Source organism: Alcanivorax sp. DG881, from assembly GCF_000155615.1.
In the GTDB taxonomy this organism is placed as follows: Bacteria; Pseudomonadota; Gammaproteobacteria; order Pseudomonadales; family Alcanivoracaceae; genus Alcanivorax.
This window is the reverse complement of the sequence record NZ_DS989915.1, coordinates 1,019,808-1,074,623: the sequence shown is the minus strand read 5'-3', so window position 1 is coordinate 1,074,623 and position 54,816 is coordinate 1,019,808. Positions and strand designations below refer to the sequence as shown.

Annotated in this window: 48 protein-coding genes and 1 other RNA gene; 26 read left to right on the top strand and 23 right to left on the bottom strand. The window is 59.0% G+C overall.

Annotated elements, in window-relative coordinates:
* Positions 1 to 4 precede the first annotated feature (4 nt).
* From ADG881_RS04805 to ADG881_RS04785, 5 genes are all read right to left on the bottom strand, one after another.
* Positions 5 to 535 carry a DUF4282 domain-containing protein gene (locus ADG881_RS04805; RefSeq protein ID WP_007150581.1) on the bottom strand — a complete coding sequence of 177 codons (531 nt, stop codon included), beginning with the start codon at positions 533 to 535 and terminating at the stop codon, positions 5 to 7.
* Positions 529 to 1,566, bottom strand: coding sequence for a DUF2804 domain-containing protein (locus tag ADG881_RS04800; RefSeq protein ID WP_007148459.1), 1,038 nt, complete (start codon positions 1,564 to 1,566; stop codon positions 529 to 531). The genes ADG881_RS04805 and ADG881_RS04800 overlap by 7 nt, the downstream gene beginning before the upstream one ends.
* Complete coding sequence (locus tag ADG881_RS17215) at positions 1,563 to 2,375, bottom strand: DUF1853 family protein (RefSeq protein WP_007149463.1); 813 nt, start codon at positions 2,373 to 2,375, stop codon at positions 1,563 to 1,565. The genes ADG881_RS04800 and ADG881_RS17215 overlap by 4 nt, the downstream gene beginning before the upstream one ends.
* Positions 2,375 to 2,935, bottom strand: a complete 561-nt coding sequence (locus ADG881_RS04790) for a PadR family transcriptional regulator (RefSeq protein ID WP_007149877.1) — start codon at positions 2,933 to 2,935, stop codon at positions 2,375 to 2,377. The genes ADG881_RS17215 and ADG881_RS04790 overlap by 1 nt, the downstream gene beginning before the upstream one ends.
* A gap of 234 nt (positions 2,936 to 3,169) precedes the next feature.
* Entirely contained in the window at positions 3,170 to 3,859 is a 690-nt protein-coding gene (locus ADG881_RS04785; RefSeq protein WP_007151560.1) for a hypothetical protein, read from the bottom strand.
* A 170-nt stretch (positions 3,860 to 4,029) separates the two neighbouring features.
* Between ADG881_RS04785 and ADG881_RS04780 the strand changes: the two genes are divergently transcribed.
* The 5 genes from ADG881_RS04780 (at position 4,030) to ADG881_RS04760 (ending at position 8,626) form a co-directional block, all read left to right on the top strand.
* Positions 4,030 to 4,497: a YbjN domain-containing protein gene (locus tag ADG881_RS04780; protein WP_039926142.1), complete on the top strand. Its 468-nt coding sequence runs from the start codon at positions 4,030 to 4,032 to the stop codon at positions 4,495 to 4,497.
* Positions 4,498 to 4,516: 19 nt separating this feature from the next.
* A complete protein-coding gene (locus ADG881_RS04775; RefSeq protein WP_007148897.1) occupies positions 4,517 to 5,182 on the top strand; it encodes a 2OG-Fe(II) oxygenase in 666 nt (221 codons plus the stop codon).
* Positions 5,140 to 7,215 carry a hypothetical protein gene (locus ADG881_RS04770; RefSeq protein WP_007148999.1) on the top strand — a complete coding sequence of 692 codons (2,076 nt, stop codon included), beginning with the start codon at positions 5,140 to 5,142 and terminating at the stop codon, positions 7,213 to 7,215. The genes ADG881_RS04775 and ADG881_RS04770 overlap by 43 nt, the downstream gene beginning before the upstream one ends.
* A 169-nt stretch (positions 7,216 to 7,384) precedes the next feature.
* Complete coding sequence (locus ADG881_RS04765; RefSeq protein WP_007148936.1) at positions 7,385 to 7,834, top strand: Hsp20 family protein; 450 nt, start codon at positions 7,385 to 7,387, stop codon at positions 7,832 to 7,834.
* A gap of 273 nt (positions 7,835 to 8,107) precedes the next feature.
* Positions 8,108 to 8,626 (top strand): hypothetical protein, encoded by a 519-nt coding sequence (locus ADG881_RS04760; protein WP_007148815.1) that lies wholly within the window; start codon positions 8,108 to 8,110, stop codon positions 8,624 to 8,626.
* A 111-nt stretch (positions 8,627 to 8,737) separates the two neighbouring features.
* On the opposite strand, the gene gap is transcribed toward ADG881_RS04760, so the two are convergent.
* Positions 8,738 to 9,769: a type I glyceraldehyde-3-phosphate dehydrogenase gene (gene gap / locus ADG881_RS04755; protein ID WP_007149784.1), complete on the bottom strand. Its 1,032-nt coding sequence runs from the start codon at positions 9,767 to 9,769 to the stop codon at positions 8,738 to 8,740.
* Between the two features lie 226 nt (positions 9,770 to 9,995).
* Between gap and ffs the strand changes: the two genes are divergently transcribed.
* The 5 genes from ffs to ADG881_RS04735 all read left to right on the top strand — a co-directional run bounded on the left by ffs (position 9,996) and on the right by ADG881_RS04735 (position 14,584).
* An RNA gene (gene ffs, locus ADG881_RS17325) (signal recognition particle sRNA small type) lies at positions 9,996 to 10,092 on the top strand.
* A gap of 144 nt (positions 10,093 to 10,236) precedes the next feature.
* The gene (gene dnaX / locus ADG881_RS04750; RefSeq protein ID WP_007149796.1) at positions 10,237 to 12,144 is read left to right on the top strand and encodes a DNA polymerase III subunit gamma/tau; all 1,908 of its coding nucleotides are present in this window, start codon (positions 10,237 to 10,239) and stop codon (positions 12,142 to 12,144) included.
* A 192-nt stretch (positions 12,145 to 12,336) separates the two neighbouring features.
* Entirely contained in the window at positions 12,337 to 12,654 is a 318-nt protein-coding gene (locus ADG881_RS04745) for a YbaB/EbfC family nucleoid-associated protein (RefSeq protein WP_007149395.1), read from the top strand.
* A gap of 24 nt (positions 12,655 to 12,678) precedes the next feature.
* On the top strand, positions 12,679 to 13,281 hold the full coding sequence (recR, locus tag ADG881_RS04740) for a recombination mediator RecR (protein WP_007149477.1): 603 nt from the start codon (positions 12,679 to 12,681) through the stop codon (positions 13,279 to 13,281).
* Positions 13,282 to 13,441: 160 nt separating this feature from the next.
* Positions 13,442 to 14,584, top strand: a complete 1,143-nt coding sequence (locus ADG881_RS04735; RefSeq protein ID WP_007151106.1) for an acyl-CoA dehydrogenase family protein — start codon at positions 13,442 to 13,444, stop codon at positions 14,582 to 14,584.
* Positions 14,585 to 14,733: 149 nt separating this feature from the next.
* Here ADG881_RS04735 and ADG881_RS04730 read toward each other — a convergent pair whose 3' ends face one another.
* Together ADG881_RS04730 and ADG881_RS04725 are read right to left on the bottom strand one after the other, a co-directional pair.
* Complete coding sequence (locus ADG881_RS04730) at positions 14,734 to 15,726, bottom strand: putative solute-binding protein (RefSeq protein WP_007150695.1); 993 nt, start codon at positions 15,724 to 15,726, stop codon at positions 14,734 to 14,736.
* Between the two features lie 118 nt (positions 15,727 to 15,844).
* Complete coding sequence (locus tag ADG881_RS04725; protein ID WP_232211686.1) at positions 15,845 to 16,921, bottom strand: AraC family transcriptional regulator; 1,077 nt, start codon at positions 16,919 to 16,921, stop codon at positions 15,845 to 15,847.
* Positions 16,922 to 17,139: 218 nt separating this feature from the next.
* Between ADG881_RS04725 and ADG881_RS04720 the strand changes: the two genes are divergently transcribed.
* From ADG881_RS04720 to ADG881_RS04695, 6 genes are read left to right on the top strand one after another with little or no spacing between them, the layout of a single operon-like run.
* Positions 17,140 to 17,913, top strand: coding sequence for a hypothetical protein (locus tag ADG881_RS04720; RefSeq protein ID WP_039926139.1), 774 nt, complete (start codon positions 17,140 to 17,142; stop codon positions 17,911 to 17,913).
* Positions 17,914 to 17,926: 13 nt separating this feature from the next.
* Positions 17,927 to 19,552 (top strand): GH3 auxin-responsive promoter family protein, encoded by a 1,626-nt coding sequence (locus ADG881_RS04715; protein WP_007149754.1) that lies wholly within the window; start codon positions 17,927 to 17,929, stop codon positions 19,550 to 19,552.
* Positions 19,549 to 20,640 (top strand): hypothetical protein, encoded by a 1,092-nt coding sequence (locus tag ADG881_RS04710; RefSeq protein ID WP_039926138.1) that lies wholly within the window; start codon positions 19,549 to 19,551, stop codon positions 20,638 to 20,640. The genes ADG881_RS04715 and ADG881_RS04710 overlap by 4 nt, the downstream gene beginning before the upstream one ends.
* Positions 20,637 to 21,641, top strand: coding sequence for a hypothetical protein (locus tag ADG881_RS04705; RefSeq protein ID WP_039926136.1), 1,005 nt, complete (start codon positions 20,637 to 20,639; stop codon positions 21,639 to 21,641). The genes ADG881_RS04710 and ADG881_RS04705 overlap by 4 nt, the downstream gene beginning before the upstream one ends.
* Positions 21,638 to 22,822, top strand: a complete 1,185-nt coding sequence (locus tag ADG881_RS04700) for an efflux RND transporter periplasmic adaptor subunit (RefSeq protein WP_007150274.1) — start codon at positions 21,638 to 21,640, stop codon at positions 22,820 to 22,822. Before ADG881_RS04705 ends, ADG881_RS04700 begins: the two co-directional genes overlap by 4 nt.
* Positions 22,819 to 26,109, top strand: a complete 3,291-nt coding sequence (locus tag ADG881_RS04695; protein WP_007151468.1) for an efflux RND transporter permease subunit — start codon at positions 22,819 to 22,821, stop codon at positions 26,107 to 26,109. Before ADG881_RS04700 ends, ADG881_RS04695 begins: the two co-directional genes overlap by 4 nt.
* A gap of 170 nt (positions 26,110 to 26,279) precedes the next feature.
* Here the strand turns inward: ADG881_RS04695 and gpmA are convergent, their stop codons facing one another.
* Positions 26,280 to 27,026, bottom strand: a complete 747-nt coding sequence (gene gpmA, locus ADG881_RS04690) for a 2,3-diphosphoglycerate-dependent phosphoglycerate mutase (RefSeq protein WP_039926133.1) — start codon at positions 27,024 to 27,026, stop codon at positions 26,280 to 26,282.
* Between the two features lie 220 nt (positions 27,027 to 27,246).
* Here gpmA and rnd point away from each other — a divergent pair, with 220 nt between their 5' ends.
* The 5 genes from rnd to ADG881_RS04665 are packed head-to-tail and all read left to right on the top strand — an operon-like array spanning position 27,247 to position 29,935.
* Positions 27,247 to 28,320 (top strand): ribonuclease D, encoded by a 1,074-nt coding sequence (rnd, locus tag ADG881_RS04685; RefSeq protein ID WP_039927209.1) that lies wholly within the window; start codon positions 27,247 to 27,249, stop codon positions 28,318 to 28,320.
* On the top strand, positions 28,320 to 28,637 hold the full coding sequence (locus ADG881_RS04680) for a YcgL domain-containing protein (RefSeq protein WP_156790342.1): 318 nt from the start codon (positions 28,320 to 28,322) through the stop codon (positions 28,635 to 28,637). The genes rnd and ADG881_RS04680 overlap by 1 nt, the downstream gene beginning before the upstream one ends.
* Complete coding sequence (locus tag ADG881_RS04675) at positions 28,630 to 29,088, top strand: YcgN family cysteine cluster protein (RefSeq protein WP_039926131.1); 459 nt, start codon at positions 28,630 to 28,632, stop codon at positions 29,086 to 29,088. The genes ADG881_RS04680 and ADG881_RS04675 overlap by 8 nt, the downstream gene beginning before the upstream one ends.
* A 50-nt stretch (positions 29,089 to 29,138) precedes the next feature.
* Positions 29,139 to 29,486 (top strand): hypothetical protein, encoded by a 348-nt coding sequence (locus tag ADG881_RS04670; protein WP_083787457.1) that lies wholly within the window; start codon positions 29,139 to 29,141, stop codon positions 29,484 to 29,486.
* Complete coding sequence (locus tag ADG881_RS04665; RefSeq protein WP_007148530.1) at positions 29,483 to 29,935, top strand: HIT family protein; 453 nt, start codon at positions 29,483 to 29,485, stop codon at positions 29,933 to 29,935. Before ADG881_RS04670 ends, ADG881_RS04665 begins: the two co-directional genes overlap by 4 nt.
* 18 nt (positions 29,936 to 29,953) lie before the next feature.
* On the opposite strand, the gene ADG881_RS04660 is transcribed toward ADG881_RS04665, so the two are convergent.
* From ADG881_RS04660 to ADG881_RS04635, 7 genes are all read right to left on the bottom strand, one after another.
* Complete coding sequence (locus tag ADG881_RS04660) at positions 29,954 to 30,688, bottom strand: class I SAM-dependent methyltransferase (protein ID WP_007150178.1); 735 nt, start codon at positions 30,686 to 30,688, stop codon at positions 29,954 to 29,956.
* Entirely contained in the window at positions 30,681 to 31,043 is a 363-nt protein-coding gene (locus ADG881_RS04655; RefSeq protein WP_039926129.1) for a PilZ domain-containing protein, read from the bottom strand. Before ADG881_RS04655 ends, ADG881_RS04660 begins: the two co-directional genes overlap by 8 nt.
* Before the next feature lie 5 nt (positions 31,044 to 31,048).
* Positions 31,049 to 31,201, bottom strand: a complete 153-nt coding sequence (locus ADG881_RS17485) for a hypothetical protein (protein WP_007149819.1) — start codon at positions 31,199 to 31,201, stop codon at positions 31,049 to 31,051.
* Between the two features lie 125 nt (positions 31,202 to 31,326).
* Positions 31,327 to 33,654 (bottom strand): TRAP transporter large permease subunit, encoded by a 2,328-nt coding sequence (locus ADG881_RS04650; protein WP_007149394.1) that lies wholly within the window; start codon positions 33,652 to 33,654, stop codon positions 31,327 to 31,329.
* A 185-nt stretch (positions 33,655 to 33,839) separates the two neighbouring features.
* Positions 33,840 to 36,170 (bottom strand): TRAP transporter large permease subunit, encoded by a 2,331-nt coding sequence (locus tag ADG881_RS04645; protein ID WP_007149458.1) that lies wholly within the window; start codon positions 36,168 to 36,170, stop codon positions 33,840 to 33,842.
* 195 nt (positions 36,171 to 36,365) lie between these two features.
* Positions 36,366 to 37,382: a putative solute-binding protein gene (locus tag ADG881_RS04640; protein WP_007149028.1), complete on the bottom strand. Its 1,017-nt coding sequence runs from the start codon at positions 37,380 to 37,382 to the stop codon at positions 36,366 to 36,368.
* Between the two features lie 60 nt (positions 37,383 to 37,442).
* Positions 37,443 to 38,471: a hypothetical protein gene (locus ADG881_RS04635; protein ID WP_007151554.1), complete on the bottom strand. Its 1,029-nt coding sequence runs from the start codon at positions 38,469 to 38,471 to the stop codon at positions 37,443 to 37,445.
* A gap of 174 nt (positions 38,472 to 38,645) precedes the next feature.
* Here ADG881_RS04635 and ADG881_RS04630 point away from each other — a divergent pair, with 174 nt between their 5' ends.
* Positions 38,646 to 40,007: an AarF/ABC1/UbiB kinase family protein gene (locus ADG881_RS04630; protein ID WP_196220416.1), complete on the top strand. Its 1,362-nt coding sequence runs from the start codon at positions 38,646 to 38,648 to the stop codon at positions 40,005 to 40,007.
* 227 nt (positions 40,008 to 40,234) lie between these two features.
* On the opposite strand, the gene ADG881_RS04625 is transcribed toward ADG881_RS04630, so the two are convergent.
* The 7 genes from ADG881_RS04625 to ADG881_RS04595 form a co-directional block, all read right to left on the bottom strand.
* Complete coding sequence (locus ADG881_RS04625) at positions 40,235 to 41,428, bottom strand: putative solute-binding protein (RefSeq protein ID WP_007151242.1); 1,194 nt, start codon at positions 41,426 to 41,428, stop codon at positions 40,235 to 40,237.
* A gap of 159 nt (positions 41,429 to 41,587) precedes the next feature.
* Positions 41,588 to 42,658, bottom strand: coding sequence for a putative solute-binding protein (locus tag ADG881_RS04620; protein ID WP_039926128.1), 1,071 nt, complete (start codon positions 42,656 to 42,658; stop codon positions 41,588 to 41,590).
* Positions 42,659 to 42,796: 138 nt separating this feature from the next.
* Positions 42,797 to 43,966, bottom strand: coding sequence for a putative solute-binding protein (locus tag ADG881_RS04615; RefSeq protein WP_007149124.1), 1,170 nt, complete (start codon positions 43,964 to 43,966; stop codon positions 42,797 to 42,799).
* Between the two features lie 234 nt (positions 43,967 to 44,200).
* The gene (locus ADG881_RS04610; protein WP_007151550.1) at positions 44,201 to 44,968 is read right to left on the bottom strand and encodes a YciK family oxidoreductase; all 768 of its coding nucleotides are present in this window, start codon (positions 44,966 to 44,968) and stop codon (positions 44,201 to 44,203) included.
* Positions 44,969 to 45,130: 162 nt separating this feature from the next.
* Positions 45,131 to 45,814, bottom strand: coding sequence for an HAD-IA family hydrolase (locus ADG881_RS04605; protein WP_007149859.1), 684 nt, complete (start codon positions 45,812 to 45,814; stop codon positions 45,131 to 45,133).
* On the bottom strand, positions 45,811 to 46,611 hold the full coding sequence (ubiG, locus tag ADG881_RS04600) for a bifunctional 2-polyprenyl-6-hydroxyphenol methylase/3-demethylubiquinol 3-O-methyltransferase UbiG (protein WP_007149818.1): 801 nt from the start codon (positions 46,609 to 46,611) through the stop codon (positions 45,811 to 45,813). Before ubiG ends, ADG881_RS04605 begins: the two co-directional genes overlap by 4 nt.
* Positions 46,604 to 47,935, bottom strand: coding sequence for a TRZ/ATZ family hydrolase (locus ADG881_RS04595; RefSeq protein ID WP_007151186.1), 1,332 nt, complete (start codon positions 47,933 to 47,935; stop codon positions 46,604 to 46,606). The genes ubiG and ADG881_RS04595 overlap by 8 nt, the downstream gene beginning before the upstream one ends.
* Before the next feature lie 381 nt (positions 47,936 to 48,316).
* Here ADG881_RS04595 and gyrA point away from each other — a divergent pair, with 381 nt between their 5' ends.
* The 4 genes from gyrA to hisC all read left to right on the top strand — a co-directional run bounded on the left by gyrA (position 48,317) and on the right by hisC (position 54,786).
* Positions 48,317 to 51,124, top strand: coding sequence for a DNA gyrase subunit A (gyrA, locus tag ADG881_RS04590; RefSeq protein ID WP_007148926.1), 2,808 nt, complete (start codon positions 48,317 to 48,319; stop codon positions 51,122 to 51,124).
* A gap of 114 nt (positions 51,125 to 51,238) precedes the next feature.
* On the top strand, positions 51,239 to 52,321 hold the full coding sequence (gene serC, locus ADG881_RS04585; RefSeq protein WP_007151071.1) for a 3-phosphoserine/phosphohydroxythreonine transaminase: 1,083 nt from the start codon (positions 51,239 to 51,241) through the stop codon (positions 52,319 to 52,321).
* Between the two features lie 180 nt (positions 52,322 to 52,501).
* Positions 52,502 to 53,584, top strand: a complete 1,083-nt coding sequence (gene pheA / locus ADG881_RS04580) for a prephenate dehydratase (protein ID WP_007150027.1) — start codon at positions 52,502 to 52,504, stop codon at positions 53,582 to 53,584.
* A gap of 95 nt (positions 53,585 to 53,679) precedes the next feature.
* Complete coding sequence (gene hisC / locus ADG881_RS04575) at positions 53,680 to 54,786, top strand: histidinol-phosphate transaminase (RefSeq protein ID WP_007148619.1); 1,107 nt, start codon at positions 53,680 to 53,682, stop codon at positions 54,784 to 54,786.
* The last annotated feature ends 30 nt before the right edge of the window (positions 54,787 to 54,816 follow it).

The following is a 54,816-nucleotide window of genomic DNA, read 5'->3' as shown; positions in this document are numbered from 1 at the left end:
GCCGTTATTTCTTGTCGTCTTTATGGCTGTCTGCAGGCGCTTTTTTCTCCGGGCGCGGGCGGCCCCCGGAAAGGGCACGCCAGAAAGGAATGCGACGGGTTACGGCAACCATTTCATCGACACTGTCGCTGATGCCGGACAGGCGATCCACCGTGTCACGCAAGCCCACCAGCTCATCCACATGTTCGGAAATCTTGAACACCACCATGTAGAACTCGAGCAGGGCTCGCAGTACCGATGCCGCGACCAGGAAGGTGAGTGGTGCGGCGAAGAAGAAGTAAAAAATACCGCGCCAGGTGGATGCCATAAAGGCTTCCACGCACAGGTACAGCAGGCCCATGGCGATGGCGGCAAGGGCAATGCCGTAGACCCCCGGCATGACCTGGATGATCATGTATTTATCGAACTTGAAGTTGAACAGTTCGCGCCAGTATTGCACTACCCAGAAGCATCCCCGGCGGACTTTTTCGTTGAATTTTTCCGGTGCGGGCGGCTGGAGGGTCTCCTCGCTGGCATCGCGTTGTTGATCTACCATTTTGCGTACTGCTCCTCGACAAAACCGTAGTGGCGTTCGATTGGCAGGCGGCGCCCGTCATCCAGGCGAAGCTCGCCATCGAAGTGACCAAACAGCTGGTTGAAGTTGCTGGCAAACAGGCCCAGGTTGAGGCGCTCTTTGTGGTTTCCGTTGGGGGTGAACTGAAGGTGTACCCGGCCGCACAGGCTGCGGATTGTCCAGGGTTGCATCAGCTCGTCACGGTTGTAATCAAATATCACTCCGCCGGTGGGGACCATGACATCATCGATCCACAGGCAGTTTTCGGAAAAGGTTGTCTCATTGACACCACAGGACAGGTTAAGCCCGACCCGGGTATCACCAACCCGGGTAGACAGGCAGGCCCAGTTCCAGAACGTTTCACGGCGCATATAACCGGCGGAAAAATCATGGTGGCCGTTGGCGTCGATGGCGCTCAGGTCAGTGTGTTTGCCCTGACGTTGTAATGAGCCGGTGACGGCTTTGCCGGCTACCTTGTTGGCATAAACCCAGCCGTTAATACCGGTGCGGGTGCACAGGGACATGGGCTGGTATGCCGGGCCCTCGTTCATATGAGCATCCAGTGTCAGACCATCCAGTTTGATTGACAGGCTTTTGCTCAATGCTCCCTGGTCGTCCTGCTGGTAGCCCAGTCGGATATCCACGTTTTTTTGCCGGAATACGCTTTCGCCCTGTTGCGGCGATGCCGACATGCGCAGGTCCCTGCCCAGGGGGGAGCGCCAGGTGTATTCGTGCAGGGCGCCGGTTTGTGGTTCAAACAGGTAGAAAAAGGCCATGCCCAGGTAGCCGGTATGGGCAAAAGCGCAGCCGGCCAGCAGCTCATCACTGATGATGCCGAAATACTGGAACTGCTTGTAATGAAAATGCCGGGCAAAGGAAGAGGCCGGTTTGCCCATGGGCGTGCGGTAATCCGCCGCACGGCCGTTAATGTTTGCCACGGTTTCCGGGAACACACCGAAAGCAACTCGACCCTGGTTGTCCACCAGTGCCGGCGGTTGTTGTTGAAATGTCATGGGGTTGGCCAGCTGACAGGAACAATGAAGCCCGGTTGGTCATGGTGAGGGCCCGTGACCATGAGCGCGCGTGAATGGCCTTCAACATAGTCAATCACGGTGGCGCGATCAACGAAATTGGTACCTTTGTCTGACATAAAAGGGGTGGGCCAGCACGGGCGTTCAATGATTGACCAGGGGCCGTCCTCCAGCTCGTCGGTGGTGCGCCACCAGCCTCGCTCGTGCCCGGGGTTTGGTTTCACACCGGTGGGAGGGATAGCGCGATGGTAGAAGAGCCTGCCGCGGGTCAGTAGAGCCTGCCCGTGCACCTCCCAGCCTTGTTCGGCCAGCTGGGTGCGGGCAATGTCCGATTGCGAGCGAGGCAGTTGCTGTTGGTAGAGGTGATGCGCCTTGCGGGCCAGGGTGTCGTGGCGATTGGGGCCATACCATTGCTCGGCGGTGGCCAGGTAGAACTTGAGCGCCAACTCCCAGTGCCACAGTTCGCCGCTCAGTCGGTCACGGATCAGCATGTCCAGCTCGCCCAGGGTGCGTCCTTGCTCGCGAATGGGCAGGTTGCTGGCAATGCGCTCCAGCCCCGGGCTGGCATCCACCAGGGCGGCGACCCACTGCTCGAAGATCAGCCCCAGGCGCCGTGGGGCGGAGTGGCTCTGTAATTGAGCAGCGGCACGATGAAGTAATGCCGGATCTGCTTGCAGCTCTCGCTGCAGCAGGTGTCCGGCATCCAGAAAGGGGGTGCAGGGCAACAGGGCGGGAGCCTGAACCAGCCAGCCGAGCTGGCGGAGCAGGGTGTCTGTTGCGTTGTGGGTCATTACACCGATGTAGGCACCGATACGGGTCGTTCTTCACGTTTTTTCAGGGCACTGCGAACCTCGTCAGCCCAGTGCAGCCAGGCTTGTTGATCAAGGATGCCCCGGCGCAGGGTCAGGTAGGTAAACAGGTCACGGTCGCGGCTGGTGTCATCCAGTTTGCTGGCCAGTGACTCGAAGGTGTTTAGCCGTTCACGGCGCAGATCGGCCTGGTCGTCCAGCTCTCGGAGTATGGACGCACTGTCGGACAGATCGCCGCCGGCAATCTTGACCATGAACGCATCGCGGATGCGTGGTGGTGCGGCTGGCTTGCGAAGCCAGCGAATTAACTCGTCGCGTCCTTCATCCGTGATCCGGTACAGTTTTTTGTCCGGTTTGCCGTCCTGGGGGATATGGCGATATTTCACCATGCTCTGGTCGTTGAGCTTCCCCAGCTCCAGATAAATCTGCTGGTGGGTGGCGTTCCATACCAGCCCAATACTGTTGGCAAATTCGCGAGCGAGGTCGTAACCGCTGGCTTCCTGGTCTTGTAGCAGGACAAGTATGGCATGGCGCAAAGACACGGCTCACTCCTCGTTTTTTTGTGATGTAATACCAATTTGATAGTAGAGAGCTGTGTAGTTGCTGCGCAATCCGTTGAATAAGTAGTTTTGTAAAAACTTGGTGAAGTTAGCCTACAAGACCCGGCAAGTGTAAGTATTTGTTATCAAAAGAGATGCACTGTGTAGGCCGTGTAGCGGATAAAGGAAAACGACGTTGCACTTCCATGTCAGTGCAACGTCAGCCGGGGGGTTGTCTTAGCGGGTGCGAGGGGGAAAGGAGAGCAGCATGCTCTCCTGATACTGCGCCGAGGCGAGCAGCTGCTCCGGCCCCAGCTTGGGGATCAGGTTGCTGATCAGGCTACGGCTGGCCTTGCGGGTGGTTTCCACGCCCACGTTGGCGACTTTGCGCAGCACCGGACCGAAACCTAGCAGGGCCATGGGGCGCTGGAAGTACCAGTCGATCGCTTCATCGGTGAGCGTGAGCAGGTAGGCAGCCAGTTCGCGGCGGGCCTTGTCTTCTTCTCCCTCCTGGCATAAGCGGATGACGTCCTTGCACTGGGCGCAGTGCGCTTCGCTGACGGGGAAGGCCACATACCAGTGGTCGCCGTCGGTGGCAGGGTGACGTACCTGATCCATATAGTCGGCGGCGGCCTGGTTCTGCGTCAGGTCCATTTTTTTCGCACTGCGGCCGATCACCAGGTGAGTGGTTTTGCTGATGGTGCTGCAGGTCATGTTGACCACTTTGAACATGCCGGGGCTCAGATCCGCAGCCTGCGCTGCGCGGGTGATGAAGGCGGCCAGGGCTTCCTCGATAAACTGGGCCATGATGGCCTCAATTTCCTTGGGTTCCGGGCGTTTGGCGCCACCGTTCATGCGCTGGATAAAGGCATCAGTACGCTGATGAAGGCTGTCACTGGAGCGGAAGGCCACATGGGGAGTTGTCATTCTTTTATTCCTTTCAGGCAATCAGGCACGAAACCCCATCTTACCCAGCGGGTATTCAGGGATGAATGACCCAAAGTGGTGGCCGGGTGGCTATTTCTTTTTCCCGGCGAATGGCAGATGATTCGCGACCGGCAAGAAACCCGCGTGATGGCGGGCCTGAGGAGAATGTCATGTTAGGCGTCGTGAACGCGGATGCGGACCAGGTAAAACGCTGGTTGCAGCAGGCCAATATCCAGCACTATATCTGTGAGCACTGCCATGCGCTGCACCTGTCTGAGTTGCAGGGCCGTGAAGGGGTGGTGGATGCGCGGCTGTTCGTGGAGGACGATGGCATCTTGCTGACCAGTGAACTGGAAGTGCGCCCGGCCGCTTTGTTTGCAGTACAGGCGGAATTGAGCCGGCTCAACATGGCGTATCCGTCGGTGAAGCTGTTTCTGGACGTGAACGATGATTCCCTGCCCCGCCTGGTGGTGTGCGATCTGCTACTGGGGCGTAATGGGGTGACCTTCGAGCAGTTCATCTATTTTGTGCAGGCGACGGTGGATGCCACCTCGCAATTGCTGGATGAATGCCAGGAGGAAGGTTGGCTGCTATGGCCAGACGACTTTGATCCTGACGCCGGTGGGGCGTTGCACTAACAGCGAGAGGGCACAGCCAGTGCATGATAATGCGGATCTGTTGGGCGGGGTGGGCGGCAGCCCACTCGATGGCCTGATTGATGGGCTGGCCCGGCAGGGTTTCGCGGTGGCGCCCGGCTATTTCCCGGCGGCGCTGGTGCGGGCCTTGCGCGAGGAGGCGTGTTACAAGGACCAGCACGGCGAGTTTCGCCTTGCCGGCATTGGCCGTCGCCAGGAACACCAGAAGGATACCCGCGTTCGCAGCGACCGCACCTGCTGGCTCAAAGGCGATTCGCTGGCCCAGTGCCAGTTGTTTGAAGGGCTGGAAAGCCTGCGGCTGGCGGTCAATCGCGAGCTCTTCATGGGCCTGTTCGAGCTGGAATCCCATTTTGCCATTTACGGGCCGGGGGATTTCTACCAGCGCCACGTGGATGCCTTTAACGGCAACAATGGCCGTTTGCTGTCTGTGGTGCTTTATCTCAACGATAACTGGCAAAGCGAATGGGGTGGGCGCCTGCGTATCTGGCCGGAGGCGGATGCAACCCGTGTGGCCACTGAGGTGGAGCCCCGTGCGGGGACGCTGGTGGCGTTCCTCAGCGAGAAAATTCCCCACGAAGTCTTGGCAGCTACCCGGGAACGCTACAGTATTGCCGGATGGTTCCGTTGCAACAACACTACCGCCGACTGGCTCGATCCGCCGCGCTGATACTGGGCTGCCTGCTGCTGCCGCATCCGGTAGGCGCGGCGCTATGTGCCGAACCGGGGCGTGACGGTGCCATGTTGTCTGGCAGCACCATCAATGGTTATTTTTCCGGTCCGGACAACCAGGCGTTGCCCCCGGGCACGCGTACTCTGACGTTGTCCCATTCCCGTGGCCGGGCTGTGCTGCAGCCCGGCGATCTCGCCCTGTTAATGCAGGTTCAGGGCGCCCCCATCAACACATCGAATTCCCCGGCCTACGGTCAGGTGCGTGGCGATACGCCTGCAAACTGGGCGCAAGAGTGGGTGCGCATCGAGCGGGTGGATGCCGATCAGGTGCGCATCCTCGGCGCGGGCCCGGGGGGTGGGCTGCTCCATCATTATGACAATGCCCCGGCTAACGAGGAACAGGGCCGTCGGCGCTGGCAGCTGGTGCGGGTGCCACAATTCGACAGCCTGAGCCTGGAGCAGGATGTGGCGGCGTTGCCCTGGAATGGCACCACCGGTGGGGTATTGGCAGTGGATGTGCGCCGCCAGCTGGACCTCAATGGCCACACCCTGTCGGTGCGCGGCACGGGTTTCCGCGGGGCGCCGGCGGTGTCGTTGCAGGGGGCGTTGGGGCGGCCGGATGACTGGCGCTACAGCACGCCCAGTGTGGACGATCAGGCGGCGGGCTATGGCCACCATGGCAGCAAGGGGGAGGGCCTTGCTGGCACCCCTTTACTGCTATTGCCCGCTGCGACGCTGGGCTACCCCCAGGGCGATATGGCCAGGGGCGCGCCCGCCAATGCCGGTGGTGGGGGCAATGGGCTGGATCTGGCGCACCAGCAGTTGGGTAACGGCGGTGGCGGCGGTAATGGTGGCGCCGGTGAACAGGGTGCGCCGGAGCAGGGTGGCGGTGAGGGAGGCCACCCGGCGGTGGCAGGCTGGATACTGGGCGGCGGCGGCGGAGCGGCTGCCAAGCGCAACGGCGAGGGAGGAAACGGGGGATCGGGTGGCGGCCTGCTGGTGATTCGGACTGCGCGGCTTGTGGGCGAGGGCCTGCTGGATCTGAGTGGTTTGCCGGGGCGCGTGATCATAGGTACAGGCCGGACGGAGGCCATTGGCGGCGGTGGCGGTGCCGGTGGGACGCTCTGGCTGGATGCGCCTACGGCAACGACGGTATCGGCAAGCATTGAGCAAACCGGTGGCGCGGGTGGCGGTGCCGGGGGCGCTGGCGGGGCAGGCCAGCCGCTGGCGGCCCGGGATGGCATCATGCCGGCTCTGCGCCCGTTACCGGTTTCGGGTGTAGTGGCGGGCTATCGTTGTCGGCCGGCGGGCCACTGGATTACCGGGCAGCTGTTCGACGACAACGGCGCCGGGGAGCCGGCCCTGGCGTTTAACGGCCAGCCGGATCCGGGGGAGCGTCGTTTGGCGGGGTGGGCTGTGAGCCTGGCCGGTGCGGGCAACGAACCCGGCAGGATCAGCACAGTGGAAGGTGGGCATTTCCAGTTCCGGCTTTCTGAAGCTCGCAGCCAGGGGCAACCACTGGCCCTGACCCTGGCTCTGCCAGAACATTGGCACGTCCCGCAATTGCCGGGCCTTAACGGTCAGGCGGGCGAGCATGTCGGCGAGACGCTGCGTTGGGGGTTGCGTGCGTTGCCGGATCAACATTCCGGGCCGTTGTTATTGGGGCTGGTGTCCGAGCCGCTTTGGCGGGGGCCTGACAATCAGCATCTGGAAACGGGCAGCACCTCGGTGCTGCGGTTTGAATACCGTGCCAGCCTTAGCGGGCAGGTGCAGTTCGCCAGCGCCCACCCGGCGGTGCGCAGTTTGCTGATGGACCGCCACTGTTCTGGCAACAGTGAACAATGGCAGAGCGGTAAAAGCCCTGCCTGGACGGTTACGGCGGGTGAGCGGGTCTGTGTGCGTGTACCGATTCTGTTTCAGGGAAAAGGCACGGCCATTTCCGTGACCGCAACCACTGTCGCTGCCGGTGCTCCTGACGGGTTCTCGCTGCCTCCCCAGACTGTCACGGTAAAAATTCTTCCTGCCCCTTGAAAGTAATTTGCAGGCCCCCATTTTCTTATCCAGTGACAACTGGCCGGTTGGAGCAATGCAGACAGTCTTGATGACTGCCGGCGGCTCCGTGTCACATCAACCATTTTTAAACCGTTTTCCAGCGGACGCCTGCGGGGTCTGCTGGTGAGATTGGAATGAGGATAGTGTGATGAATACCGGATTTTCCCTTGCCCCGTTGTTTCGCCATTCTGTGGGTTTTGACCGTTTTGATGAGCTGCTGGACGCGGCGCTGCGTGCTGACCAGTCCAATGGCTACCCCCCTTACGACATCATCCGCGAAAGTGATGGCCGCTACCGTATTGTCATGGCCATGGCCGGCTTTGCGCGCAGCGACCTGGATATCACCGTGCAGGAAAATGAACTGCGCATTCGCGGTAACCTGAAGACGGAACAGGACAGTGAGCGAACCTGGCTACACCGCGGTATTGCCCGCAGGGCTTTCGAGCGCACGTTCAAGCTGGCTGACCATGTGGAAGTGGAGGCCGCCGGGCTGGAAGATGGCCTGCTGACGGTGACTTTGACCCGCGTGGTGCCGGAAGAGAAAAAGCCCCGTGTGATCCCGGTTGACGGTGCGCCGGCACCTACAAAAAGTAATTAATCGCTCACATTCTGTGACGCGGTTTTTGTGACACAGTAAAGGGGCCATTACGGCCCCTTTTTGTTAGTTTCAGGAGTAGTAAAGGCAACGGCTGCCCCAATAGCGCAATGGCATAACCGGTTGGAGCAGTCATCGCTAAAGGATCTGATCACGGCAGTGAGCGGTCTTCAGAAGCACTGCCGGTCAGGAAGACTGGCGCACAGTACGGTCCGCGTACTACACGCACAAAGCGGTCGATTGTTCGCCATTTGTTTGCCACAGGGAGAGGCAGCAATGAAACGACTCTACTATTTCACCAAATCACTCGCGTCCGTTCAGGGCATCACCGGTGAACTGCGTCAGGCAGGGATCGGTGAAAACCGCCTGCATGTCATGGGCACCGACACCATGGCCATCGCCCAAGCTCATGTACACGGCACCACCCCGTGGGAAGAAACCGACATCATGCATTCGGGGTTTCTCGGTGCGATTATCGGTATGGCGGCTGGCTTGTTCGGCGGCTTCTTGCTGGCAGGGCTTGATCCCTGGGGAACCAATCTGGAGAGTGGCGCCATTATCGGCGCGACCCTGTTTGGTACCTGTTTTGGTGCCTGGCTGGGCGGTTTGCGCGGTGTCTCGTCCACTAATCATCACTTGTCTCCCTATATCGATCGGGTCGAGCAGGGTGATTACCTGATGATGGTGGATGCCGATGACGATCTGCAGGCCACCAAGGTGGAAAAGGTCATGCATGGCCATCGCCATGAGGCGGAAGAGGCAGGCCGGGAAGAGCATTTCAGCCCGTTTGATTGAGTGAACGCCGGAGGCCAGATGCAGGACGCCGGATAAAGAAATCACCGCCAAGACGCTTGACGCGACAAGTGGTCCTTACACTGATTGGCGTCAGGCGTCAGGCGTCAGGCGTCAGGCGTCAGGCGTCAACTTTTCCATCCAATAAGCCGCCACGTCCAGCATGCGGTGGCTGAACCCCCATTCGTTGTCGTACCAGGCCAGCAGTTTCAGCTGCGGGCCCAGTACCCGTGTGTGGTTGGTGTCCACCACACAGGAATAGGGCAGGTGATTGAAGTCGCTGGAAACCAGCGCCAGATGGTTCATCGCCAATACCCCCTGTAAATCCCCATGGGCGGCATTGCTGAGGCTCTCATGGACACCTTCCACCGTGACGGGCTGTTCCAGCAGTAGCGTCATATCCACCAGCGACACATTCAGCGTGGGCACGCGCACGGCCATGCCGTCCAGTCGCCCGGCCAGATGCGGGAGCACTTTCCCCACCGCCCTGGCGGCGCCGGTGCCGGTGGGGATCATGTTCACTGCCGCTGCACGCGCGCGCAGCAAATCGCCATGGGCCTTGTCCACCAGGTTCTGGTCATTGGTGTAGCTGTGGATCGTGGTCATCAACCCCTGCTTGACGGTGAAAGCCCGGTCGAGCACATCCACCAGTGGCGCCAGGCAGTTGGTGGTGCAGGAGGCGTTGGAAACGATTTGCTGGCTATCATCAAGCAGGCCGTGGTTAACGCCGTAAACCACCATGGCGTCGGCATCGTCCACCGGGTAGCTCACCAAGACGCGGCGGGCGCCAGCGTCCAGGTGGCCCTGGAGCTGTGCGTGCTGCTTGTAGCGACCACTGCACTCCAGCACCAGATCCACCGCGTGCTCGCCCCAGGGCAATTGATCCAGATCAGCGGTGGCGAAGCAGGGGACCCGGCGGCCATCAATCTCCATGGCATCGCCGTCATAATGCACGGAATAGGGCCAACGGCCATGGGTGGTATCGAAGGCAAGCAGGTGGGCAAGCACATTGAAATCGGCCAGGTCATTGATGGCGACCAGTTCAAAACGCTCCCGTGCCGGGTGTTCACTGAGGGCCCGAACCAGGCAGCGGCCGATGCGGCCGAAACCATTGATGGCAATGCGAATGGTGGGATGGTTGTCCATGGTGCCTCCCTGTCCGCGGATAGGCCGGGCAGGGTGCTTGCGCCTTGCTGGCGGCCCTGCTCTTGCTACTTCGAGTGTAGTCCTGCGGCCAGGGCAGGGCCAGCCTGCTCAAGCTTTAGTCAGATGAACGCCCAGGCCCCGCTGTTCTCTTGCAATAGCCGTGGGCATTCGCCACAATGCGCGCTCGTTTCGCGGCTGCCATGCCCGAAGCGCGTTATGGTCGACCCGTCGGTCCCCCCGCAACGATAAGCTGCGAACCCCGCCAGGCCCGGAAGGGAGCAACGGTAGCAGTGGACTTGTGTGCCGGGGTGTGGCTGGCGGGAAGACCGCTCTAATTTCCCCGCTACACGCCGCTCGCTTTCACGTAACACGTTTCTCCCACTGTCCTCCCCCCGGGAACTTCGATAGCATAAGCGCTCTGATTCCAATCCCTTTGTATTGGTGGCCATGATTGCCGCTGGAGTGCTATGAGTTATCAGGTCCTTGCCCGTAAATACCGCCCCCGTACCTTTGATGAACTGGTGGGGCAGGAGCACGTTTCACGGGCCCTGATGCATGCCCTGGATCAGGATCGGCTGCACCATGCCTACCTGTTCACCGGCACACGCGGGGTGGGGAAAACCACCATTGCCCGTATTCTCTCCCGCTGCCTGAACTGCGAGCAGGGTGTCAGTGCCCGTCCTTGCGGCGTATGCCCTACCTGTCAGGAGATTACCGACGGCCGCTTCGTGGACCTGATCGAAGTGGATGCGGCCAGCCGTACCAAGGTGGAAGACACCCGCGAGCTGCTCGACAACGTGCAGTACGCACCGACCCGGGGCCGCTACAAGGTGTACCTGATCGATGAGGTGCACATGCTCTCGGCGCATTCGTTCAATGCGTTGCTGAAAACCCTGGAAGAACCGCCTCCCCATGTGAAATTCCTGCTGGCCACCACCGACCCGCAGAAATTGCCGGTGACCGTGCTGTCCCGCTGTTTGCAGTTCAGCCTCAAGGCGTTGCCCGCCGAGCAGATTGCCGGGCACCTGAAGACCTTGCTCGACAAGGAAATGATTCGCTACGAAGAGCCGGCGCTGCTGTCACTGGGTAAAGCGGCTCAGGGTTCCATGCGGGATGCATTGAGCCTGACGGATCAGGCGATCGCCTTCGGCAGTGAGCAACTCAGCAGCGAGGCGGTGAACGCCATGCTGGGTACGGTGGACCGCAACCACGTCCTGACGCTGCTGGTGGCGCTGGCGGAGCAGGAGCCCGGTGGTGTGTTGCAGGCGCTGGCGACGGTCAGCGAGCATTGTCCCGGCGAGCTGGCCTTGCTGGATGAACTGATCAGCCAGCTTCACCAGCTGGCGGTGTGCCAGGCGGTGCCCGGCAGTTATGACGAGACCCAGCAACAGCTGGCGGCCGCACTCACTGCGGAACAGATTCAACTGTATTACGACGTGGCCCTGAGAGGGCGCCGCGACTTGCAGGATGCACCGGATAGCCGTGCCGCACTGGAGATGTTGTTGTTGCGCATGGTGCTGTTTACGCCCAAGGGTGTGCTGGTGCAGGGGGACAGCCCCGCCGCAAAAAAGCCTGAAGCGGCAGTGCCGTCGGCAGAGCCCGGCGGTAAGCCGGATTTGCGTGCCCTGCTGAACAGTCCGCCTGCCGCTGCGTCTCACTCAGAACCTGCTGCGCGCCCTGCTGCTCAGCCCCCCGAGCCGGCCCCTGCCACGGTGACATCTGCGCCCGCTCAGCAAACGGCTCCTGTAGAGGCGGCGGCACCTGCGTCTGCGGATGACGCCCCGCCCTGGGATGAGGGCCCGGCTTCTTCTTCTCCGTCAGCGTCGGCGGCCCTGGCCCAGGTAGAAGCGAATCAGCCAGAGCCTGCTGCCGAGGCTGCAGCGGCGGTGGCAGCCCAACCGCAGAGTGACCCTGAGCCAAACGCTGAGCCTGCCCCGGAATCCGAAAACCTGGCGCCATTGGCGGAGCCGACCAATGAGGCGGAAGTGGCCACCTGGTGGGCCGCCTTGTTGTTGCGCCTGGACGTGGATGGCACGGTGCGCAATATCGCTCGTAATGCGGTGTTGATCAGCCGTGAGGAAAGCGTCTGGACGCTGCGCATCAGCCCCGGGCATCAGGTGCTGGTCAACAAGGAGCGGCTGGAAGAATTGAGCGGTGCGCTGGGCAATTACTTCCAGCGACGCATTCAGGTTCAGGTGGAATTTGAGCAGCAGCCGGGCGAGACCCCGGAGCGAATGGCCGAAGCGCGTCGGCAGGAATTGCTGGCCCAGGCCAAGGATACCCTGCACGCCGACCCGGTGGTGCAGCAGTTGGTCACCACCTTTGCGGGGCGATTGGACGAAGAAAGCGTCACCCCGAAAGAGACAGTGGAATAAGTACGCCGGAAGCGAGACGCATGACCCCGGACGCTATAATCAAAATCACAAGCAAAGAACGCAAGAGACTTGACGCGGCAGCGATGCTTTTAGACTGATCATGCGTCATGCGTCATGCGTCATGCGTCATGCGTCATGCGTCATGCGTCATGCGTCATGCGTCATGCGTCATGCGTTAATTTGGAGCAAACCATGGATTTCGATATTAACAATCTCATGCAGCAGGCTCAGGCCATGCAGGAGAAGATGAAGAAAATGCAGGACGAGGCCGCCAACAGTGAAGTGGTGGGCGAGTCCGGTGCGGGCCTGGTGAAAGTCACCATGAACGGTCGGCACGATGTGAAAGGCGTGGATATTGATGCCAGCCTGATGAGCGAAGACAAGGAATTGCTGGAAGACCTGCTTGCCGCCGCAGTGAATGATGCGGTGCGCCGGGTGGAAAAACAGCAGCAGGACAACATGCAGAACATGGCGGGTGGCTTTCCCTTCCCGCCGGGCTTCAAACCCTAAGCACTGCTACGAGACGCCGAGATTGTGAAACACGCGCCGCTGGTCGACCAGCTGATCAATGCCTTTACCTGTTTGCCCGGAGTGGGCCCCCGTTCTGCCCAGCGCATGGCCTATGCGTTGCTGGACCGCGGCCGCGAATCCGGGCGCCGGTTGGGCGATGCGCTCCATGCTGCCATGGACGGCGTGCAGCATTGCCAGCGTTGCCGGAACTATGCTGAAGCAGAACTTTGCCCTGTCTGCGATGATCCGCGTCGCGATGCCTCGCTGGTCTGCATTGTTGCCACCCCCGGGGATGTGCTGGCGTTTGAACAGTCCGGCGAATACCGGGGCCAGTACTTCGTGCTGATGGGGGAACTCTCGCCACTGGATGGCGTGGGGCCCCGTGAGCTGGGGCTGGATGTGCTTGAGCAACGTCTGAATGAAGGGCAGATCAGCGAGTTGATTCTGGCTACTGGCACGACTGTGGAAGGCGAAGCCACAGCCCATTATGTACTGGACCTGGCCCAGGACGCGGGAGTGGGTGTCAGCCGCATCGCCCAGGGGGTGCCCATGGGCGGTGAACTTGAATTCGTTGATGGCGCTACCCTGGCACAGGCGCTGAGAGGCCGCAGGCCCTTTGACGCCTGATAAAGGGCACCTTCCAGGGTGTCTATCGAAAGTGTAAATCTCCTTTTCTACCCGTAAACACAAGCCGCGGTTTCGTCTGGTTTCCCTTGGCGGCTTTCTGTTATGGTTAAACCAAGCAAGCGCTAGGTTGTGCGCAATCCAATGAATCCAAGGAGGTCCAGTGAGCGCCCTGAATTATTTCAATGAAACCCACCAGATGGTGCGAGATACCGTCCGCAAATTCGTTGAGCGGGAAATCCTCCCGGAGGTGGATGACTGGGAAGAAGCAGGGGAATTCCCCCGGGAGTTGTACAAGACGGCAGCGGATGCGGGCATCCTCGGCATCAATGCTCCGGAGGAGTTTGGTGGGACGGGCGAAGACGTCTTCATGAAAATCGCCGCCTGCGAAGAGTTGGTGCGTTGCTCATCGGGCGGACTTTGCGCAAGCCTGGGGTCGCTGGATATCGGGCTGCCACCGGTCTGGAAATGGGGCAGTGATGCCATGAAGCAACGGGTTATTCCCGAGGTGATCAATGGCGACAAAATTTCCGCCTTGGCCATCACTGAGCCCAATGGCGGTTCTGACGTGGCGAACCTGCAAACCCGTGCCGTGCGCGATGGCGACCACTATGTGGTGAACGGCGCCAAGACTTTTATCACCAGTGGTGTGCGAGCAGATTATTACACCGTGGCGGTCCGTACCGGTGACAAGGGATACGGCGGCATCAGCCTGTTGTTGATCGAGAAAGGGACGCCGGGCTTTACGGTGGGGCGGAAGCTGAAAAAAATGGGCTGGTGGGCTTCTGACACGGCCGAGCTGTTTTTCGAGGATTGCCGGGTTCCGGTGGAAAACCTGATCGGCCCGGAAAATGGTGGCTTCTATTGCATCATGAGCAATTTCCAGATGGAGCGTTTGATTCTGGCCGTGACGGCAAACAGCACGGCCCAGTTGGCGCTGGATGAAGCCATGAAGTATGTGAAGGAGCGGGAGGCCTTTGGCCGCCCTCTTGCCGGCTTCCAGGTGACTCGCCACAAGCTGGCGGAAATGGCGACGGATGTGAAAGCCAGTACCGAGTTTACCTACCGGGTGGCAGCCCAAATCGCAGCCGGCGAAAACTGCGTGCTGGATGTGTCCATGGCAAAGAATGTGGCAACACGCTGTGCTGACAGGGTGACCTACGACGCCGTACAACTCTTCGGCGGCAGTGGTTACATGCGTGGCACGGTGGTGGAGCGTTTGTTCCGCGACAACCGGATTCTGTCCATTGGCGGCGGCACCCACGAAATCATGAACGAAGTGATCGCCAAGCAGTTGGGGCTTTAAGAGACGCGACACGCTTCATGCTGTGCGCAACAGCGCGGGTCGAGAGTGTCGCAATCTGAAACGAAAGAGGCCGCGTCCATGAGTGTGGACGCGGCCTCTTTTTTTTTAAGCGTGCCTTGCGTGATGCATGCAGCGTGGTGCGTCTCCCTTTAAGTACACTCCGCCCGCGCCGGTTCCATCTTGCAGCGAACCTTGCGCAGCAGGGTCAGCATGTCCGGGTCGTAGTAGCCTTCGTCACGAAGCTGGTTGCGGGCTTCCTGCATCATTACTTCGTACTCGGCCTTGTCTGCATCGGGGATTTCCACCCACCAACGCTTGTCCACGTGCTGGGCTTCTTTGTCCAGTTGATCGGTGATGCGGTGCAGGTTGTTGTAGAAATACTCCCGGGATTTTTGCGCCATGTCTGCCGGGAATTTGTCTTTCTTGGCGATCAGCTGAATGGTCAGCTGGGCCAGCGGATAATTGATGATGCCACCGTCCGGGCTCAGGCCCTTGTAGAGTTCCAGCGCGTTGTAGGCAACCAGTGGCGCAGCGATCACGTCTACCACCCCATTGTTGAACTTGGTGGAGAAGTTGGTGATGTCCGAGGCAACCGGTGTGGCGCCGACCTGGGAAACCAGCTTGGCCTGGGTTTCATCATATTCCAGCACGGCCACTTTCTTGCCGGCCGCTTTGGCCAGGGAGTTCACCTGGCGATCGTTAACGAATACATACGCAGCACCTGCAGGCGCAATCCCCATGATCTGGTAGGAGCCCTGTGACAGTTTGTCTGCGCTCTGGGGGTGAGAGAGAACCTGCAACACCACTTTCATGTGGTCCATGGAAGGGATGGCACCAATGGAATCAACCGTGCCGGCGTATTTGTTGAACGCCCGGCCGCGGATACCGGTAATCAAGGAGGCATCACAGACACCGGCTTTCAGGTCTTCCGCCGCAATGGCTTCGTTGGTGTAGGGCACCAGCTCGGTTTCCAGGCCCCAGTCCAGTGCGGCGGCTTTCCAGTCTTTCATGGCACCCATTACCGGGCCCACATTACCGACAATATCGAATACACAGATTTTGCGTTTAATGGTCTCTGCCTGCACGGAGAGGGAGGCAGTGAGCGCACAGGCCGTGACAACGGCGGTGAACAGCTTCTTCATCAGTCTCTTCCTGATTGTTATTGCTAGTATTTTGGCTGACGCCGGGAGCGTTTCCCGATACTAGTGCCAGGATCGGGGAACGCAAAAACACCAAGCGTCAGGAATGCGGGATATTAAGTCAATGGCCCGGCCGAGAGGGTGTTTCGCCGTCGGGTACATTCTGGTGCTCTTCTTCTGCGCTGTCCCAGGAAGGGGGCGGTACTTTGGCGTTGCGGCGGACTTCTCCGGGGGTGTGCCCTGTCCAGCCCCGGTAGGCCTTGCTGAAACTGGCCTGGTCGCTGTAGCCCAGATACTCAGCAATTTTTTCCAGTGCCATATCGGTGTCCACCAGGTAGCGGGTGGCAAACATTTCACGAATTTCGTTGCGAAGGCCGCTGAAGGCAAACCCGGACAGGCTCAAATGGCGGCGTACAGAACGAGGGCTCATGCCCAGCTTGGCGGCTACCCGTTCCAGGGTGCTGTCACGGCCGGGAGCGTTGCGGATTTCATGGCGTACCTGAATGACGACCTTGAGACTTTCATCGCCCTGGGCCTGCTCCTGGGACCGGGCCGTGGCCAGATAGTTGGCCACGGTGGCGTCATCATCACGAGCCTGGCGGCCGGATAGTGGCAGCAGTACGCGGTTGTGCTCACAGTTGAATTTCATTTCGATGCCTTCGCCAAGATGCTGGAAACTGGAAGCTTTGGCTGGGCACGGATAATCGTATTCAAACGTGAAACGGCGACAGACAAGCGATGCCAGTGCATGAATGCTGCCCATGTAGATGTTGGTAACAAAAGGTCTTAGTTCGCCTAGCTCCCAGCTGTCATGCAGGCGAATGGAGATGTCTTCGCCTGTGCAGTGGATTTCCATATCCATGATAGGTAATGAAACGCGCAGATATTGCACCACCATATTAACCAGTTTGCGGTAATCCTGTTGGCGAAGCAGGGCAAAACCCAGCAGGCCATGACCCTGTAAATCCAGTTCCTGACCAAAGCGAAATGATGCGGTGTCGTCTTTGAGAAGGGCGTCGGCATGACGGAGCATGGTGAGAAGCTGCCTCATGGTCAGAAAGGCATCCGGGTTATCCAGTAAGGCGGGGTCGATGCGGGCTTCTTTGAGTACGATGGTTCCACTTATCCCGTGTTTTTGTGTGAACCGTAAAAAACGGCGGGCATAGCGAATAGAAATTAGCGGAACGTCCAAAGCCATTCCATTATTTTTCATTTTTCTGCCTCGGCCATATGGCCTGACATTGTTGTTATTTTAGGTGTGATACGCGTCTCATTGGACGCGTTATTGTTACTGGTTTAAACCAGTGTTGCCATTTTTAACAAAAAAATGGCCGCTTTGACTATTAAGTAAATCACGGTCCGTGTAGATCATGAGCACCGCTTTTCAACGCATAAAAATAATCATGGAGCGGGAAAATGCAACGGGAAAATGCATCTAACCTGAAAGCCCGATATCTGCCCCTTTCCAAGGTGTCGGTACCCATAATGCGAAGAATGTATGAGATCTACTCCGGGTACTACGAAAATATAAGCCTGGATATTTTTTGCCAGGATATGGTGGAAAAGAGCGGTATATTTTTAGTGGAGGAGAAAGCAACCAAGCGTGTGGTTGGTTTTTCTACCTTGAAAGTTATCGACATGAACGTGGAGGGTCGCCGGGTAAAGGGCGTGTTTAGTGGTGACACCATCATTGAAGAAAAATACTGGGGTAGCAAAGCGCTTCAAGTGAAGTTTTTCTTCCGGATGATTCGCGAAAAAATACGCCATCCGTTTCGCCCCATGTTTTGGTTGCTGATTTCCAAGGGATATAAAACCTATCTTTTGCTGGCGAATAATTTCCATAATTATTACCCCAACCCAGAGGGAAAGGATCAGCGGTTAGCGCCGCTGGTTGATGCGTACTGCCAATCTCTCTTTTCTGATTATTACTGCAATCAGCGCCGTCTTCTTGATTTTGGTGAGGGGTACACACATCTGAAATCCGATGTGGCGGGTATTTCTGACGAAATGCGTTTGGCGAACGAAAAAATCCAGTTTTTTGAAAAACAAAATCCATCCTGGCAGCGCGGTACGGAATTGCCCTGTATCGGACAGGTTAACCTGAAGCTCCTGGTTAGCTATCCGTTTCAGCTTTGGCAAAAAAAGCGCCGTAAAACCAAGCCTGCAGTGACCGCTGTGGCCTGCGAATAAGCCGGGAAATATCATGTTTGGACATCGTCTTCTGAAACTGGCCGCCTGGCCAGGTGAGCGTCGTTTTGCGGCTGGCCGTGAGCGGCTGGAATCGGTACAGCGACAGAAACAGGCCGCGCTGCTAAAGCGGGTGGCAGCCAGCCCGCTGGGGCATCGAAACGGCATTCGGGGTGACTGGTCGTGGGAGGCGTTTGCGGACCGGCAGCCGGTTACGGATTATGAGCAATGGGCGGATGCGATTACCTTGTCGCGCGAGCACGGTGATTGTCGCTTGATCGATTCCCCCCTGGTTCGCTGCCAGCCAACCAGTGGCTCCACGTCCGCGATTAAATGGATTCCCTATACACGCCAGTTTCTTGGTGAACTGGATGCGGCCATCAGCCCCTGGATTGTGGATTTGTACCGGCAGTACCCCCGGCTGGTGCAGGGGCGGCATTACTGGTCCATGTCCTGGGTGCCCACCTCGCTGCGCGACAATATGCGCGAGGATGTGAATGACGACATTCAGCTGATGTCCATGGGCAAGCGCTTGCTGGCCGGTGCGACCCAGTGTGTGCCGCAGGATGTGGCGCTGGCCAGAACCTCCGATGATTCCCTGTTTGCCACCCTTGCCTATCTGGTCAGCGATCCGGCCCTGTCCATGCTTTCGATCTGGAGTCCCACTTTCGGGTTGGGGATGCTGCGTGCCATGGCGCAGTGGCGAGAGGAGCTGGCAGAGGTGCTTAACAGCGGATCCTGGGGGAACCGCATGCTTGGTGGTGCGGTGGATTCCTGCCCCTGGTCTCCGCAAGCGGCAGCCTTGTTGCGCGAGTGGGACGGCCGGTTAAACGCGGATTTCCTGATGGCGTTGTGGCCAAAGCTGGCGTTGGTGAGTGCCTGGGATACGGCGGCCTCCACGCCGTGGGCGAAAGAGCTGCATGCTTTACTTCCCCAGGCCGCGTTTCAGGGCAAAGGACTGTGGGCCACCGAAGGCGTGGTCACCATTCCCTATGCAGGGCGTTATCCGCTGGCGTATCGCAGTCACGTGTATGAATTTCAGGACCCTACCGATGGCCGTATCTTCGCGCCCTGGGAATTGGAGGCCGGGCAGCAGGTCATGCCGCTGCTGAGTACCGGCAGCGGTTTGTTGCGTTACCGGCTGAAAGATCTGGTGGAAGTGGATGATTTTGTCGGCGGTATTCCCAGCTTGCGTTTCCTTGGCCGAGCAGGAACCACTGATCTGGTCGGCGAAAAAATGACGGCGGCCGCTGTGGATGGTGCCATGGCCGCCCTGGCGTTACCGGAGGAATTGCTACCCGTATGCACGGTGGCGGTGGATCAATCCGCGCAGGGTTTGCCTGGCTATGTGCTGTTACTGGAAGGGGAGAACCCGGCCGTTGCCCAGCACATAGCGGTGCAAATGGAGTCGGCGTTGCAGTTGCACTTTCATTATCAGTTGGCGCGCAATCTGGGGCAGTTGGCGCCTTTGCGCTGCGTTATTCATCCGGGCATGCGTGAGCGTTATCTGCAGCATTGCCGTCAACGCGGCATGATCGAAGGCAACATCAAGATGGAGTCCCTGCAGTACTGGGCAGGGAGGGTGCCGACCTGGCTGGAAGCGCGCTCGGCACAAACAGAGGCACCCGGAGTGACGGTATGAGTTACCGCATCCGGCCTGCCTGTGACCAGGATAACGGGGCCATCCTGGCGCTGCTGCAGGGGACGCCCCAGCACGGCGCGGTGACCCTGAATTTTGAGCGGCATCCGGATTACTTCCGGGGTGCCCAGGTGACCTGCGAACAGCCGGACGTGTGGGTGGCTGAGCCCAAGGGCGGTGCCGGTGAACTGGGCGCTGTCTACAATGTGGGTTGGCGGCACCTGTGGGTGAATGGCGAGGTGAAACCGATTCGCTATGCTCACGATTTACGTATCGCGCCGCAATTCCGTAATGGCCTGGTGCTGCACCGCCTGTTTCGCCAGTTGCGCAAGCAACTGTCCGAGGGCGAGTGGATGCAGACCACGGTGCTGCGCGACAACGAGGCCTCGCTGGGCTCGGTGGCCAGTGGCCGTGCCGGGCTGCCCACCTATTACCCCCACGGCACGATCGAGACCAGCCTGGTGTATACCCGGGCGCGCCATCAGCGGCTGCCAAAAGATGTGCAAATCCGGCAAACCGGTGAAGCCGACCTGCCCGCCATGGCGGCATTGTTGCAACGCGAAGGGGCCAGCAAGCAGTTCTTCCCCTACTGGGATGTCAGCCGGGTACGCGGTGATGCCTATTGTTATGGACTGAACCCGGAAAGCTTTCTTGGGCTATGGGTCAAGGGGCAGCTCAAAGGGGTGCTGGGATTCTGGGATCAGCAGGGTATAAAGCAGACGCGCGTGTTGGGTTATGCCCGGGGCCTGCGGTTTCTACGCCACTTCTACAATACCCATAGCGTGTTGCGCGGTGGCATGAAGCTGCCTGCGCCCGGCGGCATTCTGTCTTATCTCACCTTGCACAGTGTGGTGGTGGAAGATAACCAGCCTGATTTGTTGCGTCTGTTGCTTGATCACGCGGTGGACCGTTTCCATGGCCGATATGATGCACTGGTGTGTGGCTTCTTTGCCCAGGATCCACTGGCAACGGTACCGGCCCGCTACCGCCGTCGTCTGTTGTTGAGCGATCACTTTCTGGTGAGTTATGACGGCGATCCCCGCGAGCAACTCGATGATCGCCTGCCCTATGTGGAAGTGGCGCGCCTGTGAATACCGTGTCGACCCGCACCCTGTCGTCCCGGCCGCCGGTGGATTATATCGGCATGTGGTATCGCGCCCGAGCCGGGCTGGGTATTGATGATCGCATCGAATTTATCTTTATCGATCCGTGCAGTGGTGAACGCGATACTGTCGCCCTGCGTCATCGGGACCATGATGGGGTGGGCGGTATTGCCCAGGCCCTGAAACAACGCGGGGTGGCACAGCCTCCCATGCCGTTGAGCCGCCAGAAGCAGGCACCGCGCTGGTGGCAGCGTTGGCAACGGTTGCCGGACGATCTGCCTGCGGTGGAACCGGTGTGGCGCCGCTGGCGGGCCTTGGCTGGGCAAGCAGAAGCTGAAGAAATCGAAGACAGCCCGGTCTGCGTGCAATGGTTGAATCCGGCGCAGACCCGTGCGCTGTATCAGCGGGCTCACCAAAACAAGGTGTCGGTGAACAGCTTGCTATTACTGGCGTTGCACCGGGCGGTCTGCGAGACCCTGATGTTGCACGGCATTGCCGGTAGCTGGTGCTTTCCGGTGAACATGCGCGGTGTGGTGCCCATGCTGCGCGCGGATATGAACCTGTCCAGCGCGTTCTATCTCACTGTGGATCATGAAGACAAGGCCGCCAGGCTGGACCGTTCCGTGCGTGGCTACCTCAAGGCCAATGTGCACTGGCGGTATTGGCATCTGGCGCGTATTGGACGCTTGATCGGCCAGCGGGGAGTGAACTGGTTGTGTGGGCGCCTGCAGAAAGGGACGCAGCACTGCGGGTCTTTTTCCAGCCTGGGTGAATGGGAGATCGACTTTGCCTCCGCAGGGATGCGGGAAGATACCGTGTTTGCCTGCTGCGGCCCGGGCAGCCCGAGCCATCCGGTCGCCAACGGTGTGATTGTGGTGAATGGCTGCATGAGCCTGTCCCTGAAAGTGCACTCATCCCTGGGCGCGCCGCAAGCCACGGTGCGCCAGTGCTTACAGCGCTGGGTTAATTGGCTGGGAGTGGTTGAATGAAGTTGCCTGCCGGTTTGCGTTCTCTCAGCTTGCGAACACTGGTGGCATTGCTGGCCACCCTGGCCATGGCGATGGCCGTTTTTTCGCTTTATCTGGTGCCACCGGCGCCGCCGCCGGCCAAGGCTCAGGATAGTGTGCTGGCCCTCAATACCATGACTGTGGACTGGCAGGATGTGGTGATTCCGGTCTATAGCCAGGGGCAGGCCACGGCGCGCCATGATCTGCCCTTGAGTCTGGAAGTCTCCGGGCGAATCCAGCAGGTGGCGCCGGCGTTTGCCGATGGTGGGCGAGTGGCTGCTGGCGATGTGTTGCTCAAGCTGGACCCGGAGCCCTTTGCGCTGGAGGTGACCTCACGTCAGAACAGTGTCCATGCGGCGCGTCTGCACCTGGCCCAGACCCGGGCCAAGGCGCGGGTGTCCGGGGCTTCCGGGCGCTCGTCGGCGCTGGGGCGGTTCGAACCGCAACTGGACGAAGCCCTGAGCCGGCTGAGTGCTGCCCGTGCCAGCCTGCGTCAGGCGGAGCGTAACCAGGAACAGACCGAATTGCTGGCGCCGATCAGCGGGCGCCTGAAAGCCGTGCAGGTGATGGCAGGGCAGCATGTGCAGGCGGGCAGCAAGCTGGCCCAGTTGTACCAGGAAGACCAGGTGGAAATTCGCCTGCCGGTCCGTGATGAGTGGCTTGGCTTGCTGGGTATCGTGCCTGGTGATGACAGCACTCTGGAGGCGGTCAGTGTGATCCTTACCGGCCGTTTCGCCGGCAGGGAGGGGCACTGGGAAGGCAAGGTGGTGCGCCGTGAAGGGGGGCTGAACCGCAACCAGATGATGTACCTGATCGTGCAGGTCGCCAATGACGGTCAGTCATTGCCACTGGAGCCCGGTGTACTGGTGCAGGCGGAACTGCGCGGTGCGGCGACGCCGGCGGTGGCGGTGTTGCCCCGTTCTGCCCAGGCCGGTGACCAGTCTGTCTGGGTGCTGGACGACGACCAGCGTCTGCGCCGTCAGTCGGTGGCGATACTGCATCAGGACAGTGACAACCTCTACCTCCACGATGGAGTCAACAGCGAGACGTCGGTGGTGTTGGCCGGGGATCTGCAATTGCTGGAAGGCATGCGGATTGATCCACGCCCGGCCCAGACCGGTCTGGCCCATCACAGCGAGAACAGTGGTGAGGGACATCCATGAATCGTTCCATTGCCTGGTTCGCCAGAAATGGGGCGGTTGCCAACCTGTTGATGATGACCCTGTTGCTGGCAGGGCTGCTGGCGATTCCCCATACCCGTCAGGAAACCCTGCCCAATGTGCCGCTGGACCGCATTGGCATTTATGTGGCGTATCCCCAGGCCACCCCGGAAACCGTGGAATCGCTGGTGTGTACGCCGGTGGAAACCGCGGTGGACGATGTGGAGGGCGGCACTGAGCTGATCAGCGAATCCCGTGAGGGGTTGTGCAGCGTGCAGCTGGATGTGCTGGAAGGGCATGACACGGGCGATGTGCTGGAGCAGATCCGCACGCGCCTGGATGCTCTGGATAACCTGCCCAAGGGGGCCGCACGCCCGCGGGTGCAGGAGCTGATTGTGCGTAACCGGGTGGTGCGGTTGCTGCTCAGCGGCTCCCTGTCCCGTACGGATCTGTACCAGCTGGGCAACCGGGTTCGCCGGCAGCTGCTCAACCGCGATGCTATTTCCAGCGTGGATATTGAAAACCTGCCGGAACGGGAAATGGCGCTGCTGGTCTCCCGTGATGACCTGTATCGCTACGAGCTGACGCTGGATGGTATTGCAGCTGCAGCCAGCCAGAGCGTGCAGCGCATCGCCGGCGGTGTGCTGCGCAGCGACAAGGGCGACTGGCTGCTGCAGACCGGCGAGCAACCTGGTGATGCCCGCGCTTATGAGCAACTGGTGATCCGCCAGTCGGAGCAGGGGGACTTGTTGAGCCTGGGCGATGTGGCCCAGGTGCAGGACGGTTTTTCCCGGGACACCCAGGCGGCCTGGCTGGATGGCAAACCGGCGGTGGCGCTGGATGTGTACCGGGTTGGCGATCAGAACGTGCTGGATGTGGCCGGGGCTGTGCGTGACTACCTGGCAGAAGCGGATCTGCCTCCCGGTGTCGGGTTACAGGTGTGGAGTGACGATGCTCGCCAGTTCAGTGAGCGCTCCAACCTGCTCTGGCGTAACGCCTTGCAAGGCCTGGTGCTGCTGACGCTCATGCTGGCCATCTTCCTGACCCTGCGGCTGGCGGGCTGGGTGGCACTGGGGATTCCCGTGTGCATGCTCGGTGCCTGCGCCATGCTGCCGTTGCTGGGCGAGTCCTTCAACACCATCTCCCTGTTCGCCTTTATTCTGGTGCTGGGGATTGTGGTGGATGATGCGGTGATCGTGGGCGAAAGCATTGACCACCAACGCCGCCAGGGGCTGACCGGGGGGCAAGCCGCTATCAGTGGGGCGCAACGGGTGGCGAAACCGATTTTGTTTGCGGTCATGACCACGCTTTTTGCCTTTGCTCCCTTGTTGTTCCTGCCGGGGCCGGAAGGGGCATTGATGCGGGTTATTCCCATCGTCTCGATGACCATCCTGTTGCTGTCGCTGGTGGAGTCGCTGTGGATTTTGCCAGCCCACTTGAGCCACGATCGTCCGGCGCGGGGGCTGTGGCTGAAATCCGAACAACTGGCTACGCGCCTTAACGATGGTCTGGAGCGCTGGCTGGACCAGCGTGCCCGGCCGATTCTGCAACGCTGCCTGCACTGGCGTTATGTGTTGGTGGTGGTATTCGTGGGTCTGTTTGTTTTCTGCTGCGCGTTGGTTAACAGCGGCTGGTTGACCATGGTGTTGTTCTCCCGGGTGGAAGGCGACCGGGTGATGGCGGAAGTGGTGTTCCCGCAGGGCACCGGTGATCCTCGTCTGGCACGGGAAGTAAGGGAGCTGGAAGATTCCGCCCAGGCTCTGGCTCGCCAGCTGGCAGGGGACGGTGAGGCTGCTCAAGCCGAGGCACCGATCCACATCGATGCGGTGTTTGCCGAACAGGGCGTGCGCCAGAAAACCTCCAACGCTCGTGATCCCGGTGCGCGATACCGGGTTCGGGTGACCCTGGCGATCAGCGGTGATACCAGCGCCCTGCCGCCTCGGGAAATCGCGCGGCGGTGGCGCGATCAGCACGGGGTGATCGCCGATGCGTTGTCAGTGAAATTCCATGCCAGCCTGATGCAGGTGAAACCGGATATTCATATCAATCTGTTCCACCCGGACTTGACGACGCTACAGCGGATGAGCGAGCAGGCGGCGCTGGCGTTGGCGCGCATGGATGGGGTCCACGAGGTGGCCAATAATCTGCATGCCCAGCGAACCATTGTGGATATCAACCTGCGTGAAGAAGGGGAGCGAGCCGGTTTGCGGGCCGAGCAAGTGGGGGCGCAGGTGCGCAATGCGTTCCACGGCATCGAACTGGATCGCTGGTTTGAACAGGACCGGGAGGTGCCGGTGATGCTGCGGCTGGCCCAGGCCGACAGTCGCCAGATTACCGATCTGGAGCGAATGCCGGTGCAACTGGCGGACGGTGAAATGACCGTGCTCGCGGCCGTGGCCTCGCTATCGCGCCGGCAGGCGCCGGCCATGATTAGCCACTATGACGGTCGTCGCAGTGCCACGGTGAGTGCCTTTGTGGATGAACACACCACGTCTCCAGCTCTGGTGATGGCAGAGCTGCGCAAGGCGCTGCTGGATCCGATGATGGCGGCTGACGATAAAGCCGGCTGGACGGTGGCGGGCAAACAGGCGGCGATCAAGGATTTCCTGTCACACCTGTCGATAAGCTACCTGATTGCATTGGCCGCAATCTTCTTCCTGCTCACCATTCTGTTCGGCGGTTATGGCCAGCCCCTGCTGGTGATGGCGGCGATTCCGTTTGGGCTGGTGGGGGCCTTTATGGGGCACTTTCTGCTGGGTTACAGCGTGACACTGTGGTCGCTGGTGGGAATCATCGCGGTGAGTGGCGTGGTGGTGAATGACAACCTGGTATTGCTCGATGCCATCAACGACCTCCGGGATAAAGGCGCATCGTTACGGGATGCGGTCATTCGGGGGGTGAGCGGGCGGCTGCGACCAGTAATGTTGACGTCCATCACCACCTTTGCCGGTGTTGCACCGCTGATGCTGGAAACCAGCGTGCAAGCCCGCTTCCTGATACCCATGGCCGTCTCGCTGGCCTTCGGGGTGCTGTTTGCCACCCTGGTGAGCCTGTTGCTGGTGCCCAGCCTGTTGGTGGTATCCAATGATGTGAAAGGGCTGGTCACGCGCTGGCTGGCCCGCTGGCGAGCGCCGCAGGCATCGGAACAGGATACCGTGGAGATGGCCTATGAACGCGGCCGCTTGTATGCCGGATGGGGAGGGGCCAACCCGTATCACGATGCGGTGCTGGGCTCCGCCTGGGAGGCGGGCCGGCAGGATTATATGCAAGGTCAGGTAGGCGCGCAGTGATGCAGGTTTCTGGCGGGGCTTTGTGCGTCAGGCTTCTGGCGTCAGCCGTCCAGCAAACCCCATGAACGCAAGAGGCCGCACCCCAAACAGGGGCGCGGCCTCTTCGTTAACAGCAAACTTGGCGGTTGTACGCGTTGTGGCGTGCCCCGTGAAGCCTGTTGCGTCTCTCTTTACGCCTTACCTTGATTGGCCACCGCTTCAGCAGCTTTCGCTGCCGCTTCTGCGTCGCCCAGGTAGTAGTTCTTGATGGGCTTCAGGTTGTCGTCCAGCTCGTAGACCATCGGTACGCCGGTGGGGATGTTGAGCTTGACGATTTCCTCGTCGGAAATGTCACCCAGGTATTTCACCAGCGCGCGCAGGCTGTTGCCGTGGGCGCAGATCAGCACCTGTTTGCCCGCTTCGATTTGTGGCTTGATGTCGCTTTCGAAGTAAGGCACGAAGCGGTCGACCGTGTCTTTCAGGCTCTCTGACAGGGGAATCTGCGCTTCACTCAGGTTCTTGTACACCCGGAAGTTGCCGGCGTAGCGCTCGTCGTCCCGCTCCATTTTCGGCGGTGGTGTGTCGTAGCTGCGGCGCCAGATATGGACCTGATCGTCCCCGTACTTGGCGGCCGTTTCCGCCTTGTTCAGCCCCTGCAAGGCACCGTAGTGGCGCTCGTTCAGGCGATAGTCACGGATCACCGGGATCCACATCTGGTCCATGTTGTCCAGAATGCTCCACAGGGTGCGCACGGCACGCTTGAGCACCGAGGTGTAAGCCACATCGAACTCAAAGCCGGCTTCCTTCAGCAGCTCGCCTGCGGTGCGGGCTTCCTCGCGGCCTTGCTCGGTCAGATCCACGTCTTTCCAGCCGGTGAAGCGGTTTTCCTTGTTCCATACGCTCTGGCCGTGGCGGACCAGTACCAGTTTCGTGCTCATTAGCGTCATTCCTGTGCGATTTCAATGCGGCGCAAAGAGTAGCAGAAATGCGCCGGGAAATTGAGCGCCACAGCCCGTATAATCGTTGCAAATTCTGTTGCCGCTGCCGGCAAGGCCTGTCCTGTGTGTTTTTTTGCAGGCCATTTTGCCCTTTTCATGCGCAGCGATGACCTGTGAAAGCCGCTTCAAGGGCTTTTTCATTCCCGGACAAGGCGAAAACATGGCGTATCTTTGGTGCGAGGACAATCAGGCAATCAGTGAATGGCAAGGTGGGCTGACGGCGGGGACCCCGCTGTATCTGGACACGGAATTCATGCGCGAGCGCACCTTCTGGCCGCAATTGGCGCTGGTGCAGGTACACGACGGTGAACAAATCCGCCTGATTGATACCACCCGGGTGGATGGCCCCACGCTGTCTCCGGTATTTCAGCAGCACACCCTGGTCATGCATGCCTGCTCGGAAGATCTGGAAGCCATTGCCACCTTTACCGGCCAATACCCGGCAGCCATCGAAGATACCCAGATTGCTGCGGCACTGAGCGGGGAAGACATGCAGTGGGGCTACCAGAAAGTGGTTCAGATGCTGCTGGGTGTCGATTTGCCCAAAGGTGCGACGCGCACCAACTGGCTGAAACGGCCATTGAGCGACGAGCAGCTTCACTACGCCGAAGATGATGTGAAATACCTGCCGGAAGTGGCGGCGATCCTTGCCGAGCGACTGGACAAGCTGGGGCGTCGCGCCTGGTGGCAGGAAGAGTGCGAACGTTTGTTGAACCAGGCTCGCAGTGTCACGCCTGCCCAGGATGCCTGGCGCAACGTGAAGGGGGCGGGCCTGCTGCAGGGGGAAAGCCTGGCGGTGCTGGCGGCCCTGACACCCTGGCGAGACCAGATGGCCCGGGAGCGGAACCTGCCAAAGAGTTTCGTGCTCAAAGATGCCCAGCTACTGGACCTGGCCCGGGCCAGTCGTAGTGACCGGGGCTTGCTGGCGGATCTGGGCTTTCATCCCAAGCAAATTCGTCGCGATGGTGATGCCTTGCTGGCGCTGATGGAAGAGGGCCGCCGGCAGACTCCGCCGGACCCGTTGCCGGGCCCGCCGGATGCGGCACAGAAGAAACTCGCCAAGACCCTGCGCAACCGGGTAGGCGTGATCGCCGAAGAGATGGACATGAAGCCGGATGTATTGATGCGCCGGCGTTGGCTGGAAGCCCTTATCCGTCACCCGGACCGGGTGCCGGAGCCGTTGACCGGGTGGCGCCATGACATCGTCACCCAACCCCTGCTGGAGTTACTGTAGTGAGTGAGGGAGTGTTGAAAGGCAAGCTGTTTTGTTCGATCTACAAGAGCCGCCGCAAAAGCGGTATGTATTTGTATGTGGATCGTCAGAAGGGCCTGAAAGAGGTGCCAGAAATACTGATGGGGCAATTTGGCCATGCTGAACATGTGACCGACATGATCCTTAACCCGGAGCGGCCTTTGGCCCGGGCGGATGTGGAGCAGGTCATGGGTAAAATCCGCGAGCAGGGCTTTTATCTGCAGATGCCGCCGCCGCCGGATGAAGACCTGTTCATGGCCGATGGCCATCCGGACAAACCGGCCGGGCGTGATGCCTGAGGTGACCCTGCCACTGCGTGCGCAGTTCTGGACCCTGCCACTGGGCGAGCTCAATGCCCGCGAGTGGGAGGCGCTGTGCGATGGGTGTGGCCGTTGTTGCCTGGTCAAACTGGAAGATGAAGATAGCGGCGAGTTGGCGTTTACCAATCTGGCCTGCCGCTTTCTGGATAGCAAAAAATGTCAGTGTCGGGTGTATCCGGAGCGTTTTCAGCGGGTCCCTGACTGTATTCAAGTGACTGAAGCCATTGCCCGGGATACGGACTGGCTGCCGTCCACTTGTGCGTATCGTTTGCGCGCCCATGGCCAGCCGTTACCCGGCTGGCATCCGCTGCTCAGCGAAAAGGCGGGCAGCGTGAAGCAGGCAGGCATCAGTGTGGCCGGGCGCGTGGTGTCCGAGCAGCTTGTGCCGGAAGACGATTGGGAAGAGCATATTGTTCACTGGATCGACTGAATGCAGGTGAGTGCCTGGCAGTGGATTCAATCACACGTGTAGGAGAAGTTGTGACAACACAAGCATATCTATGGGGCTGGTTTGCCTACCTGATCGGCAGCGTCGGCGTATTGTTTGTCTGGTGGTGGCTGACACGCCCGCTGTCACGGTGGGGCAAGGTGCCACTGCGTACCGTGTTGACGGCCCTGTTGCTGACCCCCTGGTCTGTTTCCCCGCAACATGACGAATGGGCGCCGGCCTGGGTGGTTAGCCTGTTCGATGGCCTGGCACAGGAAGACGTGAGCCTGTGGCGCGCTGGCGGGCCGCTGTTGGCCATGCTGGTGGTGGCATTGGTGGTGGCAGCATTTGAACTGTGGCGGCAGCGGCGCAAACAAGCGGCCATGTCGGTTCAGCAATGAGCCAGTGTATTTTCTGCCAGATCCAGGCGGGCACGTTGCCCGCCAGCGTGGTTTATCAAGATGAGCAGGCCATGGTGATTCTGGATCTTTTCCCGATCCGTGAAGCCCATTGCCTGGTCATTCCGCGTGAGCACGCGCCTCTGCTGGAAGGGCTGGACGCTGCGGTGACACACCACTTGATGGATCTGGCGCGGCGGACCATTGTCGCCCAGAAGCGGGCCGGCCTTGCCGTAAAGGCGCACAACGTGGTGGTCAACGATGGCCGTGAGGCCAATCAGCATGTGCCCCATGTGCACGTGCACGTGATTCCCCGTCGCGGCGGCGATACGCTGGTAACGGCGCTGACCTGGGCAACCCGCCTACTCAATGTCTTCGGCATGGCGAAACGACGCAAGCGCCTGGATCGGCTGGCAGGCCTGCTGTCTGAGCACTTCCCCGACAGCGCCTGACGCTCGCTCGCGTGCCGCTTAATGGGGGCGCGGCTTTCGCCAGGCGCGCACCCGTAGTGGCCAGTGCACGGTGCGTGTCTGTGGCCCCCATTGTGTTCGCAGTGTTGCACTGAAGGGGGCCAGCGGACTCTGGCCGGCTCTGGCTGCCTGTACCAGCGCGGACCAGGTATCCAGATAACCAATAAACGTCTCCACGGACCATTCCCGTTTTATGGTGGTATCCGCAAAGTGCAGGGCTGGCCAATGCAGCTGTGCCTGGGGGTAGCCAGCCACCACATCGGCGCGTTCCGCCGGCCACCATGGGCCCAGTGGGCCATCATGGAATGCCCTGACGATCCCTTCCAGACCCTCCACATCGCACAGGCCATAACTGACCAGGGCCAGTACCCCGCCGGGTTTCAGAACCCGCTCAGCCTCGGCAAAGAAGGCGGTTTTGTCGAACCAGTGAAATGCCTGGGCAACGGTGATCAGGTCCACACAGGTATCTGGCAGGGGAAGCTGATGGGCCTGCGTCGCCAGAAAGCTTGTGGCTGAGGCTGGCGCAGCCTGAAGTTGCCGAAGGCTGATATCGGTGCCGATCACATGCTGGAAGTGGGGTTCCAGGCCGCGGCTGGCCTGGCCGCTGCCACAACCCACATCCACAGCAAGATGGCTGGCAGGGCTTTGGGCGCTGAGCCATTCAAAAAGCGTATCGGGGTAGGTGGGACGAAACTGCTGGTAGTGCTGGCCGCGTTGAAACAGGCTGTCAGTCACTGAAATAACCGGTGGTATCAAAATGCGCCGCCCACAGGCGTCCGTCCGCCCGTTCCAGGTCCAGGGCGACACCGGCCAGCAGGTGGCCTTCCGGGGCTGCGCACCAGGCAATGGTGCCGTAAAGGTGGTAGGTGCCGTGTTTTTCCAGCAGGGCAACCCAGAGCTCAACATCCGTATTGGGCTTGATCGGCGCAGGCAACTCCACGCTGATCCCGGCGAGGGAAATATCGTGGGTGGTCAGATACAGGCGATCTTCCGGTGCCACGGCATCCGACCCGGCGGGCAGCAAGGTAAGAGACAGGTTCTCTTCACGGCTGATCCGGGGGTGGCGTCGGTTGTCCATTGCTGTAGCCATATGACTTACCCGTAAATCATTCTGTCAACAACGTAAGCGGCGGTGGCCATGGTGGCAACCACCCCGAACAGGAACAGCAAGAACAACAGGGCGGGCTTGATCGTTTTGGGAAGCGCTTCGGTTTCGCGTGAAGCGCGGGGTTCCTGCGTTTTACTCATCAGTTATCTCCCTGACATATCCGCATACTTTACAGTATCAGTTATTCCGGGACGATAGGAAACTGGGGCCTTGCAGGGCTGGCAACTTGAGCCCTGCAAGGGTTTTTGGCAGTTTGCGACGCTGATCACCCTGTGACGTCTATTTTCTGAAATAGCCAGTGATGCAGGCTGTCAGAGAGCAGCGGCACAAAGGCAACCAGCAACAGGGCCGTGAGCATGACGGCAATGGGCAACAGGTATTTTTCGTAGCGCCGGTAGAAAGAGCCATTGATGACTTTGGCGCTTTCCACCTCGTCATCACCGACGACCTGGCGCGTCAACAGGTGGTTAAGGGCGACGGGTGGAGACAGGTAGCCCAGCTCGAAGGCAACGAGGCTTATCATCCAGAAGTGCAATGGGGCGATGCCGTTATCGAACGCCACCTGGGCGATGGTCGCGTTCACCAGAATGACCGCTCCAAAGGGGTCCATGATCATGCCGATGATGACCATGGTCACCACCAGCAGCGTCATGGCGACCCAGATCGAAGGGAACGTTTCCGGCAAGGCTTCCATGATCCCCGAGCGTTCCAATAGCCCCCCCATGCTGACGGTCAGTGCCATCAGCATGAGCAGCGCACCAATATGCCCGGTGGTTTCATTGGTGGAGAAGCGCAGAGAGCTTTCCAGGTTGGTTCCAACCCCTTCTTCCTTGGCTGGCAGCTCTGATACCTCGCCGTTGGGTTTGAACAGATAATGGATAAGCAGACTGATGCCGAGAATCAGGTTTCGCCAGAACAGCCCGGTTAACGTATCGGAAAGCTGGTTGGCGGAGGTGCCAGATGGAATATTGCCGGCATCCAGTGCGTTGCTGACCAACCAGGCGTCATAGCTTGAATGGATCAGCAGTAGAGCCAGTACCGCGGCGCACAGGTGCAGGAAATGACGGCTGAACTTCTCATAGATCAGCACGGCCAGCATGATCATTGGCAGAATGATGGGCGCATAGTTTTCGTTAAGTTGGGCCCCCAGGATGTCTCTGAAAACCACCACCACGGTGCCAATGACAATGACGTAAGGCAGCAGGGGGACAAGCCGTTTCAGGCTTGCGGGAACCGCTTGTGAGAATGGGGCGATGCGTGCCGGTTCGGTGCGGGCAAACTGACTGTAAATGAAGAACAGTAATAGCGATAAACCGAAGACCTTGATGCCAGAAGTGAACAGTTCATCTGTGGTCACGCTGTTATTCAAGGCGGCGATAATGACCACCAGCAAACAGGGGCGCAGCACAACACCCATGGACCCGGACATGGCCGCCCCGGCCAGTGCCAACTGCTTTCTCGCGCCGGCGCGGACCAGCTCGTGGTATACGGTTGCACCGGCAGCGATGATAAAAATACCGGATGCGCCGGTATAGGCGGTGGGGATAGCGGTAACAGCAAGAATCACAAAGCACATCAGTTCGGGTGACATGCGCCAGGGGCGCAGCACATCGAAAACCAGATGCACCATCTTTGTCTGTCGCAGCATCATCCCTACCCAGATATAAAGCCCCAGGCTGAGAAACATGGTGGAAAATTCCATCATCATGCCCAGGTAGACGCTGGTGCCGTGCAGGTAGCCCTGAGACATGAACTGGATGCTGGCACTGAGGCACATATACGCGTACAGCGGAATCGTTAGCAGTGCCTTGCCCCAGCTACCGCCTTCTTCCAGATCCTTGGGTGGAGAAAAAAGCTGCCAGAGAGACGCGGCGCTGAGAATGGCGAAGCCGCCTATCCAGACTTGATGTAAATAAAAGTGGTTTACCTGGACGCCATCAGCCATCGCCTTGATTTCCTCACTGCGATAGATCAAGGCAGAAGCCAGAAGCAGCACATTGGCAGTGAGCTGGCCGAGGGTGGAGACCAGATGATCCTTGCGGGTGCGTGCCGGGCGCAAAGCGATATGGTGACGGGTCAGGGTGGCCGTCGCCGCGCAAATGAGCAGCAGCAAGCAAAGAATCAGCCGTTTGTAGTCGCCCAGAATGCTGACCACCTGTGCCACACCTCCCTCCAGGGTGCGAAAGGCAATGACGCCGGGGGTGACCTTTTCCTGGACCATTTGGTAGTTTGCCCACTTTTCACGGCACAGCGTTTGTGCGGACTCCAGGGACTGGCGCAACGCCTTTTCATCGATTTCGGTGCCAAAAAAACCGGCGAGGGGGTCGTCGGTCATTTTCTGTTTCTTTTCGGCAAGGGCGCGTTCCAGCTCCCTGTCCAGGTCAGCATCCGCGTTGCAGGTGGGCTCATTCAGGGCGCCGGCACTACGCAGTTGAAAATAGTTGTCCCAGGTGTTTTCACCGATCGAGAGAAGTTGGGAATGAATAACCTGCCCGGAAGCCAGGAAAATCGTCAGCAATAGCAGCAGCAGGGTCGGCAGGGAGGAAAACCACTCTCGGGCGGTACGCCGTTCCATGCGCAGGGATGTGGCCATGTGTTGTCCTTGTTATTTTCCTGTGAGCAAAGATTTTGCAAATTAGCACGCTGGCATAGGTATGGAAAGGCAGTGCTCGATGGCGCAGGAAGGGGGGCGGGCCGCAAAGAGATGAGGGGACAACGTTGCTGACCCCAAAACGCAAAAAGGGCCCGAATGGGCCCTTTTTGCTGTGTCGGTTAGCGTTAGTGAACGCCGACCTGGATCTTCTGGAACAGGAACTCGTGGAGCGAGTCCGACATCAGCGGTACGTAAGAGACCAGCAGTAGCGCAGTCAGCATCACCGCGATTGGCAGCAGGAACTTCTCGTAGCGGCGGTAGAAGCTGCCACCCGGTACCTTGGCGGATTCCACTTCCTCGTCCCCGACCACTTGCCTTGTCAGCAGGTGGTTCAGTGCCACAGGGGGTGATAGATAACCCAGCTCAAAGGCCACCAGGGTGATCATCCAGAAGTGTAATGGCGCAATACCATTGTCAAAGGCAATTTGGGCAATGGTTGCGTTGACCAGAATTACCGCCCCGTAGGGGTCCATGATCATGCCGATAATCACCATGGTGACGACCAGCAGGGTCATGGCCAGCCAGATGCTCGGGAAGGTTTCAGGCAGCATTTCCATGACGCCGGAACGCTCGATGATGCCGCCGACACTGACCGACAGGGCCATCAACATCAGCAGGGCGCCAATATGGCCGGTAGTCTCGTTGGTCGCAAAGCGCAATGAGCTTTCCATCTTGTCGCCCACGCCAGGCTCTGGCTGATAATGCGGATCCATATCCGGGGTTTTCACCAGGTAGTGGATTACCAGGCAGGCGCCAAGGATGACATTACGCCAGAACAGTCCCCAGAACAGGCCTTCCAATTGCTCTGCAGAGGTGCCGGTGGGAATGGCGCCGCTGTTCAGTGCTTCATTGATGATCCACAGGTTGTAGCAGGAGTAGATCAGCAATGGCACCAGGACCACGGTGAACACATGCAGGGATTTCTGGCTCAGCTTTTCGTACGCCAGGATAGACAGCAGCATCACCGGCAGAATGATCGGTGCGTAGTTTTCGTTCAGTTCCGTATCCAGCAGGTCACGGAAGAGTACGACAACCGTCCCCATGATGATCACATAGGGCAGCAGCGGGATCAGTCGTTTCAGACTCTGGGGAACCGCTTCCGAGAACGGCGCAATACGTGCCGGGGCAGTACGGGCAAACTGGCTGTAAATGAAGAACAGGAGCAGTGACAGACCGAAGATTTTCAGGCCGGACGTGAAGAGTTCATCGGTGGTTACACTGTTGTTCAGAGCCGCGATGATAACCACCAGCAAACAGGGACGTAGCACCACACCCATGGAGCCGGACATGGCCGTGGCAGCCAGAGCCAGTTGCTTGCGGGCGCCGGCACGAACCAGTTCGTTATAAATGGTGGCACCCGCAGCGATAACGAAGATGCCGGAGGCGCCGGTGTAGGCTGTGGGCACAGCGGCAACCGCCAGAACAACGAAACACATCAGCTCTGGTGACATTTTCCAAGGACGCAACACGTCGAAGACCAGATGCGCCATCTTGGTCTGGCGCAGCAACATACCAATCCAGATATACAGCGCCAGGCTCAGGAACAGTGTAGACAGCTCCATCATCATGCCGAGATAGACGCTGATGCCGTGGTAGTAGCCCTGGCTGATGAACTGCGCACCGGCGGTAAGACACATGAAGCTGTACAGCGGGATGGTCAACATCGCCTTGCCCCAGGTGCCGCCTTCTTCAAGGTCTTTGGGTGGGCGAATCAGCTGGTAGAGAGCGGCCAGAGACAGCAGCAGAAAGCCTGCGATCCAGAACTGATGCAGATAGAAATGATTAACCTGAACCCCGTCGGCCATGGCGCTAATTTCTTCGCCACGGTACAGCCAGGCAGACATGAGTAGCATCACGTTGGCGGCAAGTTGCCCCACGCTGGAAACAAAGTGATCTTTTCGTGTGTGTGCCGGGCGCAGCGAAATATGATGACGACTCAATGTGGCGGTCGCGGCACAGATCATCACCAGCAGGCAAAGCAGCAGGCGTTTGTAGTTGCCCAGGGTGGTAACCACTTTGGCAACGCCACCTTCCAGGGTTCGGAAGGCAATCACACCGGGGGTGGCCTTCTCCTGAATAAGCTCGTACCGCTCCCACTTGCCGCGACAGTTCGCCCTGGACGATTCCAGTGACTTGCGCAGGGCTGTCTCGTCGACCTCTGTGCCGAAGATGCCCGCGAGGGGGTCGTCAGCCATTTGCTGTTTTTTCTGTTTGATGGCTTTTTCCAGTTCCTGATTCAGGTCTGGATCACGGTTACAGGTGGGTTGCTCCACCATGCCCGCGCCACGTAGCAGGAAATAGCCTTCCCAGGTGTTTTCGCCGATTTTCAGTAGCTGAGAGTGAATGACTTCGCCGGAAGCCAGAAAAATAGTCAGCAGAAGAAGAATCAGGGTGGGAAGGGAGGATAACCATTCCGCCACGGAACGGTTTGCAACAGTCAGAGAAGGTTTATCCATTGTGCACCCGGTTATTGTTATACCGCCGAAAAAGCCGAAGAGGTGAGGGTATCAGAGGACTCAACACCTTAACCTTCGCCTTTCTGGAGCAGCGTAAACGTATTGTTTACCTGATACCCGAAGAGCGGGTAACAGAAACGTTGGTCGTTAGGGAAAAACGGGGCCATCTGGCCCCGTTGGAACATACAGAACTGCTTATTCGACAGGGTTTACGCATTCTGCGCGGGACGCTTCATGCTTGCAGCGTACCTTGCGCAACAGGGACATCATGTCTTTGCTGTAAGTGCCGTCTTTGGTGAGGGCGATGCGCGCTTCACGCAGCATTTCGTCATAACGCAGCTTGTCGGCCTCAGGGATACGAATCCACCACTTCTTGTTCACTTCACTGTTGGCGTTTTCAATCACACGCATGGCGCGGTCAAACTGGCTCAGCATGTATTTACGTGATTGCGCTGCGAAGTCGGCGGGGAATTTGTCTTTCTTCAGAATGACCTGAGCGGTCAGCTGGCCAAGGACGTAATCGATGATACCGCCGTCCGGCTGCATGCCTTTATACAGTTCCAGAGCGGAGTAGGCTGCAATCGGTGCAAAGCAGATATCCACGGAGCCGTTGTTGAAGCGTCCGGAGAAGTTGGTGATATCTGACATTACCGGGGACATGCCCACGCGGGACGCCATATTCGCCTGTGCGGTATCGTATTCCAGTACCGCGATGGATTTGCCGGACAGTTCGCCGACGGTATCGATGGTGCGATCTTTCACGAACAGGTAGGCCGCGCCCATGGGGGCAACGCCACCCACTTCATAAGGGCCGGAAATCAGTTTTTCATTGATGGCCGGGTTGCCGCTGGCGAGCACGGTGATAACGGTGCGCATGGCGTCATAGCTGGGAATGGCGCCGATGGAGTCCATGCTGCCGGTGTAGCTGTTGAACTGGCGACCACGGATACCTGTCAGGACGGCGGCATCACACTGGCCGGCCTTCAGGTCTTCGGAGGCAATTTTTTCATCGGTGTAGGGCTTGAGCTCAAGATCGATGCCCCAACCCAGAGCGGCGGTCTTGTAGTCCTTCATGATGTTATAGATATCGCCGTTGGCACCGATAATGTCGAATACGCACATGGTGCGTTTCTCGGCGGCCTGGGCGGCAGGGGTGAACGTCAATGCCAGAGCGGCAGTGGCGGCTGCAGTTAACGCTTTAACGTAGCGCATGATTGTCTCCTGGTTACTTCTTACAACTTATTCAAAAGCGGCCCGAAGGCCGCAACAGGCTTATAGCAAATCGTCAATATTAACGGAGGGGCCGGATTGGGCCTGGTCATCCCAGAAGGTGCCAATGCCACCGATGGGGGTACGCTTACCGGTATTTTCAGTCCACTCGCGATCTGAGATGCCCTGAACGATGAAGCCGGCAATGGCATCCAGCATGGCGTAATCCGGGTTCAGGTTCTGGCCGTTGGCGGCGTAGTCGCGGATGGCCTTGCGCAGACGCTCGTCATTGCCTTTGCTGAACGCGCTCATGGCGTAGAGGGCGCTACCCAGACGGATACCGTTGTCGAAACCGGCCTTGGCTGAGGCTTCCAGTTCGGCCCACGCGTCGGCGTTTGGCGGAGCCAGCATCGGCAGCAGGTTCCAGACTGCAGCACGGGTGCCGCGGGGCACGCCCCACCACTTGTCGTTCTCCAGGCACTTCATGTTGCGCTCGACCTTGGCGGCGAGATCGCGGGGAACGCCCACCGCACCATCGGATGCGCCATCATTGAGCAGGGCTTGAACGCCGGAGATGTTGCCGACCATCCATACCAGCTCGTCGAAGTCGGTTTTCAGTTTCGGGCATTCGCCGTCTTTCATATCGCCGTAGGCTTCAACCATGTAGTTGTAAGCCTTGTACTGGCGATCAGCGGCAACAGCGGACCAGCGTTTCTGCTCGATGCGGGCATCCTGAGCTTCACTTACCCGTCCATCTTTCACTGAACGCATGTAGCGCAATTCAGCGTCGAGGGCGATTTGTTCGGCACAGGTGGCGGCGGTGGTGAATACCATGGCGCCAAGCTTGCTGGGGTCAGAGCCAACGCGCTCGAAAGACATCAGTAGCGGGGTTTGGGCTTCACCGGTGACACACGCCATGCGTACGTCGTCGTAGGTCATCATGTAGGGCAGCATTTCGGATCGACCGAAGCTGATGAGGACATCGCCGGTGGTTTTGTAGATGACGCCACAGCCTTGCAGAGCCAGGATGGCGCCCCCTACCAAGGCCAGACCGGAATGTCGTAGCATTTTTTTCATGGAAAGAGAACCCATTCGTTAGCTCCTTGTTATTGTTCTCACATAGCGCGGTCAAAGGTACGAAAGTCCGCCAATTGGCACAAGCGGCAATTACAAAAAAGCCTGCAAGCAATTACAAACAATAAATTTGCTATATCATGGATTGTGTTGATCAACCCATGGAATCTACAGGGAAAATACGATTTTATTATGAGTGACCACAGTGGCGTTAAAGACATGCGGGCCTGGCTGGCGGGCGAACGGAGTGGCCTTTCCCTGGCATTGAATACCGCCCGGGGCGGACTGCGTATTCTCGAAACGCTCGGCGTCCTGGGTCGCCAGGGGCTCGGTTGGGCTCTGGGGGATCGCCCGCCAGTGCCGGCTTTGCTGCGTACGACCTTCGAATCCCTGGGCACGACTTACATCAAGTTAGGGCAGTTTATTGCCAGCTCCCCATCGATTTTCCCTGAAGAGTATGTAGAAGAGTTTCAGCGCTGCCTGGACCGTACGCCCCCCCTACCTTTTCATTACATTCGCGAAACCATTGAATCCGAGCTGGGCGCCAGCCTTGAATCGCTCTATCAATTTGTGGATCCCAAACCATTGGCCAGTGCGTCAATTGCGCAGGTTCATGCAGCAAAGATGAAGAACGGCCAGGACGTGGTTATCAAGGTTCAGCGCCCGGGTGTGAAGAATGTGCTGCTGACAGACTTCAATTTTCTCTACTTTGCCGCACGGATTACTGAGCAGCTGGCGCCAGGGTTGTCCCGTTCGGCCATTTCCGGGGTTATTGAAGAATTGCAGGCCGGCATGTTGGAAGAGTGTGATTTCATCAAGGAAGCGAACAACCTGAAGGCGTTCAACGTGTTTTTGCGCGATACCGGGAATACCCAGGCGGTGGCGCCGGAGCCGATCATGTCGCATACCACAGGCAAGGTGTTGACCATGGAGCGCTTCTTCGGCGTGCCGCTGACGGATATGAATGTACTTAAAAAGTATACCGACGATCCGGCAGGCACCTTGATCTCCGCCCTTAACACCTGGTTCTCCAGCCTTATGTTGTGTGACTTCTTCCATGCGGATGTGCATGCCGGAAACCTGATGCTGCTGGAAGATGGTCGGGTAGGGTTTATCGATTTTGGTATCGTCGGGCGGATACGCCGTGAAGCCTGGGATGGCATGGCCACCTTTTTTGATGCTATTGGTCGCGGTGATGTGCGGCAGATGGCAGAAGCCATGGCCGTGATTGGCATGACCCGTGAAGAGGTGGATGTTGCGGCGCTGGCCCGGGACATTGAGGGGCTGCAAGGCTCGCTGGGCCAGGTGGACCCGTCTTCACTGGTGCAGGCGGACCGTAACGACAAGGAGGTGAATCGCCTGCTGATGGATATCGTCAAAATTGGTGAGAGCCACGGTATCCGTTTCCCGCGAGAGTTTGCCCTGTTGCTGAAACAGTTCCTCTACTTCGATCGTTACGTGCAGGTGCTGGCGCCGGAAATGGATATGTTCAGCGATAACCGGGTGGACATGTTCGGTGCCGTTGACGAAATGCCGGGTGGCTTTCTGCACTAATAGCAGCAAGCTACGACCTATGAGCCACAAAAAAACCGTACCTGCGAAGGTACGGTTTTTTTGTTTGGGCCTTGATGCGAGTGACGAGTTTCGAAAATCAAGAGATGGCGTTGTCAGCCTGGTGTTACTGCTTCCTGCTCTTCGAAACTCGAAACTCGAAACTCGAAACTCGAAACTCGAAACTCGAAACTCGAAACTCGAAACTCGAAACTCGAAACTCGTAGCTATCATTCCACCGGATTACTACACTCCGCCCGGCTGGCGTCCAGCTTGCAGCGGATCTTGCGTTGCAGGGTCAGCATGCTCGGGTCGTAATATCCCTTCTTGCGCAGTTGCAGGCGGGCCTCCTGCATCATGATTTCATATTCCTGTTTGTCTTCCTCGGGGATCTGGATCATCCAGCGCTCGGGGACCTTGGCCGCTTCGATTTCCAGGCGCTCCATGATCAGGTGATAACTGTTGTAGAACTCTTCGCGTACCAGCTGTGCCACCTCGTTGGGAAACTTGTCCTTGCGGCCGATCAATTGCATGGTGATTTGCGCCAGCGGGTAATCGATGATGCCGCCGTCTGGATCCATGCCTTTGTAGAGTTCCAGTACTTCGTAGGCGACCAGTGGCGCGGCCAGAACGTCCACTACACCGTTGTTGAATTTATTGGGTGCAGAAACAATATCGGATGCGACCGGTGTTGCCCCGATCTGCGAGACCATCTCCGCTTGCGTGGGGTCATAGTCGAGCACCGCAACACGCTTTCCTGCTGCATTGGCAAGAGTGTTGATGCTTCTGTCGTTAACGAAGACATACGCGCCGCCAGCCGGAGCCAGGCCGAGAATGACATATTCGCCGCTTACCATCTTGTCGGCGCTTTTCGGGCTGGCCAGGACCTGCAGAAGAATTTTCATGTGGGCCTTGGTGGGAAGTGCACCAATGGCATCGATGGTACCGGTGTATTTGTTGAACTGACGGCCGCGTAAGCCGGTAATCAATGCGGCATCACAAATGCCGGCCTTGAGGTCTTCGGCAACGACGCTTTCGCTGGTGTAGGGCTGCACATCCAGATCCACACCGTATTGCAGCAGGCGTGTACGCTGGTCTTCTGCCGCCTTGAAAATTGGTCCTGCACGGCCTGCGATATCCCAGATGCAGATACGTCGTTTGAGCGGTTCGCCCTGGCTGAAGCCCGCCGCTTTCTGCATGGCCTTGATGCGATCATCCAGGCTCCGGTTCTGGTCGAAGGCAATGGCGCGTAACTTTTCTGCCAGCGCGGGGGTTAACTCCACGCCGGGTGCAAAGCTCTCCAGTTCAGCTTGCTGGGCAGGCGTCAGATCAAGCCTGTCATCGCTGAGAGCAAAGGGGCTGCCAATTAGCAGGGAAAGCAGAAAAAGGTGACGAAGAAATCGCACGATAGCCTCCGTGGCCATTATTGTTTGTTGTTGGCATCACGATCTGGTGTTAGCCGTAATAGCGTTACAGCATTGTGGGCAGGTTAGAGGCGGTGCGTCGCTGGCTGATCAGCCCGCCTGCCCGGCGGTGCCGCCAATCGGGCTGATCAATCTTGCGTGGAATTCGGTGCGCGTTGGTTACTCTGCGCTTTGGCTGCATTCCGGCCGGTCGGCTTCAAGAGTGCAGCGTATCCTTTTCATAATGCTCAACATGGCCGGGTCATAATAGCCACTGCTACGCAGTTTGATGCGTGCGTCCCGCATCATGCTGTTGTAGTCGCGTTTCTCTTCATCCGGGAGAGGGATCCACCAATGTGAAGGGATGCGCCCGGCTTCTTTTTCCAGGGCCGTCTGCACGGACTGGAAACTGTCGGCGGCGACTTCGCGGATCAGACCGGCAAAGGCGGGCGGGAAACGATCCGTGTGTGCAATCAGTTGCGCGGTCAGTTGCACGATGGGGTAATCCACAATCCCGCCTGCGGGCTCCATCCCCTTGTAAAGCTCCAGGGCTTGATAGGCAATCAGCGGAGCAGGCAGCACATCGACACTGCCATTGTTGAACTGGCTGGGAGCCGTGGCCAGGGTGCTGGCAACGGGAGTAGCGCCAATTCGGGTCACCATTTTTGACTGGCCGGGATCAAAATCCAGAACCGCCACTTTTTTTCCCGCCACTTTGCCGAGGGAATTCAGGGCGCGATCATTGACGAAAAGGTACGCGGCTCCCGCAGGCGTGATGGCCAGTGTCTGAAATTTATTGCTGACCATGTTGTCGGCCAGTTGCGGGTGGGCCAGCGTGCGTAGCAGAAGGTTGACGTGTTCCAGTGTTGGCAGTGCGCCCAGTGCATCAATGCTGCCGGTAAAACGATTGAACTGACGGGCGCGAAATCCACTCATCAGGGCGGCATCGCAGTGGCCGTTTTTCAGCGAGGCAACCAGTACGCCTTCATTGGTGAATGCTTCCAGGCTGATATCAACATCATAACGGAGCAAATCCACGCGCAAATTGGTGGCGCCGTTATACACGGGTCCGGAACGACCGGATAAATCCCAGAGGCAGATATGCCTTTTCAGCTTTTCGTTTTCCGCAAGGCCCATGGATTGCCGTGCCTGCTTGAGCTGTGTTTGCTGCTTGTCGGTGAGCGTCAGCGCTGAACCATTGGCCGCAGCAACAAAAAGCAGTGCCATGCATAAGTATCGAAACGTCCCCATGACCGATCCTTTGTCATTAGATGAAACGCTTATAGCATGTTGCCGGGCGGCGAAGTTTTACCGCCTGTATGACAATTGTACGAAGCGCCCTGAAGGGCGCTGCGGGGCTGGAATTCTGTGTAAAGTTGGCCTGAGATGTTACTGGGTGATACTGCACTCGGAACGTGCTGCGTTGAACTTGCAGCGAATTTTTCGCTGCAATGTCAGCATATCGCCACTGTAATAGCCCTGGCCGCGAAGCGCGTCACGGGCGTCCTGCATCATGACTTCGTATTCCTGTTTGTCTTTTTCCGGGATGTTAATCATCCAGCGGTCAGGTACCCGTTTGGTTTCCTGTTCAATGCGGCTCATTACCATGGGGTAGGCTTCAAACGAGGCTTCACGAATCAGCTGCGCCACTTCATTGGGGAACTTGTCCAGCCTGCCGATTAGCTGCATGGAAAGTTGCGTTAGCGGGTAATCGACAATGCCACCATCGGGGCTCATGCCTTTATAAAGCTCCAGAATTTCGTAGGCAACGAGGGGGGCCGGGAGGATATCAATCTGACCGTTGTTGAATTTGTTCGGAGCGGAAACGATATCGGTGGTGACCGGGGTGGCACCGATGGCGGCCACCATTTCTGCCTGGGTCTGATCATAATCGAGCACGGCCACACGGTGGCCGGCGGCCTTCGCCAGTGAGCTGATGCTGCGGTCGTTAACAAAAATGTGGGCCGCACCGGCTGGGTAAATGCCCATTACCACGTAGTCACCTTGCACCATATGGCCGGCTTGTTTCGGATGAGAGAGCACCTGCAACAGGGTTTGCATATGCTGGTCGTCAGGCACGGCGCCAATGGCGTCCACGCTGCCGCTGTAAAGGTTGAACTGACGTGCCCGCAGGCCGCTCATTAATGCCGCATCACAGCGCCCAGCCTTGAACTCCTCCACCATCACGGTTTCGTTGGTATAGGGCACCATGTCCAGGTTGATGCCGTATTCCACGGCCAATGCCCGCTGCTCCATGGCGGCATTGAAAACCGGCCCATTGCGTCCGCCAATATCCCAAATGCAGATGGTGCGTTTAAGGGTGCTGCCGGCAGGCATTTGATCGAGACCAACCATCTGGCTGATGGCCTTGAGGCGACTGCGCACCGGCATGTCCCGGGTATAAAAGACGTCTTCGAGTTTTTCGATGGTGCTGTCGCTCAATGTCACGCCGGGCAGCAGGGTCTTGAGTTGGTCTTTCTGGGCCTGTGTCAGTGTGGCGGCACTGAGTGAAGAGCACAGCAGGCTGACAAGAAAGAAAAGCGTGATAGCGGTGCGCATGGCGGTCTCCCTGACGCGGCATTTTTTTTATGAACGTTATAAGTAGCATGCTGTTGCAGGATAAGGGAGGACTTTTGCGCAGGGGGTGGCCGCTTTACGGCAAGCAGCGGCGAAACGGTCAAGGGGGCAAGCTGGGGATACTGACGGGAAGGGGGGAAAGGAAAAGGAAAGGCAAAGCGAGTGGCGAGTTTCGAAAATCTTGATCTTCGCTCCTCGTCACTCGCTTCTCGCGACTTACTTGGGCTGCGCGTCGATGGACTCCCCGTTGACCTCGCGGCTGGCCGGGCCCAGCAGGTACAGGTAAGGAGCCATGATGTCCGCCGGGGTCTTCAGTGTCTGCGGGTCTTCGCCGGGATAGGCAAGGGCACGCATATCCGTGCGGGTGCCGCCGGGGTTGAGAGTGTTGACGCGAATATTGCTGGTATTTTCCAGTTCTTCGGCCAGCACCTGGGCCAGATTTTCGGTGGCCGCTTTGGAAACCGCATAGGCCCCCCAGAATGCCCGGCCCTTGCGGCCCACGCTGGAGGACGTGAACAGCAAGCGGGCATCGTCGCTGGCGCGCAGCAGAGGCAGCATGGCCTGGGTCAGGTAGAAAGCGCTGTTCACATTGGTCTGCATGACGGACTCCCAGGTGCCGGCACCATAGCGGTCCATGGGGGTGATATCACCGAGCATGGAAGCGTTGTGAAGGATGCCGTCCAGGCGGCCGAACTCCTTGTCGAACAGACCAGCCAGTTCCTGGAAATCTTCCGGGCGGGCGACCGTCAGGTTGACCGGTGCCAGGGCGGGTTCCGGCCCGCCAGCGGCCTTGATTTCATCGTAAACCGCTTCCAGTTTTTCCTGGGTACGCCCCAGCAGGATGACTGTGGCGCCATGGGCGGCCAGTGTGAGTGCGGCGGTGCGACCGATGCCGGCACCGGCGCCAGTGACAAGAATAATGCGGTCTTTGAATGTGTCTTGAGCGCATTGATAGTTGAGGGCGTTTTGCTGGATGTCGGTCATGGTGATTCCTGTGTTTCTTGTGCTGCAGGCGTGATGCCTGACGCCGAATGCTTTAATCGTAGGGCGGAAATCCGCGCGAGTCACATGTGTGGCACATAAGCCTGGCCGTTGTGACGTTGGCTGATGGCGGGGGCGAATAATTTGCCTACTTCCGCCCTACGGTTAGTGTGCTTTTTGCTCGTAGAGTTTCTGCAAAAGTGGCAACAGTTCGCTGCCTTGTTCCAGATAATAGTTGGCTTGCCAGCCGCGCGGATCGTCGTCCGCGTCGATGTAGCCGAAGGCGGCCACGGCGGTTTCCATACCCGCGTTCTGGCCGGCCTGAATGTCCCGCAGGTGGTCGCCGACGTACAGGCAGTTGGCCGGGCTGACGTTGTCATTCTGGGCCGCGATCAGCAGGCCTTCCGGATCCGGCTTGCGCTGCTTCACGTGGTCCGGACAGATGACGGGGCCCACCCGTTGGTGGAGGTTGAGCCCTTCCAGTACCGGGCCGGTAAAGCGGGCGGGTTTGTTGGTGACGATACCCCAGGGCAGCTGTTGGGCGTCGAGCCAGTCGAGTACTTCGGCCAGGCCGGGAAACAACACGGTATCCACGGCCAGGTGTTGCTCGTAGACATTGAGCAGTTCGTCCAGCAGAGGCGCAAAGCTGGCATCGTCCGGCCCGACGCCGAAGCCCAGCTCGGTGAGTGCGCGGGCGCCGTTGGAGACGTTGGCGCGTACGGCAGAGTAGCTCACTGTCGGGCGGCCATGCTTTTCAAGCAGGCCATTGAGTACCGTATAAAAATCCGGAGCGGTATCGATCAGGGTACCGTCCAGATCGAAATAAACGGCTTCAAGGCGTTCCATCATTGGCTTGACGCCTGATGCTTGACGCCAGAAGGCGAGGTGGATTCGTCAGGCGTCTTGCGTTCGGCGTTTGGCGTTTTTACTGCGTGCATCAGATAGTTCACGGATACATCCCGGTTCAGCTTGTACACCTGCGTTAGCGGGTTGTAGACCATGCCGGCGGTGTCTTTGACTTCCAGCCCGGCATCGCGGGCCCAGCCGGCCAATTCCGACGGTTTGATCAGTTTGGCGTATTCGTGGGTGCCACGGGGCAGCAGGCGCAGCACATATTCCGCCCCGACAATGGCAAACATGAAAGCCTTGGGGTTGCGATTGATGGTGCTGAAGAACACCTGCCCGCCGGGTTTGACCAGGGTGGCGCAGGCGCGGATGACCGAGGAGGGGTCCGGCACGTGTTCCAGCATTTCCAGACAGGTCACCACGTCATATTGACCAGCGCGCTGTTCGGCGATCTGTTCTGCCGGGGTTTGCAGGTATTCCACGGCCACGCCGGCCTGTTCCGCATGAATACGGGCCACAGCCAGTGGCGCTTCGCCCATGTCGATGCCGGTCACCTCGGCGCCACGGCGGGCCATGCCTTCGGAAAGCAGGCCGCCACCACAGCCGATGTCGATGACCTTCTTGCCCGGCAGGCTGACGCGTTCGTCGATATAGTTCAGGCGCAGGGGGTTGATGTCGTGGAGCGGGCGGAACTGGGAATTCGGGTCCCACCATTGCTCGGCCAGGGCGTTGAACTTGGCGATTTCACCCGCGTCTACGTTCTGCTTGGAGGAGTGAGTCTGGGCTTGTTGTTCAGTCACGGTCGGCTCCGGCAATTTTTTCCTGCCACTGCTGGGCATTGTTGAGGATCAGGGCTTCATTGAGGGTGGTCAGCTGACGGTTGTCCATCAGGCAGCGCCCGCCGACCCAGGTATGGGTGATCTGGTCGCGGGTGGCGGCGTAAATCAGCTGGGCCACCGGGTCATAGACCGGCTGGGTTTCCAGTCGGTTCAGATCCACGGCCACCATGTCGGCCTGTTTGCCGATTTCCAGTGAGCCGATCTCGTCGTCGCGGCCCAGTGCCTTGGCGCCATTCAGGGTGGCCATTCTCAGTGTTTCCATGGCGGGCTGGGCATCAGCCTGCAGGCTCGCGCCCTTGGTCAGGAAGGCCGCGGTGCGGGCCTCGCCGAGCATGTCCAGGTCGTTATTGCTGGCGGCGCCGTCGGTGCCCAAGGCCACGTTGATGTTGGCCTTGCGCAGTTTTTCCACGGGAGCAAAGCCGCTGGCCAGCTTCAGGTTGGATTCCGGGCAGTGCACCACGTGGGTGCCGGTCTCGGCCACCAGCGCGATCTCGTCGTCGGTGAGCTGGGTCATGTGCACGGCCAGCAGGCGTGGCGACAGCAGGCCGAGGTTGTGCAAGCGGGTGAGCGGGCGCTCGCCGGTGTTGCCCACGGCCATCTGGATCTCGCCGGCGGTTTCATGCACATGCATCATTACGGGCACATCCAGCTCTTCGGCCAGGGTGATCACTTTCTGTAGCGGTGCATCGGACACGGTGTACGGTGCGTGGGGGCCGAATCCGATCTGGATACGCGGCTCATGCTGCCATTCGTCCATGGCGTCCGTGGCCAGGCGCAGGTAATCCTCCGGCCCGGAGCCCATGGGGGTGGGGAAGTCCAGCAGCGGGCAGAACAGGCTGGCGCGCAGGCCGGCTTCCACGGTGGCGCGGGCTGCCTGGGCGGGAAAGAAATACATGTCGGCAAAGCAGGTAGTGCCGGAGCGGATCATTTCCGCCGCCGCCAACCGGGTGCCGTCGTACACAAAGCTCTCGCTGATAAAGCGCCCTTCGGCGGGCCAGATATGCTTTTCCAGCCAGGTCATCAGGGGCAAATCGTCGGCGATGCCGCGTAGCAGGTTCATGGCTGCGTGGGTGTGCGCATTGACCAGGCCGGGGATCAGCAGGTGATCCCCCAGATGCTGTTGGTCCTCGCTCTGCCACTTTTCGTTGGCCAGGGCGCTGGGCAGCAAGTCGGCAATACGGCCGTCCTTGACCACCAGGGCATGGTTTTCCAGTACCGTGCCCTGCGGGTCGACGGGGGCAATCCAGCGGGCGTGGACGATCAGGTCGGCCTGATTGTCGCTCATGCATAACTCCTTGATCGAACAGGGGGCTGTGGCCCCGAATTATGCGCCGCAGTATAGCCTGTCACGGCGCGTTTTGCCTTTGCTCTATGGTGAGAAAGTGCTCTCGCACTGGCGAAGAAAAGCCATCTTGCGAGGATCGACGCGAGTATGGCGCCGATACCGTCCAGCTGTGCTATCATCCGGGGCTTTTCCGGGCTTTATGAGCCGGAATTCGCGACGGTAGTGGAGCCGGGTAGGGCGTCTGCCCCCTGAAATTCCACTGCCTATAAGAACAGACTGCACGGGCGGCCATGGGCATCCCGTGAAATCGGCCCCGAAAATGGGCCGGCTTGGGGAAGCCGCAGGGGCTTTCCCAACACCTTGTGGATAGTAAGGATCGCTATGACGGATCTCGCCAGAGAAGTTACCCCGGTCAACATCGAAGACGAACTCAAGCAGTCATACCTGGATTACGCCATGAGCGTAATCGTCGGGCGGGCGTTGCCCGACGTGCGCGATGGCCTCAAGCCGGTGCACCGCCGTGTGCTGTTTGCCATGCACGAGCTGAGCAACGACTGGAACAAGGCCTACAAGAAATCGGCCCGTGTGGTCGGTGACGTGATTGGTAAATACCACCCCCACGGTGATTCCGCGGTATATGACACCATCGTGCGGATGGCGCAGCCTTTTTCCCTGCGCTACATGCTGGTGGATGGTCAGGGTAACTTTGGTTCCATCGATGGGGACTCCGCCGCTGCCATGCGTTACACCGAAGTGCGCATGGCCAAGATTGCCCACGAGCTGCTGGCGGATCTGGACAAGGAAACCGTGGATTTCGTCGATAACTACGACGGCACGGAAAAGATTCCCGATGTGATGCCCACCCGGGTGCCCAACCTGTTGGTGAACGGCTCTTCCGGTATCGCCGTGGGCATGGCCACCAATATCCCGCCGCATAACCTGGGTGAGGTCGTGGACGGCTGTCTGGCGCTGATCGACGACGACAGCCTGACCCCGGACGACCTGATGGAATACATCAAGGGCCCGGATTTCCCCACCGCCGGCATCATCAATGGCCGCGCCGGTATCGTGCAGGCCTACCGTACTGGCCGTGGCCGTGTGTACATGCGCGCCCGCGCCGAAATCGAAGCCACCGACAAGAGCGGTAAAGAAGCCATCATCGTCACCGAGATCCCGTATCAGGTGAACAAGGCGCGGTTGATCGAAAAGATCGCCGAGTTGGTGAAAGACAAGAAAATCGAAGGCATCACCGAGCTGCGCGACGAATCGGATAAAGAAGGGATGCGCGTGGTGATTGAGCTGCGCCGTGGCGAAAATGCCGAGGTGGTGCTCAATAATCTGTACCAGCAGACCCAGATGGAATCGGTGTTCGGTATCAATACCGTGGCACTGGTAGACGGTCAGCCGAAGATCCTCAACCTGCGCGAGCTGCTGGATGCCTTTATCCGCCACCGCCGGGAAGTGGTGACACGCCGCACCGTGTTCGAACTGCGCAAGGCCCGTGAAAAAGCCCACCTGCTGGAAGGCCTGGCGGTTGCCCTGAGCAACATCGATCCGGTTATCGAGCTGATCAAAGCCTCCCCCAGTGGCGCCGAAGCGAAGGCCAAGCTGTTGGACAAGGGCTGGAAGCCCGGCGATGTACTGCAGATGCTGGAGCGTGCCGGTGGTGAAAACGCGGCTCGCCCGGATGGCCTGGATGAACAATATGGCCTGGTGGATGGCCTTTATCACCTGAGTCCGGAACAGGCCCAGGCGATTCTGGACCTGCGTTTGCAGAAGCTGACCGGCCTGGAACGCGAAAAGCTGATCAATGACTATCAGGAACTGTTGGAGCAGATCGCTGAATTGCTGAAGATCCTCGGTAACCCCGAGCGCCTGATGGAAGTGATTCGCGAAGAACTGCAGGCGGTACGTGAAGAATACGCCGACGAGCGTCGTTCCGAGATCGTAGCGTCCCGTCAGGACTTCAGCATGGAAGACCTGATCGCCGAAGAAACCGTGGTGGTGACCCTGTCCAACGGTGGTTACGCCAAGATGCAGCCCATCGACACCTATCGCGCCCAGAAGCGTGGTGGTCGCGGCAAGTCGGCCGGGCAGCTGAAAGACGAAGATTATGTGGAACACCTGCTGGTAGCTGGCACCCACGACACCCTGCTGCTGTTTACCGATGCGGGCAAGGTGTTCTGGCTGCGTACCTTTGAGCTGCCCCAGGGTGGCCGGGCATCGCGCGGCAAACCGATTGTCAATTTGTTGCCGGCACTGGGCAATGAGGAGCGCATTACTGCCATTCTGCGTCTGGATGCGGAAATGGTGCGCCAGCAGAAAGCCGGTGGCGAAGAAGAAGAGATTGTTGATGCGGATGACGTGATCGACGCGGTTGACGATGAAGCCGATAGTGAAGTGGAAGGCGACGTGGAAACGGTGGCCGAAACGGTCCCCGGGCCCTTTATCTTCATGGCCACCTCCAGCGGTATCGTCAAGCGGACCGCCCTGGCCAACTTCGCCCGTCCGCGCAGCTCCGGTCTGATCGCAGTCAAGTTGCAGGAAGGCGAGCATCTGGTGAATGTGGCGATTACCCAGGGCCACGAAGACATCATGCTGGTGGCGCGCAACGGCAAGGCTGTGCGTTTCCATCAGTCCAAGGTGCGTGTGATGAGCCGTCTGGCCCGTGGTGTCCGTGGCATCAAGCTGGCCGAGGGCGTAGATCTGATTTCCCTGATCGTGCCGGAAGAGAATGGCCAGATCCTCACCGCCTCCGAACACGGTTACGGCAAGCGTACTCCGCTCACCGATTACCCCACCAAGGGGCGTGGTGGCCAGGGCGTGATTGCCATGGTGATCAACGAACGAAATGGTGAGCTGGTCGGAGCCACCCAGGTGTTCGGCGAAGAAGACATCATGCTGATTTCCAACCAGGGCACCCTGGTGCGTACCGGTGTAAATCAGGTGAGCACGTCTGGCCGTAACACCCAGGGTGTTCGCTTGATCCGCCTGGCCGATGGCGAAGCCCTGTGTGGCCTGGCCACCATCCCCGAGCTGGAAGGTGTCGAGGAAGAGGAAGGTGAAGACGGCGAGGTGATCGAAGGGGAAGCGTCCCCGCAAGCACCGGAATCCGACGCCAGCGACGACGCTGAGGAATACCCTGTAGGAGCGTCGCTCGCGGCGCGATTTACTTGCGATCAAGAATGATCGCGCCGCGAGCGACACTCCTACAGCGGCTTCGCATGAACTTTTGAGCAACAACCCGAGCCCGGTGTTACCGGGCTTCTTTGATTAACCGGTTTCGAAACACGGAGAAAATGCATGTCCCGCGCCTATAACTTCTGCGCAGGCCCGGCGGCGTTGCCGCAGGCGGTACTCGAACAGGCCCAGCAAGAAATGCTGGATTATCGGGGGCTGGGTCTTTCCATCATGGAAATGAGCCACCGCGATAACGTCTTTGTGGAGATTGCCGAGCAGGCCGAGAAAGACCTGCGTGACCTGATGGGCATCAGCGATGATTATGCGGTGTTGTTTCTGCAGGGGGGGGCATCCAGCCAGTTCGCCATGGTACCCATGAACCTGTTGGGTGAAGGGCAAACGGCGGATTACATCAACACCGGGCAGTGGTCCAAAAAAGCCATCAAGGAAGCGGGTCGTTACGGCAAGATCAATGTGGCGGCCAGCAGTGAAGACACCAACTTCAGTACCGTGCCGCCGCAGGACAGCTGGAACCTGTCTGATAACCCGGCCTATGTGCATTACTGCCCCAATGAGACCATCGGTGGTCTGGAATACAGCTTTGTGCCGGCGGTGGGCGACACCCCGCTGGTGGCGGACATGAGCTCTACCATCCTGTCCCGGCCAGTGGATGTGAACCAGTACGGGCTGATTTATGCCGGTGCCCAGAAGAATATCGGCCCGGCTGGCCTGACTCTGGTCATCGTTCGCAAGGACCTGCTCGGCAAAGCCTCAAGCAGCGTTCCAGCCATGCTCAATTACCAGATCCATGCTGACAACGGCAGCATGTACAACACTCCGCCCACCTATGCCTGGTACCTGTCCGGCCTGGTGTTCTCCTGGCTGAAAAAGCAGGGCGGCGTGGGCAACATGGGTGAAATAAACCAGCGCAAGGCGGAAAAGCTGTATGGTTTTATTGATAACAGCGGCCTGTACAGCAACCCGGTAGAGGTGATCAGCCGCAGCCGCATGAATGTGCCTTTTGTGCTGGCTGATGACCGTCTCGACAAGCCGTTCCTGGATCAGGCTCAGGCCGCTGGCCTGTTGAATCTCAAAGGTCACCGCAGCGTGGGCGGTATGCGCGCCAGTATTTATAACGCGGTGCCGGAAGCGGCAGTGGATGCGCTGATTGCCTTTATGGCAGAGTTTGAGAAAAGAAACGCCTAGACGCCTCACGCACCATGCACCACGCCATGTTTGGCAGGGTTGCAGTAACGGGAAGCGCAGTGAATTGTTTGAAAAGGTGGGTAGGACAATGAATTTGAACGGTTGGCGCCAGATCGTAACCAACGCTCCCACGCTTGTTCGCGTGTTGCGTGAAGCGTGCAGCGTGCTTGCGAGGGCAATATGACCGATTCCCTGGACAACTTGCGTCACCAGATCGATGAGCTGGATCAGCAACTTCAGAATCTGCTTAACGAACGTGCGACCCTGGCCCATAAAGTGGCCGAAGTAAAAACGGCCACCGACCCCAACCCGGTTTTCTACCGGCCTGAGCGTGAAGCCCAGGTGCTGCGTCGGGTCAAAGAGCGTAACCAGGGGCCGCTGGATGGCGAGACCATGGCGCGCTTTTTCCGTGAGGTCATGAGCGCCTGCCTGGCACTGGAGCAGCGCATGAAGGTGGCGTTTCTGGGGCCGGAAGGCACCTTTACCCAGCAGGCTGCTCTCAAGCATTTTGGCCATGCGGTGGAAAGCCTGCCGCTGGGTGCCATCGATGAAGTGTTCCGCGAAGTGGAATCCGGTGCCGCCAACTACGGTGTGGTGCCAGTAGAAAACTCCACTGAAGGGGTGGTGAATCACACCCTGGACACCTTCATGACCTCCAGTCTGAAAATCTGTGGGGAAGTGGAGCTGCGCATTCACCATCACCTGCTGGCCGGTGAGCATACCCGCCAGGACAAGGTGACCCGGGTGTATTCCCATCAGCAGACGCTGGCCCAGTGTCGCCAGTGGCTGGACGCCCACATGCCCGGCGTGGAGCGTATCGCGGTCAGCTCTAACGCCGAGGCTGCGCGTCGCTTAAAGGATGAGTGGAATGCTCTGGCGATTGCCGGAGAAATGGCGGAAGAGTTGTATGGCCTCACAGCGGTGCAGCGCAATATTGAAGATCGCCCGGATAACACCACCCGATTCATCATTATTGGGCGCCAAGACACGCCGGCCTCCGGCTGTGACAAAACCAGCCTGATGATTAGCGGCAAAAACCGCCCGGGGCTGTTGTATGAAGTGTTGTCACCTTTCCGGGAAGAAGGCATTAACCTGACCCGACTGGAATCCCGCCCCTCGCGCACCGCCAACTGGAGCTATGTGTTCTTCGTGGACTGCGAAGGCCACAAGGAAGACGCGACCTTGCAAGCGGTGCTGGACAAGCTGGAAGCGGCAGGCAACACCATCAAGCTGTTGGGTTCCTACCCGAAAGCGGTGCTTTAGAACGCTCGAAGCCTGATGCAGGATGCCTGACGCTGGAAGACATCCTTCGTCAGGCGTTGGGCGTCCGGCATCAGGCCTGAAATTGCGGAGCGAATATGGACTACATCAAACTCGCCAACAACGGTATCCAGCAGCTCAAGCCCTACGAGCCGGGCAAGCCCATCGAGGAGCTGGAGCGTGAGCTGGGCGTCACCGATATCGTCAAACTGGCCAGTAACGAGAATCCGCTGGGCGCCAGCCACAAGGCTCTTCATGCCCTCAAGCATCTTCACGAGCTGCATTTGTATCCGGATGGCGCCACGTTTTCCCTGAAAGCGGCCTTGTCGGAAAAACTGGGTGTGCAGAGCACGCAGCTGACGCTGGGTAACGGTTCCAACGATGTGCTGGATCTGGTTGCCCGGGCCTACCTGCAGGAAGGCGACGAAGCGATTTTCTCCGAATACGCTTTTGCGGTGTACCCGATTGTGACCCTGGCTTGTAACGCCACGCCGGTGCAGGTGCCGTCCAATTTGTTCGGCCACGATTTGGCGGCCATGGCCGAGGCCGTCACCGACCGCACCCGGGTGATTTTTGTTGCCAACCCGAACAACCCCACCGGCACCTGGTTTAATGCCCATGCGCTGGATGAATTCCTGTCACGGATTCCCGAGCGGGTGGTTGTGGTGCTGGATGAGGCCTACGTGGAGTATGTGGAAGAAAGCCACTATCCGAATGGTATTGAGCGGTTGGGCAAGTACCCGAACCTGATCGTGACCCGCACTTTCTCCAAGATCTATGGTCTCGCCGGGCTGCGGGTAGGGTATGGCATCTCCAGCCCGCAGATCGCCGATGTGCTGAATCGCGTGCGCCAGCCGTTCAATGTGAATACACCGGCCCAGGTGGCGGCGGAAGCGGCCCTGCAGGATGACGATCACATCGAGAACTCCCGCAGTGAGAACACCTCGGGTCTGGTGCAGATCGCCGAAGGCCTGCAGACGTTGAATCTTGAGCAGATCCCTTCCGTAGCCAATTTCATTGCCTTCGATTGTGGCCGTGACGCCATGCCAGTCTACGAAGGGCTCTTGAGGCAGGGAGTGATCGTGCGCCCGCTGGGTGGCTACGGTATGCCCAATCACCTGCGCGTCACCGTGGGCACCAGCCGCGAAAATGAACGCTTTCTGGATGCGCTCAAGCATGTGTTGAAGGAAATGGCGAATGGGTAACGTCAAGCCGTTGGTGTCTCCCCCTGTAGG

Coding starts and splice junctions, on each gene's coding strand:
- ADG881_RS04780 (WP_039926142.1), top strand. CDS start 4,030: ATGTTAGGCGTCGTGAACGCGGATGCGGACCAGGTAAAACGCTGGTTG.
- ADG881_RS04615 (WP_007149124.1), bottom strand. CDS start 43,966: ATGCGCACCGCTATCACGCTTTTCTTTCTTGTCAGCCTGCTGTGCTCT.
- ADG881_RS04605 (WP_007149859.1), bottom strand. CDS start 45,814: ATGATGGAACGCCTTGAAGCCGTTTATTTCGATCTGGACGGTACCCTG.
- ADG881_RS04645 (WP_007149458.1), bottom strand. CDS start 36,170: ATGGATAAACCTTCTCTGACTGTTGCAAACCGTTCCGTGGCGGAATGG.
- gap (WP_007149784.1), bottom strand. CDS start 9,769: ATGGACAACCATCCCACCATTCGCATTGCCATCAATGGTTTCGGCCGC.
- rnd (WP_039927209.1), top strand. CDS start 27,247: ATGGCGTATCTTTGGTGCGAGGACAATCAGGCAATCAGTGAATGGCAA.
- dnaX (WP_007149796.1), top strand. CDS start 10,237: ATGAGTTATCAGGTCCTTGCCCGTAAATACCGCCCCCGTACCTTTGAT.
- ADG881_RS04760 (WP_007148815.1), top strand. CDS start 8,108: ATGAAACGACTCTACTATTTCACCAAATCACTCGCGTCCGTTCAGGGC.
- hisC (WP_007148619.1), top strand. CDS start 53,680: ATGGACTACATCAAACTCGCCAACAACGGTATCCAGCAGCTCAAGCCC.
- ADG881_RS04785 (WP_007151560.1), bottom strand. CDS start 3,859: ATGACAACTCCCCATGTGGCCTTCCGCTCCAGTGACAGCCTTCATCAG.
- ADG881_RS04610 (WP_007151550.1), bottom strand. CDS start 44,968: ATGACCGACATCCAGCAAAACGCCCTCAACTATCAATGCGCTCAAGAC.
- ADG881_RS04730 (WP_007150695.1), bottom strand. CDS start 15,726: ATGAAGAAGCTGTTCACCGCCGTTGTCACGGCCTGTGCGCTCACTGCC.
- ADG881_RS17485 (WP_007149819.1), bottom strand. CDS start 31,201: ATGAGTAAAACGCAGGAACCCCGCGCTTCACGCGAAACCGAAGCGCTT.
- ADG881_RS04595 (WP_007151186.1), bottom strand. CDS start 47,935: ATGAGCGACAATCAGGCCGACCTGATCGTCCACGCCCGCTGGATTGCC.
- ADG881_RS04655 (WP_039926129.1), bottom strand. CDS start 31,043: ATGGCTACAGCAATGGACAACCGACGCCACCCCCGGATCAGCCGTGAA.
- ADG881_RS04715 (WP_007149754.1), top strand. CDS start 17,927: ATGTTTGGACATCGTCTTCTGAAACTGGCCGCCTGGCCAGGTGAGCGT.
- gyrA (WP_007148926.1), top strand. CDS start 48,317: ATGACGGATCTCGCCAGAGAAGTTACCCCGGTCAACATCGAAGACGAA.
- ADG881_RS04635 (WP_007151554.1), bottom strand. CDS start 38,471: ATGGGTTCTCTTTCCATGAAAAAAATGCTACGACATTCCGGTCTGGCC.
- ADG881_RS04620 (WP_039926128.1), bottom strand. CDS start 42,658: ATGGGGACGTTTCGATACTTATGCATGGCACTGCTTTTTGTTGCTGCG.
- ADG881_RS04710 (WP_039926138.1), top strand. CDS start 19,549: ATGAGTTACCGCATCCGGCCTGCCTGTGACCAGGATAACGGGGCCATC.
- ADG881_RS04700 (WP_007150274.1), top strand. CDS start 21,638: ATGAAGTTGCCTGCCGGTTTGCGTTCTCTCAGCTTGCGAACACTGGTG.
- serC (WP_007151071.1), top strand. CDS start 51,239: ATGTCCCGCGCCTATAACTTCTGCGCAGGCCCGGCGGCGTTGCCGCAG.
- ADG881_RS04720 (WP_039926139.1), top strand. CDS start 17,140: ATGCAACGGGAAAATGCATCTAACCTGAAAGCCCGATATCTGCCCCTT.
- ADG881_RS04725 (WP_232211686.1), bottom strand. CDS start 16,921: ATGGCTTTGGACGTTCCGCTAATTTCTATTCGCTATGCCCGCCGTTTT.
- gpmA (WP_039926133.1), bottom strand. CDS start 27,026: ATGAGCACGAAACTGGTACTGGTCCGCCACGGCCAGAGCGTATGGAAC.
- ADG881_RS04805 (WP_007150581.1), bottom strand. CDS start 535: ATGGTAGATCAACAACGCGATGCCAGCGAGGAGACCCTCCAGCCGCCC.
- ADG881_RS04675 (WP_039926131.1), top strand. CDS start 28,630: ATGCCTGAGGTGACCCTGCCACTGCGTGCGCAGTTCTGGACCCTGCCA.
- ADG881_RS17215 (WP_007149463.1), bottom strand. CDS start 2,375: ATGACCCACAACGCAACAGACACCCTGCTCCGCCAGCTCGGCTGGCTG.
- ADG881_RS04630 (WP_196220416.1), top strand. CDS start 38,646: ATGAGTGACCACAGTGGCGTTAAAGACATGCGGGCCTGGCTGGCGGGC.
- ADG881_RS04765 (WP_007148936.1), top strand. CDS start 7,385: ATGAATACCGGATTTTCCCTTGCCCCGTTGTTTCGCCATTCTGTGGGT.
- ADG881_RS04695 (WP_007151468.1), top strand. CDS start 22,819: ATGAATCGTTCCATTGCCTGGTTCGCCAGAAATGGGGCGGTTGCCAAC.
- ADG881_RS04745 (WP_007149395.1), top strand. CDS start 12,337: ATGGATTTCGATATTAACAATCTCATGCAGCAGGCTCAGGCCATGCAG.
- pheA (WP_007150027.1), top strand. CDS start 52,502: ATGACCGATTCCCTGGACAACTTGCGTCACCAGATCGATGAGCTGGAT.
- ADG881_RS04800 (WP_007148459.1), bottom strand. CDS start 1,566: ATGACATTTCAACAACAACCGCCGGCACTGGTGGACAACCAGGGTCGA.
- ADG881_RS04625 (WP_007151242.1), bottom strand. CDS start 41,428: ATGGCCACGGAGGCTATCGTGCGATTTCTTCGTCACCTTTTTCTGCTT.
- ADG881_RS04650 (WP_007149394.1), bottom strand. CDS start 33,654: ATGGCCACATCCCTGCGCATGGAACGGCGTACCGCCCGAGAGTGGTTT.
- ADG881_RS04640 (WP_007149028.1), bottom strand. CDS start 37,382: ATGCGCTACGTTAAAGCGTTAACTGCAGCCGCCACTGCCGCTCTGGCA.
- ADG881_RS04665 (WP_007148530.1), top strand. CDS start 29,483: ATGAGCCAGTGTATTTTCTGCCAGATCCAGGCGGGCACGTTGCCCGCC.